At 45.0% G+C, this 57,671-nt stretch carries 51 protein-coding genes (2 of these 51 cut by a window edge); 18 read left to right on the forward strand and 33 right to left on the reverse strand.

Going from position 1 to position 57,671, the window contains the following annotated elements:
- Positions 1-7: the 3' end of an EAL domain-containing protein gene (locus GXP65_RS01645; protein WP_162091831.1), read on the forward strand. 2,060 nt of this gene lie to the left of the window's left edge; only the last 7 of its 2,067 coding nucleotides appear in the window; its start codon lies off the left edge, out of view; it ends in the stop codon at positions 5-7.
- A 113-nt stretch (positions 8-120) separates the two neighbouring features.
- On the opposite strand, the gene azu is transcribed toward GXP65_RS01645, so the two are convergent.
- A complete protein-coding gene (gene azu / locus GXP65_RS01650; protein ID WP_005432103.1) occupies positions 121-573 on the reverse strand; it encodes an azurin in 453 nt (150 codons plus the stop codon).
- 610 nt (positions 574-1,183) lie between these two features.
- Here azu and GXP65_RS01655 point away from each other — a divergent pair.
- The 3 genes from GXP65_RS01655 to GXP65_RS01665 all read left to right on the forward strand — a co-directional run bounded on the left by GXP65_RS01655 (position 1,184) and on the right by GXP65_RS01665 (position 7,650).
- A complete protein-coding gene (locus GXP65_RS01655; RefSeq protein ID WP_045416786.1) occupies positions 1,184-4,798 on the forward strand; it encodes an Ig-like domain-containing protein in 3,615 nt (1,204 codons plus the stop codon).
- Positions 4,799-5,029: 231 nt separating this feature from the next.
- Positions 5,030-6,259, forward strand: coding sequence for an NAD(P)/FAD-dependent oxidoreductase (locus GXP65_RS01660; RefSeq protein WP_045416784.1), 1,230 nt, complete (start codon positions 5,030-5,032; stop codon positions 6,257-6,259).
- An 83-nt stretch (positions 6,260-6,342) separates the two neighbouring features.
- Complete coding sequence (locus GXP65_RS01665; protein ID WP_045416781.1) at positions 6,343-7,650, forward strand: dicarboxylate/amino acid:cation symporter; 1,308 nt, start codon at positions 6,343-6,345, stop codon at positions 7,648-7,650.
- 67 nt (positions 7,651-7,717) lie between these two features.
- Here the strand turns inward: GXP65_RS01665 and GXP65_RS01670 are convergent, their stop codons facing one another.
- Positions 7,718-8,365 carry an HAD family phosphatase gene (locus GXP65_RS01670; RefSeq protein WP_045416778.1) on the reverse strand — a complete coding sequence of 216 codons (648 nt, stop codon included), beginning with the start codon at positions 8,363-8,365 and terminating at the stop codon, positions 7,718-7,720.
- 801 nt (positions 8,366-9,166) lie between these two features.
- Between GXP65_RS01670 and GXP65_RS01675 the strand changes: the two genes are divergently transcribed.
- A complete protein-coding gene (locus GXP65_RS01675; protein ID WP_038889121.1) occupies positions 9,167-9,823 on the forward strand; it encodes a hypothetical protein in 657 nt (218 codons plus the stop codon).
- 547 nt (positions 9,824-10,370) lie between these two features.
- The gene (locus tag GXP65_RS01680) at positions 10,371-11,282 is read left to right on the forward strand and encodes a DMT family transporter (protein WP_032999968.1); all 912 of its coding nucleotides are present in this window, start codon (positions 10,371-10,373) and stop codon (positions 11,280-11,282) included.
- Positions 11,283-11,344: 62 nt separating this feature from the next.
- Here the strand turns inward: GXP65_RS01680 and GXP65_RS01685 are convergent, their stop codons facing one another.
- From GXP65_RS01685 to GXP65_RS01695, 3 genes are all read right to left on the reverse strand, one after another.
- Positions 11,345-12,280 carry an ADP-ribosylglycohydrolase family protein gene (locus GXP65_RS01685; protein WP_162091832.1) on the reverse strand — a complete coding sequence of 312 codons (936 nt, stop codon included), beginning with the start codon at positions 12,278-12,280 and terminating at the stop codon, positions 11,345-11,347.
- Positions 12,281-12,481: 201 nt separating this feature from the next.
- A complete protein-coding gene (gene manA, locus GXP65_RS01690; RefSeq protein ID WP_162091833.1) occupies positions 12,482-13,714 on the reverse strand; it encodes a mannose-6-phosphate isomerase, class I in 1,233 nt (410 codons plus the stop codon).
- A gap of 77 nt (positions 13,715-13,791) precedes the next feature.
- Positions 13,792-15,699: a fructose-specific PTS transporter subunit EIIC gene (locus GXP65_RS01695; protein WP_162091834.1), complete on the reverse strand. Its 1,908-nt coding sequence runs from the start codon at positions 15,697-15,699 to the stop codon at positions 13,792-13,794.
- 382 nt (positions 15,700-16,081) lie between these two features.
- Between GXP65_RS01695 and GXP65_RS01700 the strand changes: the two genes are divergently transcribed.
- Positions 16,082-16,924 carry an AraC family transcriptional regulator gene (locus GXP65_RS01700; RefSeq protein ID WP_085319247.1) on the forward strand — a complete coding sequence of 281 codons (843 nt, stop codon included), beginning with the start codon at positions 16,082-16,084 and terminating at the stop codon, positions 16,922-16,924.
- Between the two features lie 12 nt (positions 16,925-16,936).
- Here GXP65_RS01700 and GXP65_RS01705 read toward each other — a convergent pair whose 3' ends face one another.
- On the reverse strand, positions 16,937-17,713 hold the full coding sequence (locus GXP65_RS01705; protein ID WP_038885481.1) for a PTS sugar transporter subunit IIA: 777 nt from the start codon (positions 17,711-17,713) through the stop codon (positions 16,937-16,939).
- 12 nt (positions 17,714-17,725) lie between these two features.
- Positions 17,726-18,025 carry a PTS fructose transporter subunit IIB gene (locus tag GXP65_RS01710; RefSeq protein WP_005432059.1) on the reverse strand — a complete coding sequence of 100 codons (300 nt, stop codon included), beginning with the start codon at positions 18,023-18,025 and terminating at the stop codon, positions 17,726-17,728.
- 234 nt (positions 18,026-18,259) lie between these two features.
- Here GXP65_RS01710 and GXP65_RS01715 point away from each other — a divergent pair, with 234 nt between their 5' ends.
- From GXP65_RS01715 to GXP65_RS01725, 3 genes are all read left to right on the forward strand, one after another.
- Positions 18,260-20,131 carry a fructose-specific PTS transporter subunit EIIC gene (locus GXP65_RS01715; RefSeq protein ID WP_162091835.1) on the forward strand — a complete coding sequence of 624 codons (1,872 nt, stop codon included), beginning with the start codon at positions 18,260-18,262 and terminating at the stop codon, positions 20,129-20,131.
- A gap of 25 nt (positions 20,132-20,156) precedes the next feature.
- On the forward strand, positions 20,157-20,453 hold the full coding sequence (locus GXP65_RS01720) for a DoxX family protein (RefSeq protein WP_162091935.1): 297 nt from the start codon (positions 20,157-20,159) through the stop codon (positions 20,451-20,453).
- Positions 20,454-20,569: 116 nt separating this feature from the next.
- Entirely contained in the window at positions 20,570-21,448 is an 879-nt protein-coding gene (locus tag GXP65_RS01725; RefSeq protein ID WP_162091836.1) for an NAD(P)-dependent oxidoreductase, read from the forward strand.
- A gap of 182 nt (positions 21,449-21,630) precedes the next feature.
- Here the strand turns inward: GXP65_RS01725 and GXP65_RS01730 are convergent, their stop codons facing one another.
- From GXP65_RS01730 to malK, 18 genes are all read right to left on the reverse strand, one after another.
- Positions 21,631-23,067 carry a catalase gene (locus GXP65_RS01730; RefSeq protein WP_009704876.1) on the reverse strand — a complete coding sequence of 479 codons (1,437 nt, stop codon included), beginning with the start codon at positions 23,065-23,067 and terminating at the stop codon, positions 21,631-21,633.
- Between the two features lie 295 nt (positions 23,068-23,362).
- Positions 23,363-23,980 (reverse strand): glutathione S-transferase family protein, encoded by a 618-nt coding sequence (locus tag GXP65_RS01735; RefSeq protein ID WP_162091837.1) that lies wholly within the window; start codon positions 23,978-23,980, stop codon positions 23,363-23,365.
- A gap of 14 nt (positions 23,981-23,994) precedes the next feature.
- Positions 23,995-25,026: an NADP-dependent oxidoreductase gene (locus tag GXP65_RS01740; protein ID WP_162091838.1), complete on the reverse strand. Its 1,032-nt coding sequence runs from the start codon at positions 25,024-25,026 to the stop codon at positions 23,995-23,997.
- Between the two features lie 102 nt (positions 25,027-25,128).
- Entirely contained in the window at positions 25,129-25,716 is a 588-nt protein-coding gene (locus GXP65_RS01745) for a TetR/AcrR family transcriptional regulator (RefSeq protein WP_079401860.1), read from the reverse strand.
- Between the two features lie 50 nt (positions 25,717-25,766).
- A complete protein-coding gene (gene yqfB, locus GXP65_RS01750; RefSeq protein ID WP_045457329.1) occupies positions 25,767-26,087 on the reverse strand; it encodes a N(4)-acetylcytidine aminohydrolase in 321 nt (106 codons plus the stop codon).
- Between the two features lie 98 nt (positions 26,088-26,185).
- On the reverse strand, positions 26,186-26,575 hold the full coding sequence (locus GXP65_RS01755) for a VanZ family protein (RefSeq protein WP_005432044.1): 390 nt from the start codon (positions 26,573-26,575) through the stop codon (positions 26,186-26,188).
- A 2-nt stretch (positions 26,576-26,577) separates the two neighbouring features.
- Positions 26,578-27,885, reverse strand: coding sequence for an oligosaccharide flippase family protein (locus GXP65_RS01760; protein ID WP_162091839.1), 1,308 nt, complete (start codon positions 27,883-27,885; stop codon positions 26,578-26,580).
- An 8-nt stretch (positions 27,886-27,893) separates the two neighbouring features.
- Complete coding sequence (locus GXP65_RS01765; protein WP_162091840.1) at positions 27,894-28,925, reverse strand: glycosyltransferase; 1,032 nt, start codon at positions 28,923-28,925, stop codon at positions 27,894-27,896.
- A complete protein-coding gene (locus GXP65_RS01770; RefSeq protein ID WP_162091841.1) occupies positions 28,925-29,755 on the reverse strand; it encodes a putative capsular polysaccharide synthesis family protein in 831 nt (276 codons plus the stop codon). Before GXP65_RS01770 ends, GXP65_RS01765 begins: the two co-directional genes overlap by 1 nt.
- A gap of 45 nt (positions 29,756-29,800) precedes the next feature.
- Positions 29,801-31,063: an O-antigen ligase family protein gene (locus GXP65_RS01775; RefSeq protein ID WP_162091842.1), complete on the reverse strand. Its 1,263-nt coding sequence runs from the start codon at positions 31,061-31,063 to the stop codon at positions 29,801-29,803.
- Positions 31,029-32,081: a glycosyltransferase gene (locus GXP65_RS01780; protein ID WP_045370648.1), complete on the reverse strand. Its 1,053-nt coding sequence runs from the start codon at positions 32,079-32,081 to the stop codon at positions 31,029-31,031. The genes GXP65_RS01775 and GXP65_RS01780 overlap by 35 nt, the downstream gene beginning before the upstream one ends.
- On the reverse strand, positions 32,078-32,893 hold the full coding sequence (locus tag GXP65_RS01785; protein ID WP_045457308.1) for a putative capsular polysaccharide synthesis family protein: 816 nt from the start codon (positions 32,891-32,893) through the stop codon (positions 32,078-32,080). The genes GXP65_RS01780 and GXP65_RS01785 overlap by 4 nt, the downstream gene beginning before the upstream one ends.
- The gene (locus tag GXP65_RS01790) at positions 32,871-35,066 is read right to left on the reverse strand and encodes a polysaccharide biosynthesis tyrosine autokinase (RefSeq protein WP_162091843.1); all 2,196 of its coding nucleotides are present in this window, start codon (positions 35,064-35,066) and stop codon (positions 32,871-32,873) included. Before GXP65_RS01790 ends, GXP65_RS01785 begins: the two co-directional genes overlap by 23 nt.
- Entirely contained in the window at positions 35,066-35,599 is a 534-nt protein-coding gene (locus GXP65_RS01795; RefSeq protein ID WP_005432020.1) for a polysaccharide biosynthesis/export family protein, read from the reverse strand. Before GXP65_RS01795 ends, GXP65_RS01790 begins: the two co-directional genes overlap by 1 nt.
- Before the next feature lie 12 nt (positions 35,600-35,611).
- Positions 35,612-36,817: an outer membrane beta-barrel protein gene (locus GXP65_RS01800; RefSeq protein ID WP_240334931.1), complete on the reverse strand. Its 1,206-nt coding sequence runs from the start codon at positions 36,815-36,817 to the stop codon at positions 35,612-35,614.
- 10 nt (positions 36,818-36,827) lie between these two features.
- On the reverse strand, positions 36,828-38,228 hold the full coding sequence (locus GXP65_RS01805) for an undecaprenyl-phosphate glucose phosphotransferase (protein ID WP_162091845.1): 1,401 nt from the start codon (positions 38,226-38,228) through the stop codon (positions 36,828-36,830).
- 395 nt (positions 38,229-38,623) lie between these two features.
- Positions 38,624-40,129, reverse strand: a complete 1,506-nt coding sequence (locus GXP65_RS01810; protein ID WP_162091936.1) for an EAL domain-containing protein — start codon at positions 40,127-40,129, stop codon at positions 38,624-38,626.
- A 406-nt stretch (positions 40,130-40,535) separates the two neighbouring features.
- The gene (malK, locus tag GXP65_RS01815; protein WP_162091846.1) at positions 40,536-41,654 is read right to left on the reverse strand and encodes a maltose/maltodextrin ABC transporter ATP-binding protein MalK; all 1,119 of its coding nucleotides are present in this window, start codon (positions 41,652-41,654) and stop codon (positions 40,536-40,538) included.
- Positions 41,655-42,322: 668 nt separating this feature from the next.
- On the opposite strand from malK, the gene malE reads away from it, so the two are divergent.
- The 3 genes from malE to malG all read left to right on the forward strand — a co-directional run bounded on the left by malE (position 42,323) and on the right by malG (position 46,059).
- On the forward strand, positions 42,323-43,501 hold the full coding sequence (gene malE / locus GXP65_RS01820) for a maltose/maltodextrin ABC transporter substrate-binding protein MalE (RefSeq protein WP_005432005.1): 1,179 nt from the start codon (positions 42,323-42,325) through the stop codon (positions 43,499-43,501).
- Between the two features lie 80 nt (positions 43,502-43,581).
- Positions 43,582-45,156, forward strand: coding sequence for a maltose ABC transporter permease MalF (gene malF, locus GXP65_RS01825; protein ID WP_162091847.1), 1,575 nt, complete (start codon positions 43,582-43,584; stop codon positions 45,154-45,156).
- Between the two features lie 12 nt (positions 45,157-45,168).
- Entirely contained in the window at positions 45,169-46,059 is an 891-nt protein-coding gene (gene malG, locus GXP65_RS01830; protein ID WP_005432001.1) for a maltose ABC transporter permease MalG, read from the forward strand.
- 371 nt (positions 46,060-46,430) lie between these two features.
- Here malG and GXP65_RS01835 read toward each other — a convergent pair whose 3' ends face one another.
- The 3 genes from GXP65_RS01835 to GXP65_RS01845 form a co-directional block, all read right to left on the reverse strand.
- A complete protein-coding gene (locus tag GXP65_RS01835; protein WP_005529750.1) occupies positions 46,431-46,676 on the reverse strand; it encodes a hypothetical protein in 246 nt (81 codons plus the stop codon).
- 191 nt (positions 46,677-46,867) lie between these two features.
- Complete coding sequence (locus GXP65_RS01840; protein ID WP_005441158.1) at positions 46,868-47,353, reverse strand: acyl-CoA thioesterase; 486 nt, start codon at positions 47,351-47,353, stop codon at positions 46,868-46,870.
- Between the two features lie 166 nt (positions 47,354-47,519).
- Positions 47,520-48,425 (reverse strand): DMT family transporter, encoded by a 906-nt coding sequence (locus GXP65_RS01845; protein ID WP_162091848.1) that lies wholly within the window; start codon positions 48,423-48,425, stop codon positions 47,520-47,522.
- A gap of 98 nt (positions 48,426-48,523) precedes the next feature.
- On the opposite strand from GXP65_RS01845, the gene GXP65_RS01850 reads away from it, so the two are divergent.
- Positions 48,524-49,312, forward strand: coding sequence for a helix-turn-helix transcriptional regulator (locus GXP65_RS01850; RefSeq protein WP_005453431.1), 789 nt, complete (start codon positions 48,524-48,526; stop codon positions 49,310-49,312).
- Here the strand turns inward: GXP65_RS01850 and GXP65_RS01855 are convergent.
- Entirely contained in the window at positions 49,307-50,224 is a 918-nt protein-coding gene (locus GXP65_RS01855) for a M14 family metallocarboxypeptidase (protein ID WP_162091849.1), read from the reverse strand. The genes GXP65_RS01850 and GXP65_RS01855 overlap by 6 nt on opposite strands.
- 174 nt (positions 50,225-50,398) lie before the next feature.
- Between GXP65_RS01855 and GXP65_RS01860 the strand changes: the two genes are divergently transcribed.
- The gene (locus tag GXP65_RS01860; protein WP_045420236.1) at positions 50,399-51,304 is read left to right on the forward strand and encodes a DUF808 domain-containing protein; all 906 of its coding nucleotides are present in this window, start codon (positions 50,399-50,401) and stop codon (positions 51,302-51,304) included.
- A gap of 115 nt (positions 51,305-51,419) precedes the next feature.
- Here the strand turns inward: GXP65_RS01860 and pyrC are convergent, their stop codons facing one another.
- Both pyrC and GXP65_RS01870 read right to left on the reverse strand, forming a co-directional pair.
- Positions 51,420-52,448 carry a dihydroorotase gene (gene pyrC, locus GXP65_RS01865; RefSeq protein ID WP_045394595.1) on the reverse strand — a complete coding sequence of 343 codons (1,029 nt, stop codon included), beginning with the start codon at positions 52,446-52,448 and terminating at the stop codon, positions 51,420-51,422.
- Between the two features lie 154 nt (positions 52,449-52,602).
- Complete coding sequence (locus GXP65_RS01870; protein WP_005453437.1) at positions 52,603-52,767, reverse strand: YqaE/Pmp3 family membrane protein; 165 nt, start codon at positions 52,765-52,767, stop codon at positions 52,603-52,605.
- Positions 52,768-53,055: 288 nt separating this feature from the next.
- Here GXP65_RS01870 and GXP65_RS01875 point away from each other — a divergent pair, with 288 nt between their 5' ends.
- Positions 53,056-54,873: a hybrid-cluster NAD(P)-dependent oxidoreductase gene (locus GXP65_RS01875; RefSeq protein ID WP_162091850.1), complete on the forward strand. Its 1,818-nt coding sequence runs from the start codon at positions 53,056-53,058 to the stop codon at positions 54,871-54,873.
- A gap of 118 nt (positions 54,874-54,991) precedes the next feature.
- On the opposite strand, the gene nadE is transcribed toward GXP65_RS01875, so the two are convergent.
- Positions 54,992-55,822: an ammonia-dependent NAD(+) synthetase gene (gene nadE, locus GXP65_RS01880; protein WP_162091851.1), complete on the reverse strand. Its 831-nt coding sequence runs from the start codon at positions 55,820-55,822 to the stop codon at positions 54,992-54,994.
- A gap of 210 nt (positions 55,823-56,032) precedes the next feature.
- On the opposite strand from nadE, the gene GXP65_RS01885 reads away from it, so the two are divergent.
- Both GXP65_RS01885 and GXP65_RS01890 read left to right on the forward strand, forming a co-directional pair.
- Positions 56,033-56,554, forward strand: coding sequence for a nicotinate-nicotinamide nucleotide adenylyltransferase (locus GXP65_RS01885; protein WP_011999470.1), 522 nt, complete (start codon positions 56,033-56,035; stop codon positions 56,552-56,554).
- 26 nt (positions 56,555-56,580) lie between these two features.
- Positions 56,581-57,063: a hypothetical protein gene (locus tag GXP65_RS01890; RefSeq protein WP_045420246.1), complete on the forward strand. Its 483-nt coding sequence runs from the start codon at positions 56,581-56,583 to the stop codon at positions 57,061-57,063.
- 63 nt (positions 57,064-57,126) lie between these two features.
- Here GXP65_RS01890 and GXP65_RS01895 read toward each other — a convergent pair whose 3' ends face one another.
- Positions 57,127-57,671, reverse strand: partial view of a hypothetical protein gene (locus tag GXP65_RS01895; RefSeq protein WP_050919356.1) — the 3' portion only. It continues 64 nt past the right edge of the window; the window shows 545 of its 609 coding nt (coding positions 65-609); its start codon lies off the right edge, out of view; its stop codon occupies positions 57,127-57,129.

Genomic DNA, 57,671 nt, shown 5'->3' on the forward strand with positions numbered 1-57,671 from the left:
ATGCTAAGCAGTAAGTTAACAGCACCAAAAAGGGAAGCGAAATGCTTCCCTTTTCTTTAGGTTCAAATAAGACATCTGTGTGTCCCAATCTCAAATTGGGTCATCTAGATGTAGATGTGTTTACTTGAACTCGAATTTACCTTGCATGATTGCCCAGTGACCAGGGAAAGAACATAAGAACGAGTAGTCGCCTCCCGGAGTCATTTTCTCTGTGCTGAAGGTGATAGAAGTGCTTTCACCGCCGCCCACTACTTTAGTGAAGGCATAAACGCGGTCGTCGTTTGGTTTCACGTAGTTGTTTTCAAGGCCCGCAGACATCCCGTCTGTACCCACCGCTTGAAGGTTAGCCGTATCTGTAATCACAACGTTGTGACCCATTGACTGTGCCGGCATCTTACCAGTGTGGTTCAGCGTCAGTTTCACTTCTTTACACGTCGCTGGCACGCTCAGTGTCTTGGTCGAAAACTGCATCATATCGTTAGCATCGATGGACACTTCACACTCCGCGTTGGCTTGTGCGCCAAAGCTCATTCCAACTAGTGCAAAGGTTGCTGCTACTAAACGTAAAGACATATAACACTCTCCATATTGTATTTTTGGGCTGACTTGGATTCAAACCGATCCAATGCATCTCATTATCATCGAATATTCTGTTTGAAACCGTGCTTTGAACCCTATATTGACGTTTTGTTGCAAAGTTATACTTATGATTTTCACTATTTGATCATTCATTGGGCTTATTTTATGTAATCAAATTAACAAGTTTCAGTAATCTTATCTTTCGGTGTTCTTACATCAATCAACAGAGTAGTTGCAACGTTTTTGGCTGGAATCTCGACAAGTTGTAACTAAATGTTTCTGTGTTTTTTAACTTGTAACGCAAATTTCTCTTAATTCACAAAATTAACAATTATGCAAACAAAAGTTATTTATCGACACGAATAAATAAATTCATCAATTGTTTGATGTCATTTATATAATTTGAACTAGAGTCCCAGTTTAAATTGTCCATATTGTCACTGAATGATTTGTCATCAATTTGACGTCTGAAACTGCTTAATTATTGACGATTTTCCCCCAAAAAATCCTGTTACGTTTTGTTACATCCATCAGCTGCGCCGCGAAAAAAGTTCCTGCTTATAATGATTTACCTTCCTACTGTAGATTATATAAGTCATTAATTATGAATAAGAATATGCTAAATTTCATGCCGAGCGTTCTAGCGCTCGCGATCGGAATGGGACTGCCCGCAGCACAAGCTGGAGTCGTAACCGATGCTGCTGTTGTTGGCTCTGAAAGCCAATGGTGGAACACGTACAAAGTAACCCTGACAAACGATGGTTCTCAATCAATTGAGTTGCGTGATGCCAAGGTTTTGTTTGATTCAAATCTAACTATGTCTGCGCCTTCTTGGGCAGCTACAAGCGTTAGCTACCCAGGCATGGCATTTACGAGCAATGCGAAAGGGAGCCTATTCGAAAACACTCTTACCCTTTCCTTTGATAGCGGTAGTTGGGTTAAGTCACAACTTCCAGCTGGTGAAAGCATCGAGCTAACTCTGGGTGTGAGTGGCGTATTGGATCTTGCTCTACTGCAGAACACTATCCGTTTGATTGCTGATGATGGTGAAGTGGGTGAGCCGGAGATTTCGCTTCAGTTAACGTCACCAGTAAGTGGCGCGGAGTTTGAAGAAGGCCAAGCGGTTGCGATGTTAGCAAACGTAACCGCGACCAATACCAGCGTTAAAGCGGTGACCTTCTTTGTCGATAACGTTCAAGTTGCTCGTGCAACACAGGCGCCTTTCCAAGCAAGTTGGACATCAGTTGGCGTGGGTGCACACACGATTAAAGCAGTAGTGGAAGACACTTCTGGTCTAACACAAGAGCAGGCTGTAAGCATCACAGTTAAAGAAAAGCAAGTTGAGCCGCCACTGGAGCCTGAAGTACATGAACTGACGTTTGTTGCACCAACACAAGGTCAAAAACTGACTGTTGAACAAGCGACGACAATTACTGCACGCGTTGATGGTGAGTTGATCTCGACCCTGGAATTTTGGGCAAACGATCGCAAGCTAGGCCAGCGTAGTATCACAGCTACTCAAAACTCTTACTCGCAATCTTGGACACCAAGCGAAGTTGGCAACGCAACGCTAAAAGTGGTGGTGTTAGATCAAAACGGCCAAACGGTTGAGCAGAACAGCATCGCAGTGACAGTAGAAACTGCACCAAGTTTTGTTAGCCCTGAAGTGAGCTTCTCTTCTCCTGCAAACGGTTCTAAGTTTGAAAAAGACGAGTTGGTATCGATCTCTGTTCGTGCAACGGATGCGGATGATGATTTGTCTCGTGTTATTGTGAAAGCAAACAACCAGCAAATTTGTGAGTTTAACGCGTCTACGGAAAGCCAGTACTCTTGTAACTGGACGGCATCTCAAGTGGGTGATGTGACGTTAGAAGCGGTAGCGACCGATGCTGAAAATCTGACGGCGACTGCACGTGTGAAAATCACAGTGGAAGAAGTTGATACCCCAACGCCTCCGGGTGGCTTGTGTGCTGATTTCAATGTTTACCCAGATTGGACTCGTGGTGACCACGCAACTGGTGGCGACATTATGGTTCACAAGAATATTGCTTACTCAGCGGTTCACTGGACGCAAACTGTTCCGGGTAGTGACGCCTCATGGGCACTGCACCTGAACTGTGATGGCACAGAGCCGGGTACAGCACCAGCGCTATCATTACGCAACCCAATGGACCCAGTTCGCCTTGAAGTTGCTGGTTGGCCAAATACATTTGTTGTAGCGAGCCCATCAACTCAAGCACCAAGCACATTGACGATCGAGACAAGCAGCGCTGATGCGTTAGTAGATGTAGAACAGCTAACACGTGCATTTGTTTCTGTCCTAGAGCAGGCAGAAAACGCAGGCTCAGCCTCTATCGTTATTCAATCGGATGTTCTGGATCTTGCAACACAAGACAAAGGCGCATCATTGGGTACGGTAGCGGTTAAGCAAGCGCTGACAAACGCTATCGATATTACAGGTAGCAATATCGATATCGATGCGATCAACGCACTGAGTGATGATGTAAAAGGTTGGGCACAGGCTCACAACTTGATCTTCACCACACTTGCACCTCAAGCGACATTTGGTTGGTCATTAAGCATTGGCGATTTCGCGTACGATACGCATTCTGGTCGTCAATCAGTATGGGATGAAGCGTCTGTCTTCTCTGCTGATTTGCTTAATAGCTTTGAACTATACAAAGCGGATTCTGCAAATAAAGCAGACTTTGTTGCTTTCACTAAATCGAGCGAGACGGCTGCGCTAACTAGCGAGCAGTGGCACAACGCACTTGAATACGTAAAACAGGTAACAGATTACGTTGAATCACCTGCAATGCTGGCAAACATGTCGACTGCGCAAGCGGCGAACTACTTCATGGGTAGTACGCAAAGCGAGCAGCAAATTCGCAAAGCGGCTTACAGTAACGTGTTTGCATTGATGTTTGATCAAGACTCTCAAGCATTAACCAGCAAGATTGAACTGTACCAAACGGCGAAAGTACCACTGTACTACGTGGGTGAAGAGCTAGAGAAAGGTTCATTGACTCGTATTGAGGCGCTAAACCAAGAGTTAGCTAATGCTGAAAGCGTGATGGATAACGAAGCCTTCCTGTACGAAACGCCGCAATCTCAGTGGGTTCCGTCAACGGTTTACAAGTGGAATGACTTCCTAGATGGCTTGAACGCGATGCACAACATTGGTGTGGCGGGTAACAAGTTCTGGCTGATGGATGACGAAGTCGATGACGCTACCAACATCAAATACGCGAAAGTCGCGATTGCTGCATTCCTTGCACAAAGTATGCAAGAGACTATTCGTTACAACGCTTGTGATGAAAACAACTGGTCAGAAGTGAAATATGGCGCGCCAACGGATTACCCAATGACGGCAAGCTGTGGTCAACTTGGTCAGAAATACGCAGATTATGGTGTAAACCCAGTGTCTGGTCTGGATCACGCGTACTCGTGTCCACGTGATAACAAGATGGAAGTAAGCGCGCTGACGCATGCGAAATGGTACGGTGCACCAGCTCCAGTATTTGCTGCTCCGGATGCTGTGCTTGAAGAGCGTGGTCTACTGGTAAATGGTGCTGCTGGTCGTTGGACGAACAACGGTCACTGTAACGAAGTACCTGAAAGCGTCGATACGTCTAAGCAAGTATGGGAGCGTGACGAGTGTAGAACTTACGTTGGCCAAAAAGCGGGTAAATTTGTTTGGGACGGCAGCAGCCAAGAAAGTGTTGAAGGCTGTGGCTGGTGGGGCCGTGGTGTTATCCAAACCACAGGTCGTCAGAACTTCGGTACGCTTAACCACTACCTAGGTCGTTCACACGTTGATCCATCGACGATCGGTAAGACGATTGATGGCGTAACGGTTGAAGCGCCACCAGAGAATCCGCTATACGCAGAGTTGGACTTCTGTTCGAACCCTGGTCTGATTTGTAGCTCGGAAGAAAACAGAGAGATCAAATGGATTGCTGGTCTATTCTACTGGGTAACATCAGTGCAGGCGTATAACGATGAAGGCGGCCAATACGCAGACTGGAACTACTACAACGAGCTGAAGAAGTACGTTGATAGCGGTCTACAAGGCTCTCAATTTATTGATGACGTTTCAGGCATCGTTAACCGTGGTTGTCCTGATTTGACGTGTTCGACTGGTGACGTTCATAACGTGGAAGAGCGCCGTGATAACTTCAAACTGGTGCTACAAAAGCTAGGACTTGATCCTCGTTAATTCAGATAGAACAACATCGCTGAGTCAAAGCCACCACTGAAAAGTGGTGGCTTTTTTGTTTTTTTCATTCGGCTCAGACGCTTAGTTTTTATTTTTACGTTTCTGTAATAGTTATTTTCTTTTTCTGCTTATTATCATTTATTTTCAACTCAATATAATGCTCGCCATTCCAAACGTATTTACTGCGTTTATGATTTTTATCTTTCGATGAATGGTTTCCGGGAGGGGAGTATGTCGAATTTTGTTGTTGTCGGTGGTGGTGCTGCAGGCCTAGAAATGGTCACGCGTTTAGCGAGCAGTTTTGCGGGTAAATCTGGCCACACCGTCACTTTGGTTGAACCATCTTCTCATCACTTATGGAAACCAAGACTGCATGAAATTGCGGCGGGCACGTTTGACAATGAGCTCGATTCGGTGGCGTTTCGCCTTCATGCTGCTTGCCACGGCTACCAGTATGTTCAAGCGCGCATGTCAGGATTAGATCGAGCAAACAAAACGATTACCGTAAGCGCTGAGTTCTCACCAGAACAAACATTGAAATACGATTACCTTGTGATTGCAGTTGGTGCGATCAGTAATGATTTCAAAATTCCGGGTGTGAGCGATCATTGTTTGTTCTTAGATTCTGCCTCTCAAGCAGAAAAAGCATGGGAGCAGATGAAACAGATGCTGGCGAACGGTGGTGCTCACCGTGTATCTATTGTGGGGGCTGGTGCGACTGGTGTTGAGTTGGCTGCTGAGTGGGCTAAAGTGAGCAAGCAATTAAACCGCTATCAAAATGATACTCAGCTTTCTATTACGCTTATTGAAGCCGCAGACCGCGTATTGCCCGCAAGCGCTGATTGCATGTCTGAAAAAGTACTCAAGAAACTTCAAAAGCAGGGCGTTAACGTCCGTTTAAACACAAAGGTTCAGCGTGCAGAAGCGGATCGCATTGTAACAGAAAATGAAGTCATTCCTGCTGATCTACAAATTTGGGCAGCAGGTATTCGATGCCCAGACTGGTTAGCGAATCTCGATGGTCTGGAAAGCAACCGTATTAACCAAATTAAAGTGTTGCCAACGTTGCAAACCACTCTTGATGAGAGCGTTTTTGTCATCGGTGACAGTGCTGAATGTCCACAAGAGGATGGGCGTGTTGTACCACCACGAGCACAAGCAGCCAACCAAGCAGCGGCGCATTTGGCGAAGCAGTTTAAGCGCTTGGTGAAAGGCAAAGAGCTAAAGCCGTTTGTATTCAAAGATGGTGGCATGGTAGTAGCACTTGGGCATGACTACGCGGTTGGCGCGTTGATGAATGACAAAGTCGTGTTACGTGGACGCTATGTTCGTCGTTTATACGACACCATTTTTAGACTGCATCAACGTGTCATTTTTGGCTGGTTCCGAGTATCAGCGTTGGTTGTGCTTAAACGCGTAAAAGGTTTATTGAACCCTTATTACAAAGGCTCTTGGTCTTAATCCCAGTCAGTATTATTCGTTTCTGTCTTTTCACTATTATCGAGCGCCCAAATCATAACGATTTGTGGCGCTAGGTGTTTTTTATGCGTCATTTGCAACTCTCTTTACCTGTCCAACTTCTTATTTCTGCTTTGCTTGCTTGGAGTGGGGCTCAAGCCATCCTTCTTCTCGTCGAACATGGTTTTGCAGATAAATCGCTATTGCTGTCGAGTGATTACTACCAAATTTTGATGTTGAGTAAAACGGTCTACCTAGGTTTGCTCAAAATGGTGGTGGGCTTGATGGTACTGTTCTCCCTTGTCGAGGGTATTACCAATATCGGTTCAACCTTACGCCTTAAAGCATTGGGTGGACGAACGCTGCTTTTCTATAGTTTCACGACTCTAATCGCCATCAGCTTGGGGCTTGGTGCTTCTTTGGCATTGCCAGCATGGGAGCCGCTCAGTCAGACTATTCCTGTTGGCAGTGATGTTCGTTTGATTGATGAGCAAGGGGCCGGTGGGGCAGCGATATTGACCAATCTCGTCAAGATGGCAATGGTCAATCCGTTTGCTGCATTGGCGAATGGTAACTTACTGGCGATCGTCGTTTTCTCCTTTATGGCAGGCGTTGCGATTTTGCTTTCGGTGCCATCAGGTCACCCTTTATTGGCGGTGATTTCGGGGTTAAACAAAAGCATCAACACCATGATTCGTGGCATCGTTAAACTGTCTCCGATTGCTATTTTCGCTATCGTGCTTGATATCACGTTGACTTCGAATGGCAATCTGATTCAGCAACTTGCGCTGTTTGCGTTGCTGGTGTTTGTGCTTACTATGGTGCACGGGTTAGTCGTATTACCGACGATTGCTAAGGTTATGACGGGGATTTCGCCGATTACGTTGTTTAAAGCGATTTCAGCACCGTTAGCCATGGCGTTCGCAACTTCCTCTAGTGCAGCTGCTCTGCCTCTTGCAAAGCAAAGTGCGGAAGACAATTTAGATGTCTCACCAGAAGTCAGCAGTATGGTGTTGCCACTCGGCTCTGTAATGAACATGGACGGTACGGCGCTATTTGAAGGTGTTGCCGCGATTTTCTTGGCGCAACTGTTCGGTGTGGATTTGAGCACGACTGGATTGGTGATGATTTTTATCATGGCTATGGTCTCTTCTGTCGGTGCTCCGGGCATGCCTTCTGGCTCTATGTCGGGTATGCAGTTAGTGCTGTTAGCTGCAGGTATTCCATTGGAAGCGATTGCGATTTTATTGGTGATCGAAAGACCGCTGGACACCTTCCGCACTGCCGTTAATGTGGAGGGGGATTTAGTCGCGACGCTTGTGATCGACCGTTGGCAAAAGAAGACGACGGTGGATTCACAATCTCTTGATTCGTCAGAGATGCTAGTGGGCTAAAAGCAAAACGCACTCTCAATGGAGAGTGCGTTTTTCGTTGTTCTGAACTTAGATGAGCGGAAACGGGCTACGCTTTTTTAAGCTCGAATAATGCGTCATGCAGTGAAGGAACGATCGCATGGCCAAAATCACGCACTTCTGCGCAAGGCTCAACAAGGTCTGGGATTTGGAAAGTGACCATGTTAGCTGCTACCGCAGAGCGTACGCCATTGTTGGAATCTTCAAAGGCAAGACATTTGGTTGGGTCAACGTTTAGTCTACTTGCTGCAAGCAGATAGATCTCTGGATCCGGCTTTCCGTGTGAGACCTCACAGCCCGTGGTTAAGTTGTCGAAATACTTGCTCAGACCCGCCAGCTCCAACTTCTTTCTCGCGACTTCTTTTGCAGTAGAAGTCGCAACGGCAATGGGTAAACCTTGTTGTTTTAGCCACTCAAGCAGTTCTACCACGCCTTCTTTTACTGGAATGGCTTGATGTTTTACAACCGCATCGTAGCGAGTGCGCCATTCGTGATGAAGGCGATCTAAATCATCACCGTAAGCTTTGCGGAAAATGACCTCAATGCCCGCCGAGTTGCGACCAATGATTGAAAGGTAAACGTCTTTGTAGAATGGGAGGCTTTGTGCCTCACACGCTTCTTGGAAAATGCGCATGCACACTCGCTCCGTATCGAGGAGCAATCCATCCATATCGAAAATAGCTGCTTGATAATTCATTACGTTGTGACTTGTCGATTGAGATGGCGCATTTTGACATAAGCGGAATCGATTTTCTTGTGCAATTCGATCATCATCAACTTTTGGTCGAATAAAGACAAAAGTGGGCAAGTGCTGTTCCATACGAAAAAATAATTTAATACTGAAATCGATATTGCGCTAATTTGTCGGGAAGAAGCGTTTACGACAATCTATTAAAATAGACAGAAGAGCAGAGATCCGTCTCTGCTCTTTTTTGATTTCGAGAGAGGGGCTTTAAGTCCTTCATGGGTTTATTCTGTGATTCTAGTCACGAAGCAATTCCTACCTGTTAACTTAATAAATGTTATGTTATAACATAATTTCTTCTCAGCTAGTTAATACCGCTTATGTCTTTGTATGCGGACTGCTGGTACCAGCGAGAGAATAAAAGTGATTTTAGGTTTGTTGCTCGTGCCGGGTGATTAATACCCGTTTAGAGAGATGGAGGGGTCCAATCGATTTTTTCGGAATATTTACTGGTCTTGCAACCTTTTCCAAAGCGATATCAATCTTGGTATCGCTTTTTTTCTGTCTGTAGAAAGCGAAATAAAGCTTAAGCTCATTTGGCAAGCGTTCGTTCTAGAAGGGGGAATAAAACAGGCTTTTACTGAGTTTATTTGCTGTTAATTATATGAATAAAAAGGATTTTATCCGCTTTTTAGGTGAGTTTAACCCTGATATATGGATCTAATATCACAAATTTCTATATTAAAGTTGTTTCATATTTGTTTGGTGAGTTAGTTTCCCTCTCGAATCTAACGAGGAGAATAGAACATTACTATGAAAAATATAAAAGTTGCAGTCGTCTTCATCGCTGGTATTAGCCTACAAGCTCATGCCAACAACTCAGTTGATATCACCAGTAGCACGCCTGAGGGAGTGCATACAAAGTTTGAATCTGCTCATCAAGTCCGTGATCGAATGGCGTCGTCTGGTTTTACGCTGCATCGTTGTGGTATCCAGTCTATCAAGAAAGGCCACATGGCTGATCAAGATATGGAAACCCCACACAGCCAGATTACTTGTATGTACTCAAAACCTGGTGCGCAAGTTACGGATGAATCCGAAATTGCTTATTGGCACTTAAACGTCGTTTACGATATGAGCAGCCAGATGTACAAAGCAGGCAACGAGTTTACCGATATCTATCAGACTCATATCTACACGCTAACACCGAGCTACCTTCTTGATGCTGCTCCTAACTTTCATCAGCAAAGAGCAAGTCTTCAGTCATCTGGTAAGAGCGTAGGTGAATGTGAGTTGCAGCAAATTTACTACTTTATGAAGCCGACAGAGGCAACGTACCTTTCGCATGTTGCAACTTGCCCAGTTTATGCCGCAGAAGGTGAACTATCAGGTCACCTGAATGTTGCTATCGACTACAACTCTGAAAGAAAAGGCTATACGGAAGCTAGTGTTGGCTTTGAATCTCTATAGTCTTTTAGATTAGTCAGTATTCAACCTTTCGCTTTATGCACCAGTTAATGACTGGTGCATTTTTAACTTTCCTGAGACTCTCTGGCAGCTTTGCTTGTCTGTGCGAAACCTAAAAAATACCCTAGCCTGCATTGGCTCAGGCTAGGGCGAAGCTCAGTCAGAGCGTTAAGGATTGCAGGAGTTACTATATATGCAATTGGTTTAATATTCACTATCTGCCATCACACAACTAGACCTTTAGGGTGATGGAATGGTTAGTACGGTCGCCAAAAAGTGTACGTCTTTGGCTCAAGTGCTCTTTCGTGCCGTGCTCACCCCCATATTTTAAACGAGATAAAAAACCACAAACAAAACAATGATATTGCTATATCTTTATATTGTAGAAATTATTTCTGCATTTTATTTTATATGTGGAAAATTATTTTAGTTGGCAGGTAAAGAACCCTACAAATAGCAAAATGTTTCTCGAGGGAAGACTTTAGAATGTGACACGTAAATCTGGTGATACAAGCCAGTGAATATTAAATAATTTAAGTAAGTCGTCGTCATGAATTCAAAGTCTTTTATATTTTTGCTCTTTTTGTCTGTGTGTTTGATCTGGGGAACCACTTGGTTCGCAATGGAAGTCGCATTGCACTCTATTCCTCCTGTTCTTGCCACAGGTATGCGTTTTTTCCTTGCTGCACCTTTGCTGTTTGTGATGGCAAAAGCATTCAAACAACCTTTGATGTTCCCAAAGGGTAAACGTCATTGGATTTTTATCGTGGCTGTTTTGTACTTTGCGATGCCGTTTACGCTGATGATTTACGGAGAGCAATACATCTCGTCGGGTCTTGCATCGATTATTTTTGCCAACATGCCGGTTGCGGTGATGCTAATGTCTGGCCTGTTTTTGGGGCTGCGTTTGGCGCGTCATCAAGTGTTTGGTTTGTTGACGGCAGTGGTAAGTCTTTGTCTGATTTTGGGCAACGAGATGCAACTGGGTGGGGAAGATTACTTACTAGGTACGCTGTCGTTAGCGCTTGCGGTGGCGATGCATGCGGTAATGTATGTGTTAGTTCAAAAGTACTGCAAGGACATTCAGGTGTTGACCTATAATGCGGTGCCTTGTTTTATTGCGTCTCTGCTACTATTCGCTTTATCGGCAGTATGTGAGCAAGTTGATGTAGCGGCATTTACTTACGACTCAGTCCTAGCGGTCGTTTATCTTGGCTTTGTGGCAAGTGTTGGCGGTATTGTGGCTTACTTTAAACTTGGTCAGGTTTCGACACCGTTTCAAGCTTCGATTTGTTTTCTGATTTTCCCTTTGGTCGCGTTATTCCTATCCGCGTTTATTAATGGAGAAATGCTTTCAGAGCAGTCGATTATCTTAATGCTACCTCTTATGTTTGGCATTTTGTTAACCAAAGCACCTAAGAAGCTTTTCAAGTTACGCTCAGTGGCAGTACCCGCCGAGTAACGCATAGCAAGAGGCTCTCGTGGGCCTCTTTTTTTGCCCTGAACTCGCAACACCCCCTTCTTTTATAAACACTGTAGTAAACGGCGAGGTAGCGCGGTTTGATCCATCCAATGATTTGGAATCGACATTGGTGTGTCGTAGTAACTTGCCCCAAGAATGGCACCGAGCGGAATAGCTCGTCCACTTGAATCGCCGCCACAGTAAATGTTCTCACGCATGGTAGTTTCGTAGCTTTCTGAGTTCATCAACAAATGACAAATCACCACAAACGAAGCGTCTAAACCGCAATGCATCCCAACCGACTCCGCAACGCTGGTGGCGGTTCTGCCGCTCATCGCTTCTGCACGTTGAATATCGCTGGCAATCTTTGGAGAAACCGTCCGAGCTGCCATTACACACGCTTTGGGCGCAGCGCCTTGCAATGCCATCTGAATCATCACTGCGACAGCTTGAGCATACATAACGGCGGTGTCGTTGTTGTTGGTAACCCGCACGGCGGAGTCGACCAGTTTAGCGAGTTTGTCATCATCAGAATGAAAAGCCACCAACGGAGGAAGCTTAGATAGTGCTGGATTTTGCGTGTCGTCAGCCCCACACAAAGTTACGCGCAGTTCTTTGGCTTCCAACTCATGAATGTTGAGCAGTGTTTGCTTTGTCGGTTTGTCTGTATAGCCCTGCCATTTACCACCAAAATCAAACCACTCTCGAAAGGAGCGAATGTAACGCGCCTCGTCGTAGTGTCCGGTTTGAACCAGAGCATCTAACATGGCAACAAGCTGTGCGCCATAGTGGGTGAGGTCACCGACTTGCTTGCTACCGTGGGCAAAATAACCTTTGTCATGGTATTCAGTTCGGTTAGGTTGATGAAATTCCGGATGCGGAGAACCAAACTGCCTGATGAGTTCTTGATCGTAAAGCCAATGAAATCCGAGAGATGCTGCATCACCGACGAGTGCGCCGATAATGGCATGAAGAGAGCGAGCGTTTCTATGAGTCATCTTGCCACCTTTATCAACAGGACTACTCAATAAGTCTTACACAGTTTCTTGGTTTTGTAGGGAAATTTTTCTGTTTTGGATCAAGACTATAGTGCTCAATTAACCATTGCTTTACTAGGGTTAAAAAGACTAAGGTTAAAAGCAAAACGCCCCGCGAGTGGCGAGGCGTTGGTTTTAGTGGCGTACTATTAATAATAACGATTAACTGTAAGCGCGTGCGACGCGACCTTCACAATCCAAAGTAACCTGTTTTGCGTAAGCTGGAATGAAAACTGATTGTCCTTTTTCAACTACGCATGTTTCGCCGTTAGCGTGAGTTATCACAAGTTTGGTATCCAGAGGCATAAGGATCTCAGCGGTTTGAACTTCTAGAGTGCGCTGGTGAGCTTGCTTAACGATAGCGAATTTGAAATCGTCCACAGGAATTGGGTATTCCAACATGTCTTCGATTTCGTTTGGTGCAAGCAATAGGCTGTCGAATGGCTTCTCGTTGAAGCGTGTGCACGCAACGAGCTCTTTCACGTCCATGTATTTTGGTGTTAGACCTGCGCGTAGTACGTTGTCTGAGTTCGCCATGATCTCTAGACCTGTACCTTTTAAGTAAGCGTGTGGCGTTTCTGCATCCAAGAACATAGCATCACCTGGTTGTAGGGTAATCACATTAAGCATCAGTGGCGCAAACAAACCAATATCGCCAGGGTATTGCTTCTCTAGTTCAAGAATGAGGTTGAACAGAGGTAAGTCGGTGATGCGAGCTTGAGCCAATAGCACCGTCAACGCCATCTCTTTCTGTTCGCCTTCAAGTGACAGTAGACCCGAGAAGAAGGTTGCCAAGCCCGTTGGCGTTTGGTTTGCGATAAGGTCATCCACCAGGCCTTGTAGCTCAGGAATTGCCAGCTCAGAGAAGAAGCTGATGATTTCACTTGTTGGGCGGAAGCCATTCATCGCTTGGTATTCGGTTAGCGCGTAAACCAACTCAGGTTTGTGGTTTGGATCTTTGTAGTTACGGTTTGCAGCGGTTAGGGGGATGCCTTGTTTTTCTTCCAGTGCAAAGCCTAATTCTGCTTGTTGTTTGTTTGGGTGAACCTGAATCGACAGCGCTTTCTCAGCAGCAAGCACTTTAAACAGGTATGGAAGTTCACCAAAACGGTTTGCGACTTCTTCACTCAGAAAGGCATTCATGTCTTGAGTAATCAGTGAAGACAGTTTGGTCTCCTCACCGTTTACCATCACCAATGAGCAACCGTTGGGATGCGCGCCCATCCATACTTCTGCTTGTGGTTCGCCCGTTGGGTTTTCAATGCCAAACAGTTGGTTAACAGAAGTAGTACTGCCCCAAGCGTAGTTTTGAATCACGTTGTTCATCAGGAAAAACATCGGATGCTTAGCTTGAGTTTGAATCGTTTGTGTATCGGACATCGTTAAATCAGACATAGAGTGTCACCATGAGAGAAAATCATGGCTTGGGCGACATTGCCCAAGCCATAGGAGCCATTTGGGGGTAGGGGTGATTAAGCGGCTGCTTGCATCATTTTTGCTTTGCGAACTTTCTTCAGAGTTACACACGTTACTGCGGTAACTACTGCGCCAGCTGCCATACAAATCAGAGCAAGTACTGGGTGGTTCATCGCGCCAAGTAGAGCCACAACTGGACCGCCGTGAGCAACACTGTTGGTAATGCCGAATGAGAACGCCATTACTGCCGCTACCATTGAGCCAAGTACGTTTGCAGGAATCACTGACATTGGATCTTGCGCTGCGAACGGAATCGCACCTTCAGAGATACCAACCAGACCCATTGCACCAGCTGCTTTGCCCGCTTCTGTTTCTGATTCTTCGAACAGGTCAAATTTACGACCCAGTGCAGTTGCCAGTGCCATGCCTAGAGGTGCAACAGGGATTGCACACGCCATCGCACCCATAAATTGAGTTTGACCGCTCGCAATCATGCCAACAGAGAATAGGAACGCGACCTTGTTGAATGGACCACCCATATCGAAGCCAGCCATACCACCAAGTACGATACCCAGTAGCATGACGTTACCTGTGCTCATGCTCGTTAGTAGCGCAGTCAGACCGTCCATTAGGCTTGCGATTGGCGCGCCGATAACGAAGATGAAAAGACCAGCGATGAATAGCGAACCTGTGATTGGCGCAATCATGATTGGCACCAAAGGTTGAATGAACTTGTGGTAGTTAATCGATGTAATCCACTTCACGAAGTAACCCACAAGTAGACCCGCGATGATGGCACCGATAAAGCCTGTACCTGCTTCTGCGCCGTAGAAAGAACCGTTGTTTGCAATCCAACCACCGATCAAGCCAGGAGCCAGAGCAGGACGGTCAGCAATCGCGTAAGCAATGTAACCCGCTAAGATTGGGATCATCAGCGTAAAGGCAACCACACCGACGTTGAGGATTTGGTTCCACATGCTGCCTTCAGGAATAGCCATGCCCGCTTCACTTGGCTGTCCACCGACGGCAAGAGCAAGTGCAATCAACAGACCACCCGTTACAACGAATGGGATCATGTGTGATACGCCGTTCATCAAGTAGCGGTATAGGTCAGAGCGAGCCTGAGAGGCTTTGTTCGCAACAGAGGTTTGTGCATTGCTGCTTGCTTCTGCTTGGAGTTGTGGTGCACTTAACGCCTCGCTAATCAGACCTTGAGCATCGCGAATAGGAGCTTTTACGTTAGTTTGAACCACGCGCTTACCCGCGAAGCGGTTCATGTCGACTTGTTTGTCACATGCCACGATGATTGCGTCTGCACGCTCGATTTCTTCTGCGGTTGGGCTATTTTTCACACCGATTGAACCGTTCGTTTCAACCTTGATTTCGTAACCCATCGCCGCTGCACCTTTCTCTAGCGCTTCTGCTGCAAGGTAAGTGTGTGCAACGCCCGCAGGACAACCAGTAACACCAATGATGAAACCTTGGTTTGCTGGAGCGTCCGCCACTGGTTGCGGCTCTTCTTTAGCAAGCAGGAGTGCTAGTGCGTCTTGGCTGTTTGCTGCACCTAAGAACGCATCAATGAAACCATCTTCAATCAGTTTTGAAGATAGCTCTGCAAGTACTTCGATGTGGTGGTTATCGCCACCGTCTGGAGAGGCTATCATGAAGAACAATTTTGAAGGCAAACCGTCTTCCGTACCGTATTCGATACCAGATTTGCTCACGCCAATCACAACCGCTGGTTCAATGACTGCTGCACTTTTCGCGTGTGGGATCGCAACGCCATCTTCAAATCCGGTATTACCTAATTCTTCACGTGCTTTTATATCTGCAAGAAATTGCTCTTGGTCTGAAATACGACCTTGGGCGTGTAGAACTGCAACCAGTTCTTTAAATACGTCTTCTTTTGAAGTCGCTTGAAGATCAAGCTTAATTAAGTCTTCATTTATTAGTTTGGTGATCATTGTCGAACCCCTATAAATATAATTTTTATTTCAGGGGTATTTTGAAATTAACCAAGCGGAGACAGTAGTGAAGAAAAAATGCATTTACTGGACGATTGTAACTGCCCGACTAGAGTGTGATGTAGATCGTCTACTGGATAAACTTACTGCATATCTGTGACATCATGTGGAAGTCGATGAATCATAGGTGAAATGTGTTGTTGCTCCCATATATAAGGGATTGAAGACTTTTTTGATGATTTGCTAGACTGGATAATTGATGCGTTAACTGGATTTTTGTAACCTTAAAATGGAAGTGTGATTTTGCTCAATAGCACAAAAATCCAGTAGGGTGTATATCTATAGGTATAGCATCATGGATGCGTGTTTAAGAGTACGTAAAATGATTTTTCATGATTTGATTTCATCAGTATTAAACGAGCGAGAACCATTCCACAATATATGGTTTGCTGGTGATTTTCATACACCACCTGAATTTAGCTATCAGGTTAATTTTCCTCGGTTAGAATTAGTCTTGTCTGGTGAATATATTAATGAAATGGAAAGTCATGACCGTAAAGTGACACATATTGTCGCGAAAACCGGTGATGCGATATTTATTCCGCCTAACTGTTGGAATAAACCTGACTGGGATACAGATTGCTCGGTATTAAGTATTCTGTTTGGTCGTCGCCAATTGGGTTTGAGTTTGGTTTCCAAGCGAAAAGGGGAGGCGAGCTTCTACGATATTCAAAAACACAGTATTCAGACGCGCTCTGGATTTGCCATTGATAATATCTTGGAGGCTCTGAGCTCATTGGCACGTGAGTGCAATAAGAAGCCAATGGATGAGCTGTTGCTACAAGCCTTGTTGCAATACGCTAAATCGATGTTAGATGCGCCTGTTGAGACGCAGGCGCACAGCCGAGTGCAAGATCTGTATCAGGGTATTTGTATCTATATCCAAGAGAACTTCCACCGCCCAATCACACGTGACAGTATTGCGTCGAGGTTCAGCATCTCTTCTAACCATTTGTCGCGTTTGTTCCGTCAGCAAGGTCACATGACGTTAGCCGATTACATTACGTGGGTACGGGTAGACCGCGCGAAGTTTATGCTCAAGAAATACAACTTTAAGTTGAATGAGGTATCGGTGCGCTGTGGATTCAAAGATGTGAACTACTTCTGCCGAGTCTTTAAGAACCGCACGGGCAGAACGCCGACGGAATATCGCGGTTCAATCTAAAGCAAGTAAAGATTAAGCGAGCAGCCTCGACATGGCGTACATCAGAAGCGCCTGCAAGTCGACGCTGCTTTTTGTTAGCAGTAAACGCTCCGCCATTTGGTCAGTGAGCAGGTTGCGGGTTAGGTTGGTGGCGGCGATGATTTGTTCTCGAGTGGGCTTAGCTGGCATCACCAGTGCTATGGCGAGATGAACTTCACCCATTTTGGACGCCCAATCCATTGGGATTTCGTTGGCGATAACCGCGATGGAAATGTGTTCTACACCTTCGAACATCACATGGGGCAGGGCAATACCCGGAGTTACGGCAGTTGAAGAGCGTTCTTCGCGTTTGATAAAGGCGAGAATCAGTTCGTCTGGGTGAATTGGATGAATAAGCTGAGCCAAGCCTTTCAAGCATTCGAACTTGGTGAGCTCAGTGTGTGCTTTGGCGTAATGCCATTGGATCTCACACGGCGGACAAATTTGCGGAAGTCGCCCGGCAAGTTGGCTTGAGAACTCGTAATTGATGTGGGAACCCACAACAGTGAAGTTTTCGGCGATGATGTCTTTGATAACGAAACAGGCAAGCTCGGCGTCAATACCGATGGCAGTGATTTGGCACAGGTCGCCTTGTTGTAAGCCGACCTGTAAAACCGCGACTGACTTGGTAAGTTCAGCGATGCGGTTTTGGGTTATGTTGATGATGTGTAAGGTGCTTTTGAACTTTTTGGCGACGCGATTGAGGGGCTGTGCGATATGAGCACTAGCATTAATATCATCGACAAAAAAGGTAATCTGGTATTCGTTCATCTGCAAAGAGTATCATCGACAGTGTACAAGGAACACCTTATCAACATTAAGTAGCACGTCTTCAATTGGGATTTGGATTTTGTTAGTGCCTTCAAAGCGAGCTGGCTGTTCAATCTCGATATCGGACACAATTAAGACTCGATCTGCTTGTGCAATGTCATGGGGAGTGAGCTGATTCTCAATACCCATCGCACCTTGCGTCTCGACCTTAATTTGTACGTTATGCTTAGGCGCAGCTTTCATAAGAGCATCTGCTGCCATATAGGTATGAGCGATGCCTGTAGGGCACGCTGTCACCGCTACGATTTTCATGTTCTATCCACTTTATATTTTTGTGGATATTAGCATAGTGGTCGTCGAAAAGATGGATTTAAAGCAGATAATCACAAGAGCTCTATCACAGTTTAAATCTCATGTTACATTAATCCAGTTAATGCACTTTTTGTCCTGTATTGAAAAGGACGAGTGTTGGTTACTCTGTACGCAGTCATAGATGGACAAATTTAACTCATGACTCACGAGCGTGAACATTGCAAGGTACAAACAATGGACATATTAAACCTTATTGAGCCGGAAACCATTTGCTTGGATTTGCAGGCTCAAACCAAAGATGAAGCGCTCAAAGAGCTCGTCGAATTGTTGGACGCGGCGGGCAAGCTCACTAGCAAAAGTCAGTTCTTGGCGGACATTTGGAAACGAGAAGAGATTGGCAATACCGGCTTTGACGAGGGTATTGCCATTCCTCACGCCAAAAGTAATGCGGTCGCTAAACCCGCAGTGGCAGTGGGCATCAGCCGAAAAGGTATTGATTACGGCGCTGATGATGGCGAACTGTCTGACGTATTTTTCATGCTGGCTTCTCCGGATGGGGATGATCACCACCACATTGAAGTCTTGGCACAAATCTCCACAAAAATCATTGAAGATGGTTTCGTTAATAAGTTAAAAGCAGCGGAGTCAGTGGATGAAGCTCGCGAGCTACTCACTGATATTCAATCGAATGCGAATGACTCAGGGTTAGACCCTTTGGAGTTTGCGCCTGAGCCTCTTAGTCCTTGGGCGCAAAAGCTGAGTAGAATGAAAGAGCACTTGCTGTTCGGTACTTCTCACATGATCCCGTTTATTGTCGCGGGCGGCGTGTTGCTGTCTCTTTCTGTGATGATTTCAGGCCATGGCGGCGTTCCAAAAGAAGGTATTTTGGCAGATATTGCTGAGATGGGTATCGCAGGTTTGACGCTGTTTACCGCGGTGTTAGGCGGTTACATTGCCTATTCGATTGCGGATAAGCCAGGGCTTGCTCCGGGCATGATTGGCTCATGGATTGCGGTTAGTCACTACAACACCGGCTTCTTGGGAGCAATTGTGGTCGGATTTTTCGCCGGCTTTGTGGTTTGGTTGCTGAAGAAGATTCAATTGCCGGACAGCATGAGTTCGCTCGGCTCGATCTTTATCTACCCACTGGTTGGAACGTTTGTCACCTGTGGTGCAGTGATGTGGGTGATTGGCTCACCGATCGCCAGCGCAATGACGACAATGAACGATGTACTTACAGGTATGGCGGGCTCAGGTAAAGTGATGTTGGGCACCGTACTGGGCGCAATGACCGCGTTTGATATGGGCGGTCCTATCAACAAAGTGGCGACCTTGTTTGCTCAGACACAGGTGAATACTCAGCCGTGGTTGATGGGTGGTGTCGGTATTGCGATCTGTACTCCGCCACTGGGTATGGCGTTAGCGACTTTCCTATCGCCAAGTAAGTTTAAACGTGATGAGCGTGAGGCGGGTAAAGCGGCGGGCATCATGGGTATGATTGGCATCAGCGAAGGGGCGATTCCGTTTGCTGCTGGTGACCCAGCTCGCGTCCTACCTGCGATAGTTGCTGGTGGCATTGTCGGTAACGTGATTGGTTTTATGTTCCATGTCATTAACCATGCTCCGTGGGGCGGCTGGATCGTACTGCCTGTTGTAGATGGCAAGGTTGGCTACATTGTCGGCACAATCGCAGGCTCGTTTACCACAGCATTGATTGTTATTGCGCTTAAGAAGACGGTCACAGAAGACGACAGTCCGGTTGGTCAATCTCAAGCTTACACGTCTGTGCAAGGCGAGGGCGAAGCAGACATTCTTGCTGTGACGTCTTGTCCATCAGGTGTGGCGCATACCTTCTTGGCCGCGAAGTCATTAGAAAAAGCAGCCTGTGCGTTAGGCATTAAGATCAAGGTCGAAACACAAGGGGCGAACGGCATCATTAACCGAATCACTGACAAAGATATCGCCAAGGCGAGGTTTGTTATCTTCGCTCACGATGTCGCCATTAAAGAGCCGGAGCGATTTAGAAAAATGAAGGTGCTGGATGTCAGCACTAAAGACGCGATGCTCAATGCCGCAGCACTGTTGCAAGCGAAAAGAATCCCTTAAGTACATAGCCCCCAATTAAGGCTATCTGCTAGTTAGCTCCATCATTTTTGATGGAGCTTTTTTTATCCCTGCGAAAAGTGCCGCTATGTTTTTGGTTGGACTGGTTGAGGTGACGGGTGCAATTTTGATGTTAATTGGCTTGTTATCGACGAACAACTTGTTAAGTGCGATAGGTGCAAGTTTTATTGTTTTCACCTCCGTTGGTGCGATGTTTTTCCATTTTCGTTTTGATACTTGGAAAGATGCGATTCCGTCTATTGTGACGCTTTTATTATCACTTTTGGTGACTTCGCCTTTGATTGAGTTTGTTGCGCTTATTTAAGATGAAATTATTGCAAGTAATGTTCTGAAATCTTTAGTAACATGTTTCAAATAGTAACTGTTTCAAATAGTAATAGTTTCAAAACGTCACGTATTTCGAATTCAAGGAGGCTTGCAATGGAAAAACTAAGAGTAGCATTTATTGGTCTGGGTGTGATGGGATACCCAATGGCTGGTTACCTAAGTAAAGCGGGCTTTGAAACCAAAGTATACAACCGCACAAAAGCGAAAGCCGACAAATGGGCTGAAGAATACCAAGGTGTGGCTTGTGAAACACCACGTGAAGCCGCAGAAGGCTGTGATATCGTTTTTACCTGTGTGGGTAATGATGATGACGTTCGTAGCGTTGTTTACGGTGAAGAAGGCATTCTGGTTGGCTTGAAAGCGGATGCAGTGTTAGTGGACCACACGACGACTTCTGCAGACCTAGCGGTTGAGTTGGCTGAAGCGTGTGTTAAGTACGGCAATCACTTCATTGATGCGCCAGTTTCTGGTGGTCAAGCGGGCGCAGAAAATGGTGTTCTAACCATCATGTGTGGTGGTGAACAAAGCATTTTTGATCGTGTCTCTCCAGCGATGGATGTGTACGCGAAGCAGATAACGCTACTGGGTGAAAACGGTCAGGGTCAACGCTGTAAGATGGTAAACCAAATCTGTATTGGTGGCGTTTTACAAGGTTTGAGTGAAGCTTTGCTGCTGGCACAAAAATCAGGCTTGGACATCGCTCAAGTTGTAGAAACGTTGAAGCATGGCGCTGCAGGTTCGTGGCAGATGGAAAACCGCGCAAATACGATGGCGGAAGATAAGTTCGATTTTGGCTTCGCTATTGATTGGATGCGCAAAGACTTGGGCTTCTGTCTGCAAGAAGCAGAGCGAGTGGGTCTAGAGCTTCCACTGACTAAGAAAGTGGATGAGCAATACGCAGACCTTCAACGTGATGGTTTAGGTCGCATGGATACATCAGTACTGATCAAAGCGGTAGCTAAAAATCAGTAGTTGATGAATCAGTAATAGATAAACAGTTCTTTGGTATCAAAGAGCTTAAAGAAATCTAAGTTGATCATAATGAATCTCCTTGAGTATTAATTGTGAATAGTGATTTGAAATCAGGAGGTGCTTTAGAGCACCTCCTTTTTTTATGTCTTTTAATCACACAGTGAGGCGATTACAGCGTTCGCTTACTTGTTTAAGCCTAGTGCAATCTCAAGACCTTTGCCGTACGCTTCGTCTGCTTGGTATGCGTGTTGAACGTGGCGTTGTTGGATGAACTCTGGCACACCGTCCATTGCGCGAGCTGTGTTGTCGAACAGAGTTTGACGTTGCTCTTCGCTCATCAGACGGAATAGGTCACCCGCTTGGCTGAAGTAGTCTTCGTCTACACGGTGATCGTAGTGATCAGCGTTGCCGTTGATGCGTAGAGGTGGCTCAGAGTAATCTGGTTGCTCCGCCCATTCTTGTTTGTAGTTTGGCTCGTAACCTAGTGTTGAACCAAAGTTGCCATCAACGCGCATTGCGCCATCGCGGTGGTAGCTGTGAACAGGGCAACGAGGTGCGTTCACTGGGATTTGATGATGGTTCACACCTAGACGGTAACGCTGAGCATCGCCGTAAGCGAACAAACGACCTTGTAGCATCTTATCTGGAGAGAAGCCGATACCAGGTACTACTGCAGCTGGGTTGAACGCTGATTGCTCAACTTCTGCGTAGAAGTTTTCTGGGTTACGGTTCAGTTCAAACTCACCAACTGGGATCAGTGGGTAGTCTTTTTGAGACCATACACGTGTTAGGTCGAATGGGTTGAAGTTGACTTCATCCGCTTCTAGCTCAGGCATGATCTGTACGTACATCTTCCATTTAGGGAAGTCTTGACGCTCAATCGCTTCGTAAAGGTCACGGTGATGGCTTTCGCGGTCTTTACCTACGATCGCTTCTGCTTCTTGGTCAGTCAGGTTCTTGATGCCTTGTTGAGTTTTGAAGTGGAATTTCACCCAGTAACGCTCGTTTTCTGCGTTGATGAAGCTGAATGTGTGGCTACCAAAACCATGCATATGACGGTAAGAAGCTGGGATACCACGGTCACTCATTACGATAGTCACTTGGTGGAATGCTTCTGGTAGTGATGTCCAGAAATCCCAGTTGTTGGTAGAGCTACGCATGTTAGTGCGAGGGTCGCGTTTTACTGCGTGGTTTAGGTCTGGGAATTTTAATGGGTCACGTAGGAAGAATACTGGTGTGTTGTTACCAACCAAGTCCCAGTTACCTTCTTCGGTGTAGAATTTTAGTGCGAAACCACGGATGTCGCGTTCTGCGTCTGCTGCACCGCGCTCACCAGCTACGGTAGTGAAGCGAGCGAATAGTTCGGTTTTTTTACCGATATCAGAGAAGATCTTAGCGCGAGTGTATTTTGTGATGTCGTGCGTTACTGTGAACGTACCGTAAGCGCCAGAACCTTTTGCGTGCATACGACGCTCTGGGATCACTTCACGATCAAAGTGTGCTAGTTTTTCAAGGAACCAAACGTCTTGTAGTAGTTGAGGGCCACGAGGACCAGCAGTCATAACGTTTTGGTTATGGGCGACAGGGCAACCTGCTGCTGTAGTCAGTTTTTTGCTCATTTGAGTTTCCTTGCAATATAGTGATTATTTAGCGACTTTTCGGCAACTGCTCGAAAGTTATGCGAGGAGAATAGCGCTGCAACTGAGAATAAAAAAACTGTTATTAGCAATCAGTGTGATAGGTGTCACCTATGCTTTAAGTGGTTGTTAATTAATGGCTTTGTGTCAATTAACATTATTTGTCGTATGGATTAAATATTACTTCTAACTGTGGTCTGTGTGAATAATTTCTGCCTATTTTAAATTGTTCAAAATAGGCAGAAATTCTCAATGGTTTGAGAAGGCCTCAACTCGATTAACCGAATTTCACCTCAAGTTCTTCTGCTTTAGTAAACGCGGGATGCGTAGCGAGCTGTGCGCCATAACGTTGGATGTTAGGGAAACGCTCAATAACCCCAAACTTGTTCAGGACATCGACGACAAACGACATCATGAAATCAGCACCGGTTAGGCGTTCTTCAACAAAGTAGCTTTTCCCCTCTAAGCTTTGATCAACGTAACCCATGACTTTCATGGTTTCCGCATCGGCGTAGTCCGCTAGGAAATTCGTTTGCGCGCCATCTTTAGCGACAAACATTTTGAGAAGCAATGGAACCATGGCTGAGCTCTCTGCAAAATGCAGCCATTGAATGTACTGCGTGTAAGCTTTGCTGCCACGCTCTGGTGCAAAACGCCCATCTGCATACTTTTCAATTAAGTATTCAGTGATAGCACCAGACTCTGTAACGATCTCGTCGCCATCTTCCAATACAGGTGACTTGCCGAGTGGATGAATGCTCTTGAGCTCAGGTGGTGCAAGGAAGGTGACGCTGTCACGAAGGTAAGGCACGATCTCGTAGCCCACTCCCAATTCTTCTAACAACCAAATAATGCGTTTTGAGCGAGACTGGTTTAAATGATGCAGTTTAATCATGGAAGAATCCTTTCTTATACAGGTTGATTAGTTTGAATAACAAGCTTGCCGAAGTTTTTACCTTCCAGTAGACCGATGAATGCCTCTGGCGCGTTTTCTAAACCTTCTACTAGATGTTCGCGATAGTGGATTTTTCCTTCTGCTAGCCATTGGCTTACATCTTTGACGAAGCTTGTGTAGCTTTGCTCGTAGTGGTCAAAAATGATGAAGCCTTGCATCTTGATGCGTTTAACCAGAATGTTACCCATCATCATCGACATACGATCTGGACCTTCTGGTAACGCTGTCGCGTTGTATTGAGAAATCAAACCACAAAGTGGCACGCGAGCGCCGACATTTAGCAGAGGTAATACCGCGTCAAAGACTTTACCGCCTACGTTTTCAAAGTAGACATCGATACCTTTGTCGCATGTTGCTGCTAGCTGCTCTGCAAAGTCATCTGCGGTGTGATCAAGACATTCATCAAAGCCTAGGGTCTCTTCTGCGTACTGACACTTCTCTGCGCCGCCTGCGACACCGATTACACGGCAACCTTTTAGCTTACCGATTTGACCAACCATAGAACCAACCGCACCAGTTGCAGCTGCGACAACTAGGGTATCGCCAGCTTTAGGCTGACCAATTTCCAATAAACCCACATAAGCGGTAAAGCCAGGCATACCAAGCACACCAAGGGCATAAGACGGATGCGTCGGTTCACTGCCTAATTTAAACAGACCTTCGCCGTCTGATAGCGCGTAATCTTGCCAGCCTGTGTAAGCTACCACCCATTCGCCAGTTTGGAAGTCAGAGTTCTTTGATTCCACCACCTGACAAACGGTTCCGCCAACCATCACCTCGTTTAGCTCTACCGGATCAGCGTAGGATTTGCCTTCATTCATACGGCCGCGCATATATGGGTCAAGAGAGAGATACACGCTGCGCAAAAGCACTTCACCTTCGTTCGGAGTAGGGATGGCAGTTTGTTCTAAACGGAAGTTCTCTAGGACAGGCGAACCTTTTGGACGGTTAGCCAATACGATTTGACGGTTGAGCGTTTGGGTCATGGTAAGTTCCTATATTAATTATTAGACCAGTCGTCTAGTTTTGGTTCCTAAAAAATCCGCCGTACTTTTTGGGTAAAGATAAGGCGGATTAAGTGTGGTTCGTTATTTGCCTTTTAGCATACTTTGAGTGCTCTCAAAGCTACGCATTAAACCGGAACGATCCTGATACAGTTTGTTGAGTAAGCTTGCGCCAATCCATTGATGGTAAATCAAGTGGGCCGTCTGCTCTGCTGACTCCACTTGTATAGAGCCGTCTTCAATGCCGGCTTGGACACAATCTTCGATGGCTTTCACCACTTGAGTGGCACCCGAAGCCAGTTTTGCGCGCATCGCTTCTGAAAGATCAGAGACTTCAGCGCTCAACTTCACCACTAAGCATTTGTTGGCGTTACATTGGCCATTTTCAATCGCCATCCAGCGTTCGAAATAGCTCAAAAGGCGGTCGCAACCAGAACCTTCACTTTCGGTAAAGTGGGCTGTGATCATCTTAAGGTAGCGAGAGAAGTAATCTTCAATCAATGCCTCACCAAATTGCTCTTTCGACTTAAAGTAATGGTAGAAAGAGCCTTTCGGCACATCCGCTGCCTTCAACAGTTCAGAGAGTCCAACACTGGTAAAACCCTTGGTCACTACCAATTGGTAGCCGACATCGAGTATGTGTTGGCGTGTATCGTTCGTTTTTGCGTTCATGAGCAATACTATAAAAGCGATTAGACCAGTCGTCTAGTAAATTGTGGTTCTTACTTGATCAGTTCGTATTCAATCACATACAGCTCATCGATGTTCGGGTAGATCTCACGGATAAGCTCTTTCAGTTTTGGCAGTTCAATCGCTTCTTGTTCTGCGTGGAACTCGTTGATGTCATCAAACTTCAGTGGTGCCACTGATAGGATTTTGATGTTACACACCTTACGGTCAGTTTCTAGGGTGAACACTTCCACTTCGGTGTTTGGCACGTAGTGGCTTTCTGATTCATCACGAATCGTGATCGTCTTTTTACCCGCAGTGATAAGTGGTGTTAGGAATTCAAAGAAGGTGATTTTAGTTGGATGTGAAGACATAACCGATGCTCATATTAATCGAATAGGGCAAGAGTATATCACGCCCGTGTGAAACAGGCGCGTTTACGTCATTTAGAGTGCAGAGTTTGTCGATAAACTTATTGATTAGAAAAGATTTTTATAAACTTGGCAAAAAAATAGCCTGAGATAATACCAATCCAATTTGTACTTAAATCTTCAAAGCTAAAAGAGCGAGAGGGGATAAACAGTTGGCTAAACTCCTCAAGAGAAACGATACACAACAAAACAATCAACAGGCGGATACCAAACATGTCTGCTTTCGTTGCTTTCACCCATTTAGGAAAATTAAATACAGCAAGAAAGCCGATTAAAAGACTAAAGGTGAAATGTAACGTACTCGAACCGCCAACATAGTTCTCCATGCTTTGATACACACTATGGTCGATATCGGAACTCTTCCAAAGTGATAAAGAGACAGTAAGCAGAAGTACTAAGATAAAGCTGTATCGAGCAATGGTATTGGTCATATTCACCCCACGGGAAAGAAGCCTAAGTAACGTTTCACAAAATACAATGCTGCAAGGTTTTGAATAGCTAAGCCAATGGCGATCGCCCAAGCCGCACCAAGCACACCGTGTGACTGAGAGAGCACTATCAGCAGCGCAATAGAAATGACACCGGAGACAATAGTGATGTATTTCATTGTTTTCTCATGACCACTCATCAGCAATAGAAAGCCAACCGAACCAGTGGCAACATTAATCAGTTGCCCTAATGACAAAGCAATAAGCAGTGGTGCGGCAGCAATAAACTCTTTGCCAAATAACTGCATAACAAACTCTGGGAACAGTACGCAAATAATCACGGGGATAGTTGCAGCAGCGATGTTGGCTCTGCAGGCGAGGCGGCTGAGGTTTCGCAGGCGATCCATTTTTCCTTCTTTATAGAGAGAAGCAAACATTGGAGCAACGACAAAGTTAATTGTGATGAGGACAAAACCGATCAGCAAAGAGGTACGCTGTGCAGCAGCAAGAAGCCCAAGCTCAGAGGTAGAAATAAAAAAGCCTGCGATCACTAAGCTTCCCCATTGGACTAAATTGGTGAAGATACTTCCAATCCAGACTTGTTTAGCTGAATAGCTAAGTTCACGGTTTACCGCGGTTTTCCCATGCTGATATTGACCTGAACGAACCCACTGAAGCGTCGACAATAACGCAATAAGCGCTGCTGCGATTAATAGAAGTGCCATCAAAGTATCGGTCGTTATCGGCAATGTTTGCTTGGCTGCAACAATCAAGACCACCATCAGAAAGCTAACACCGAATTGCAGAGCGACAAGAGAAGCAATGACTTTCCTGCTGGCTTGTAACACGCGACTGTTGGTTTGACCGATAACAAGGAGAGGAATAGCCGCAAGAGCCACGACAAGCGAGAAGGAGGTCACTTGAGCGGTATTGAGTTGTTGTGGAAAAGAGATAAATGCGAGGTAAATTAAAGCACAGGCTGCAATGCTAAATAAGAGGCTACGAACTAAGGCGATGCGATAGTTGTTACTTTGCTCCGTTCTGTCTTGGTTTTTAAATGCAATGGCATTGAACTTCACCAGTGAGATATTGAAACCAAGCTGTGCAATAACGGCGATAAGGGAGACAAGGTTGAACAGATAAAAGAATTGTCCAGCTGTCGCTGCATCAGAATACCTTGAGACTACAAGCGTCAACAAAAAAGCGAAGAAGGCTGCAAGTGCTTTAACGATCCCTGTAGCAGCGCCAAGTGAGAAGAATTGCTTCTTTTCACTTGGTAGGTTTTGGATTTTTTGGTTGATGGATTGAAGCATGGAACCCTCTAGCTATAAATACTGTTGAGTGCTAGACGTTGTTTTTCTTCACTAAACGCATCATTGAGCCCAATTGTGTATCGATAAAAGTCAATGTCGTGGTAGTGATTGATACAATGGCTCATCTGTTTGGCCATTTCTTCTGGAGTTGCCGCTAAGAAAGGATAGTTAAGATCCTTCGTGGCACCGATAGAGCGAATAACCATAGGTAAGTGCAACTTTGCGGCTTCCAAAATAGTGAGAGGCATGCCTTCCCAGGCGGCAGTGTGAAGATACAAACCCGCGTCTTTGAGTAGATTCACGACGTCATCGCGAGGAATCATTCCGGTTACCGTAATCCCCTGTGTGCGAAGCTTATTTTCAAGCTCTGCCTCACCACCGCCAATCCAAGTAATGTCAAATTTTCGCGCCAGCTGTGAAGGGGCAATATGATTCAATGTATCCAGTAAAAACTGAGGATCCTTTTGTGGCGCCACGCGGCCAAGTACCACAAGTTTTAGTGTGGTTTGTTGCGAGCTTTGTGGACGCTCTTCACTATCATATGTCACGTAATTGTTTAATAAATCAGCACGTTTAGCGCCGATGCTGATGGCTAAATCACACTCACGTTGGCTGCAACCTGCCACCACATCAATTCTGCTGATGGCCACTTTTTCTAATGTTTTGTAGACCTGTTTAGCAAAACCGGAAATGTCTTCCCGTTCAAAAGCGTAACAATGAGGCGTATAAACTAAACGCGCTCCACCGAGCTTTAAAAAGCGACCTAAAAAGCCCGCTTTACTTGAGTGTAAATGAACAATATCTGGTTTGAGCTCAGCGATAAATGCGTTGGCGTCTTTCATAAATTGCAGCAGATTGCCCTCAACCCATTTTGCATGGCTAAAAACATGATTGCTCGATTCATTGGTCATATCGTTTGAGCGCGCGCGTGCGAGCAGTGAATGTTCATAAGGTTCTGAACGTGATGAATGGACGTAGCTGTAAAGTGCCGTTTGAACGCCTCCACCGAAGGCTTCAGTAATATGTAGTACTTTTTTCATCACGACTTCGTCCCTGGTGTTTGTTTCCACTTGTCTTTAAATGCCTCGCGTTCCTGTTCTGAGTAAACATGGCGATAGAGGGGCAGGTCGTACATGTAGAAAAGCTTCGAGAAGTCGTAGTGTTCTTTAAAGTACTGATGGATGTTGGAATACCACTTGTTCTTTGCTTCATTACTGTTTTTAAGAACGAAGTCATCAAGCTGAAGAAACTCACCAATCTCTTGATCGAGTGAGCTAAGTTGTTCGCATTTAATTAGGATAACGCTGGCTTGTTCGTTATTGAACGTATAGAAAGGCTGAGTATTATCAACCTCTTGCCTAAGAACATCGATGCCAAAGTTACGCTTAAGTTCATTATCGAACCAGTTAGCGAAGTAATTCAGGTTTATATAGTTATCGAAGCAGTGCTCTAGATGTTTGTAGGTCACATCCATATCACGATGAATAGCATCATTTTTCTTCCCTTCAATAAATTGAAGGTGTAAGTCTTGGAAGAAACGAGAAAACACGGTCGCGATAGGGTCTCGGACTAGTGTGACGATCTTAATATGCTCACGCTTTTGAAGAATGCGCTTACGCTTATTGAGCACTAGGCGATACATGGTGCGGCTCTTAAAATCAAAGAATTTACTCACGTCCTTTTTGTTGTGATACATGTGGAACTCTTCATGATCATCAAAGGTATGGATGTGATAGCTCGGGATCTTTCTTTCGCCAAGAGTGTGTTCAATAGATGACGAGCCCACTTTGCCCATTTGATACACCAAAACAAAATTGTCTGCTTGAAGTTCTCGGTTTTTTTCAAATTGTCGAGAGATTGAATATTTCATTTATCCTATCCTTGATAACTTTAATGTCGTTATTCCGCAGCGTTATTAATTGTGAGTTATTGGCGGAATCGGTAACTCAGATTGATGGTTGTTATGATCAGCTTGTTTTTGATGTTCTGTCTGACGACTATGATGCCGTTTTTTACTGATCATGACGGGTAGTAAAAGTATTAAAATGATGGTGGTATTCACGGCGACGAAAAACACCATGATTAGTGCATAAATGGAGAGTAAGAGGCTTTTTTTATTGTCTATCAATGTATTGAAGCAAAATTTCATAAATAGAAAGTAGCCGCCAAACAACAAAGCAATACCAAGTAATCCATATTCGATCGAGGTGTCGAGTATGAAGTTATGGGTATAGATGGCTAACTCATCATAATTGAAATAGTTGATCATATAGTTGGGTAACATCTTAGCGCCAACACCCAAAACTGGATGCTCAAGCAAGATATCGAGACCATTTGCTAGCAGCAATTTACGGTGTAAATTGGAGACCCAACGCGCTTCACTTTGATTAGCGAAAATAATGTCTTCTTGGGTGATTTCCAGCTTATCGGCAAGCTGATCAAAGCCCACGTACAAGGTGGTCGATACGGTTGCTAATACGATCAACCCACCAACAAGCAGCACTGTCCATGTGTAAGTTTCGCTGAGTGTTTGTTGTATAAGGCGCCTTAGAAACAAAGTATCGATAAAGACCAACAAACAAAAGCCAAGCAATGCCTTTCTTTCTTGGGATAAAAGAAGAAGTACGAACGCAAATAGCATCAAGACAGGAAATGCACGAATACGGTCACGGTAGAGGTAGAGTAGGGAACAGAGCACACCAAACGCATATTTGCTCACGCCGAGTAGCTTGAATCCACTTTGATAGCCTTGCGCAAAGTGCCAGGCGGCGACAAGACTACATATCACCAGCAAACAATAAGTAAGATAAACCATCACGCGTTCATCGTCGAAGGCTCCATAGGCATACAGCAGGCCGAGTAAACCGATTATTGCTACCCACTGGACGGTTTCAGTCACTAACGGTACGAGCGGAACACGATTCAGCATGCCATTGATGAACACATAGCTAGTAAACAGCAGCAAGAAACCAATACAAGGGTGGAACAGCTTATGAGTTTTTCCTTCAAGAATAACCAAGGCGACAAAACCCAGTGAAAGTAAGCTCGCGATATCTGACGGTGCGAGAGCAATACCACCAAGGCCTATCTTTACCGGAACAAAAAATAGCGCGAGAGTAATCGCCGCAAACAGCGGTACATGGTTACTTGCTGGTGCAGAGCTGTTGGTAGAGTCCATAGTACCCGTCTCGGAATTTATCGATGGTGTATAACTTGGCACGATTAACTGCGTATTTACTGGCGCTATCGTAGAGGTCAACGGCATTGCATAGTCGAGAGATTTTGTCTGCTAGTTGCTCTGATTCACCGACCGTGAACAAATATTCATGGCTGCCCATAACTTCATCTAACCCCGGCACATCTGAAGAGAGCACAGGTAAGCCTGCCGCCATCGCTTCTACAGCCGCAAGGCCAAAACCTTCAACATGGGATGATTGAACGTACACGTCCATGCCAGACAAAAAAGCGGGAATATCGGACACCACACCGTGGAAATGAATACGATCGGCAATATTGAGGCTCTGAGTGAGAGATTCGAGTTCACCGCGTTTCGCTCCGTCTCCAGCTAAGTGGAGATGATAATTGGTAGGAAGAAGGGCAATCGAGTGGATTAACGTCTCATGATCTTTATGTTCATGAAGTCGCCCGACCATTCCGATATTGATGGCTGATTTCTCCCTTAAGAGGCTTCCAGACTTAGCCACAAGAGGGAAGCGAGCAAGATCGACACCATTATGGACAACACGATATTTATGCTCAAAACGAGGCATGAACTTTACCAGTTCTTCTTGGACTTTTTCACTGATGCTGACCGTCAGATCGTGCCCACGATAAAGTAGGTATTCCATAAATTTAAATAACGGGTAGTCACGACGGCGGTTGTATGAACAGTGCTCGGTTTGAATGCGCTTTTTACCAACGGCAAGCAATGCCAGATAGATAGATGGGTACAAGTGCCCATGCACGAGATCTGGCCAGCGTAGTAAAGACCATTTCTCTTTAATCGTCAGGGCCTGCCAATTAAAGCACTCGATGCCATGAGAAGTGAGCTGTGCCAAATAATCGTTGTCATCGCAAAGTACGAGGACTTTGATTTCATACTCTGGTGAGTGTTCCATCACTAAGTCGACGAGAAACTTCTGTGCGCCACCGTTTTTTGATAGATCATTGATAATATGCAGTATTTTCTTCTTCATGACTCAGTCGCTAGATACTTTTGTTTGAACTTTTCGATTTCAGGCTCAGCAAAGAAATGCTTGGTCAGCTTTGATGACAGCATCTCTTCGACAAACTCAGGCTTTGGCTGGTATGAATGTTTAAACTCTTTGATCAGAGGGGAATACCACTTGTTGTCGGCTTGGTTGTCGTGAACAACAGCCACCTCTTGTTGTAGAAATTCACTAATGGCTTGTTGTGATTGGTCGAGTTTGTCGATACGAATAACCATGAGTGAAAAGTTGTGGTTTTGGTATGTTTGGTGACCCACTGCTTGATCAAAGGGCTGAGCAAAAACATCAATGCCTGTCAGTGCTTTGATTTCATTATCAAACCACTCTAATGGGTATTGATGGTTCACATGTTCTTCAAACGCTTCATGGAGCAATTGAGGGCGCTCTGAACGTACCGCGCTGTCGTCTTTTAGATACTTATCCGCCATCCAAAATGGCAGTGACTGAAAGAACATAGAGATGTTTCTACCAACGGGCTCGCGCACTAAAGAGATAATACGAACCTGTTGCTTACGTTTAAGCATGTGACACATGATGGTTCGTTTGAGTACGCGTTTTATCTGATTCGTAACGGGTTTGTGCAGTTGAGCACGAACGGGGGAAATCTGTTTACTCGCTTGTATCGACATCAGGTCATGTAAGTGAATCGAATTCGGAATGGATTTTTCCAATGCACTCGATCCCACTTTCCCCATTTGGTAGATGAGGACGGGGCGCTCTTGGCTCTTGAGTAACTGATACCACTGCATGCTTTGATTAGTAGGCGTATTTTTGGACATAAAGTGTTTCTCCTTCCTTAGATTTCGCCTGAGTGATAAGCACGCCAAGAGATGGTATTGAATGTTGAATTTGCTTGGATAACGCTACGTTAACCAGTGAAGCTTTAGTTGACTCGGAGCGAATAACAGTAATCAACCCATTGGCTTTTTGACCAAGAATAAGAGCATCACTCACTGAAAGCAGAGGAGGGGTGTCAATGATGATTCGGTCATACTTACTCTTCAGGTACTCAAGGAGTTTTTCAAAACGGTCAGATGCCAATAGTTCCTGTGGATTTGGTGGAATAATACCGGCAGGCAACACATCTAAGTTCGCCTCTTCATTTCTAATGATGCATTCGCTCAAAGGCGTATCCATCGTAAGTATGTTGGTTAAACCTGGGCTTGATTCTGGAAGATTAAAGCGTTTTGCTAGTGAGGGTCTTCGCAGGTCGCAGTCAATCAGCAGTACCTTTTCCATGGTTGAGAACGAGACAGCCATATTAATACTGGTTGATGTCTTTCCTTCCTCAGGAATGGCAGAAGTAAATGGCAAGATTTTCTGCTTAGAGTTCGTTAGTCTCAGCAATAACGAGGTTCGGACGGAGCGGCACGCTTCGCTGAACAGCTTTTCGTCTTGGTCCAAATAAGCTGAGTAGGTAACGCCTTTTTGGCGAAGAGCACGTTTTTTCACCTTCGGAATCGTACCTAAGCAGGTGACTCCGAGCTTGTCTTGGACATCAGAAGAGGTACGAATGACCTCGCGCAGTGTCTCAAGGATGATCACAAGGGCACAAGCGATAGCAAAGCCAAAGAAAGTAGCTATCAGCACGAGTTTCATTCGCTGAGGTGCGATTGGGAACAGCGGCACGATCGCAGGGTCAGTAAATCGAGCGGTGACATTCTTATAATCGCTGGTGGCATTGGTTTCTTTTTCGCGATTCAAGAACGCTTCGTAGAGATCCTTGTTCGATTCAACTTCACGCTTAAGTTGTTCGTATCGCGCCTTTTGCGATCCTAGCATTTGGAAATCAGATTTTTTGTTATTCAGTTCAGCACGAAGCATGTCTTCTTGCGCTTTTGCTGCGAGTAAGTCCTGCTGTTTACTGGACGAAATTTCTCGAATCAATTGTTCAGTTCGTTCTTGTATGGAAGCCAACTGCGCCTTGGCTTGAATCATACGATCATGTTTAGGGCCGTAGCGTTGAGACAGCTCCGAGACATTTTTAGCGGCTTGGGCTTCCGACATCTTCAAATCACGAATTTGAGCTTGGTTTGCAAACTCATCAATCGATAGCAAGCTGTCGATGTTTTGTGTCGATTTACGCTTGAGCAGTTGAATTAATGTTTGTGCTTCAATGCGATTGTTTACTGCGGCATTGAGTTTACGGTTTAGTTCTTCAAGCTCATTGGCATAGATGTCATCGATACCATTGATATCGATTAAGCCTTCTTGCATTAAGAAATCTTGTAGTGCTTGTTCTGATGCTCTTAAGCGCTCTTCTAGTTTTTGCGAGTTATTGGTGAGCCATGTAGCTGCATTTTGTGTTACAACCAACTTCGCTTCAAAGTTGGCATCGATATACGCTTGGCCTACTGCGTTCGCGATGGTGGTCGCCAGTTGTGGATCGGTAGAGCGAAAACGAATTTTTACCAACTGTGTATTCCGAACAGGTTCAATATCCAGCTTTCTCTTGAATGTTTGAAGTGCTTGATAATACGGCTTGGTATGTTGTGAGGTTTCTTTTGGATTCGGTGCGACATGCAATAAATCTTGAACGAAAGGAATCGCTTTAATTTCATCGATTTTTTGCTTAATACCGCTTGAGCTAGTGAACTCTGGATGGTTAACCAGATTCAATTTGGTGATCACTTTATCTGCGATATGGTTTGACTTAAGAATCGCGATTTGAGTTTGAAAGTACTCTTTTTTCGTGGTGTCGACACCGTAAACTTCCTCAATCGAAAGTGCACTTTTTTGCTCTTCTTGGATGAGAAGGGTGGCAGTGGCTTGGTAGACTGATTTTTTCGAGTAGATATACCAAGTACACGTAAGTGAGAAGATGATGGTGAATGCTAAGATACTCAGCCAGTTCTTCTTAAGGGTTCTAAAATGATGCCCAAAACGAATCAGTGGGACTTGATTCGTAGGGGCTTGAGTAGAATGAGTTCCGTTCATTGAATTGCCTGTCATTAGAAGAAGCTCTGATCGATAAATACAATGTCGCCAGGTTCTACAGAGCGTTGCATACTGACGCTTTCAACCGTATTACCTGTTGCGTGTTGAGTAAGATTAATGCTCTTGCGGGACGCTCGATCCGTTAAGCCTCCTGCTAGTGCGATGGCTTTTTCAATCGTCAATCCCGGCTGGTATTCGAATCCACCAGGCTTTCGGACTTCACCATTTACGTAGAAAAGGCGGAAGCTATTGATTGCCACCATTACTTTAGGATTGATTAGGTAGTCACCTTTCAGTCCGGTTTCAATCTCATACTTGAGCTGTTTTGGGGTCTTATTGATGGCTTTAATTCGCCCTAAGTAGGGGTAATCAAAATAGCCGTCTGAAGTGATCAGGATGTTCTTTATGGAAAGATCTTCCTCACCGTAGACTTGAACCGAGATGGTATCACCAGTATCGAGTAAGTAATCTTGCTCATTGGCACTGGCAAAAGAAGGTGTGCTAAGAAGCACAAGTACTAAGCTAAATAACGTTGCTAGTAAGTTCATTCACATTCCTTATTACAAAGAGAATCGAGCACTAAGAGACCAGATGTTTTGCTCGAAGCTGTAGCCTTGCCAATTAGAATCTTTATCCTGATAGCGCCAATCCGCTTGCAATAAGACCCAACGCTTTATTTGGTAATCAAGACCTGCAGATAGCGCGTATCGGTCTTCCTTACGTGTAATACCCGTGTAGTCATCTTGTTGATATAGGGCCCCTAAGCGTGTTGCTAAGTAGCTATTCCAGTCGTGTTTAAGATCGATGAGGTAGCGAGTTTGTAAATCGTAATCACCATCTTGATCGGGACTGACGGCTGCTTGGGTGGTCTTGAGTGTGATGAGCGATTGCTCTTGAGGTTGCCACTCCAAGCCTATGTCCCAACTGAATCCATTAAAGGTTTCACGTTGATGGCTATCGAAGTCTTTGACTTGATAACCCAAGCGGGCGATACCTTTGGTTTTCCCTGTGACTTCCCACTGTGCGCCGGTGTAATAGAAGCCGGAGTAACTGTCTTTTGATGGCACTACAGGGTTGTCTGAAAGGTAATCGGTGCTCATTTGTTGAGTACCAACCAACCAGTATGTTCTAGGTGTCGCTCGAAGATAAAACTCTATGTGGGCGCTTGGTGCACGAAAGTCGTTGTATTTGGTCTTTGCATCAGGCTTGCCAGGCAGTCCATCACGATAGTTTTGGTATGTCTTGTCACGGTATCCAATACCAAACTCCAACCTACCTTTTGAGCCTTCAGAACCGAACACATAGTTTGTTCTCAAGTCATTGCGATGAAACTCAACAGGACTGTTGAGCAAGCTACCTTGGCCTTCGGTGAAGTCTTCACCTTTCTCTTCATGTTGAGCTCGGAACTGATAGTCGATAACCAGTCGATTCCGGTGATTGAATTCGAAAAAGTTGGTAAATTGAAAAGTATGGTCGTCGTAATCATTTTGGTCATCCGAAGAGAATCCAGCACTTAATTTATAAAGCACATTTGCTCGGTATTGATTACGTTCAATTTTAGCCAACAGGGCAGGCTCTATCCCCCAAATGTTGACCGATTCAATGTTCTCTCCACGATCGGCTTTGTTGATGTTGTCATCACCTTCGTAGAACACGCCTAAGGTAGGGATGAATTCAATCCCAGAATCCGTTTTATACGCCATAGGCTCAGCCAGAACACTCGCTGAGCTCATAGCAATTGCGACGGTTATTGGGATAACTTTCATTGTGATGGACTCAGTACACATTTGAACCAGTAAATCCTTTAAAAATCGTTAAAAAGATAATCTTGATGTCCATCCAAACTGACCAGTGATGGATGTAATCCAAGTCGAACTCAACGCGCTTTTCCATCTTGTCGAGCGTGTCAGTTTCACCTCGGTAACCATTGATTTGCGCCCACCCTGTGATGCCTGGTTTTACTTTGTGACGAAGCATGTAGCGGTCGACGATCTGGCGATATTCTTCGTTATGTGACACGGCGTGAGGGCGAGGACCAACGATAGACATGGTGCCTTGAAGAACATTGATAAATTGAGGCAGTTCATCAAGGGAAGTGCGACGCAGAAACCCGCCGAATGGTGTAATACGAGGGTCATTCTTTGTGGCTTGTTTTACGTCGTTACCTTGTTCCATGGTGGTCATTGAACGAAATTTCCACACTTCGATTTTTCTGCCGTCCAAGCCGTAACGATACTGCTTAAAAATAACTGGACCTTTGGAGGTCAGTTTGATTCCGAGGGAAATAGCCAGAAGTACAGGTGAAATCAGAAGTAAAATAATGCTCGATAATACGATGTCTTCTAAGCGTTTTACCCAAGAGGAAATACCAGCAAAAGGTGTGTCAAATACACTCAATGTTTGAACCTGACCTATTTGATCCCAACGTGAATGCAGCAGGTTATAAGTAAAGAAATCCGGTATCAGATAAGTGTTCGCCGTCGTGTCTGAGAATTGATTAAGAAACAAAGCGATTCTTTCGTTAGCATGCATCGGCATAGCGATGTACACGTAATCGACTTCGCCACGCTTCGCTCTTTCTAATGCGAGTCCGACGTTGCCTTTAATTGGATAGTCAGACTCGGGCAAACGGTCTTGAGAACGTTCGTCGTAAAAGCCGTCAAATAACACACCATGTTCAGTGTGGCTTTCTAGTTCGTTAGCTAAAGTCAGCCCATGTGGTGTCTGGCCAATAATAATTGCAGTTCGCGTGTTGTAGCCTAGCTTTCGCATGTAAGCCAAAGCGATTCGAAATACTGAGCGCCATGCAAGCAGAAGGATAGGGGTGACTAATAGCCAAGTAGCTAGAATGTAGCGTTCAAATAAGGTGTGGACGTGGGAAAAGTACAACACCATAAATAGGAATGCACAGGTTACAAGCCATGAGACACAAACGATGAATACTTGGTCTTTGAATGAGCTGGTTCGCCATGAGCGATAGAGCTTTCCGCTTTCGGCAATGATGAAAAACGTCACACTGCTGACGAAAGACAAGATAACGTAATCCTTCTCTATCGATGTGTTGACATCATTCAGGATTAAAAAAAGCATGAATGAGACGATAACAGCAAGATCAGTAAGGCGGTAAAGAAATGCAAACTCCACCTCGTGAGAACGAATAAGTCCTTTATGTTTCATATCCTAATTTCCTTTACGGTACGCTACCGTTCTTCAGCGACCGAAATCGATGGTTTAACTTAGTGTTTGAATAGACAGAGAAGTAATCAGTTGCTTAGCTTCCGACGTTGTAGACTTATGCTCTTATTTTTTTCGAGATAAGTTTAAAAATTTGCTCTGTTTGGGTAAGTGGAAATAAGAATGAAATTTAGACCTTTGGCTAATATTCGCTGTTTAGTAAGAAACTAATACTCTGCTCATAAGTTGCTAAGGAAAGTGCTAAGAGGCCGGAGGGGAGTAAATATTATGATTGACGTAGACCGAAGTCAGAATTCATGCAAATGTGTCACTCTTTACAGGAGTTTCCCCGGATAGGGGGACGCTCCTGTAAAGATTCACTCGCATTAGAGAATGGATTAGTTTTGCTCAAGCTGTTGTATGAAATCTTTCAAGGGCATTGGTTTCGCGAAGTAGTACCCTTGAAGGCAATCGATATTATGACTCCGTAAATACTCGGCTTGTTCAGCGGTTTCTACGCCTTCTGCGATTGTTTTCATACCTAAACGAGAGGCTAGGTCGAGGAGGTTTTCGACGATATGTGCAGAGACTGAATCATTACCGATCATTTGAACGAAGCTCTGGTCTATCTTGAGTATGTCGAAGCGGAACTGGCGTAAGTAGCTCAAACTCGAATGGCCTGTGCCAAAGTCATCTATGGCTAGGCTAACGTCATGTTCACTTAATGAGTGAAACAGAGCCCGTGCTTCGTCTGTGTCTCTGACAAGTTCTCGCTCGGTAAGCTCCAAGCACAGCTGAACCTTTTTCTCAGGGAACGATGATAAAAACTCTAGACTATCTTCTAAAAGCTCACTGTTTACGCAATGTTTCGCTGAGATATTAAAAGCGACAGAAAAATCTGGTGGTAAAGACTGTGAGAATGCTACAAGCTCATTAGAGACTTGATGCATAAGCGATTTCGTCATTGGGATAATGAGCCCTGAGTCTTCTGCTAGCGGTATAAAGAGGTCTGGTCTTATCAACCCTTCTTTAGGGCTTAGCCAACGAACCAACACTTCAAAGCCTACAAATTTGTTAGTTTTATCAACGTAAGGTTGAACGTAGGGAACGAACTCATTATTTGCGAGAGCCTGGCGCAATTTGTCTTCCATTGATGGCGTTTGGCCTGTTGCGACGAATATGAGCCAGCTCATCGAGAGAGCAAACAAAATAATGATAAAAATTGTTGAACGCTTATGAGACAGAAGGTAGTTCATATAGTCGTCATGAAACAGTGAGACTTGCAATCGATACGGATAATCCTTTGACTCTACCTGAATTGTGACAGGAAGAGGTTGGTCAGAAATTTGTCCAGCCTTGTTGATCCATTTTTCGCCCACTTGAAGATAGGTGTCTAGGTCTTTTAAAGTGAGAGATAAGATATTTTTTAGGTAGTAGCCACTGACTGATACACCAACACCAGTGTTGCCCGTTTCATTCTTGAATATAAGGGCTGGAGTATTCGGTTTATCAGGTAGGCTTGATACTAAGAATAACTTGTCACCAGAGAAGTGATAATTCGGGACGATATAGTCACGTTTCCCAACCAAAGAGCCACAAAATACGTGGTTGTCCTTTGCTAAGGCAATCATTTGTACATCAGGAATCGTAACAACCAAGTCTCTGAGGTAGGGTAATGCTTGTTCACACTCCATTTTGGTATAAGGCAGAGCTCTCTGACTCGCGAAATCTGCATTTTTAACCAATTTGTCCATGAGTGATTTGCCTACTTCAAGAGAGTTTCTTACCTCTCGATGAAGATTGGATTTGGATAATTGGTAAACACCGACGAATCCTATACTAATCAATAGAATGAGGACAATAAACGCAAGGAGTATTCTTTTAGTTCTAGATGCTATCAACATGGCCAAGTTTGTAGTCTTTACGGTTGAAGCAAGTATAGTTTACAGAGTGATTGTAGAAAAGTTTGCTTAATGTGGTTAATTTTTTATATATATCAGGCAGGTAGAAGCATAGTGATTATTGCTTAATGCACTTGTACGTATTCTGTTCAAATTGTCGCTTTTATGATTTTAGGTGAACTTTCTATTTTGGGGTTAGGATACGTATATATCTAATAAAGTTTATGGTTTAAATCGGGTCAAGACTTAGCTTAAAAGCGTACTCGGATTATATATCAGCTAAAAATGTTCATTTTAAATATCATTGGTAATAGAAAGGATATTACTTTCTCTAAGCTATATATTAAATGGAAATAAAAAATCCCTCTCGAATGAGAGGGATTGGTAGCAAGCAAAGGTGAAAGAAGTTTTACTCGAAATCTACGCCGTTTTCTTTGTGTAGTCGGCGGCATGCACGGCCATCGCTGTGGAATAGATGACAACGATATGCAGGGATACCGATTTCCAGTTTGTCACCAGACTCTACTGGTAGTGTATCTGGCCGACGGTAGATAACGTCTGCGTCTGCACCCTCAAGGTTTAGGTAAACTTGAGTTTCGTTACCTAGTTTCTCTACGATCATCACTTCACCGTGAATTGTCGCATCGGCGTCAACGGCTTGAACTAAGTGCTCAGGGCGAATACCCAGAGACATACGGTCACCGCGGTTCACTGTTGTACCATCAACTGGGATCCAGAAAGATACGCCGTTAGAAAGCTGTACTTTTACGCGTTCTGCTTCCACTTCATCAATGAAAACACTCATGAAGTTCATTTTTGGTGAGCCAATAAAGCCAGCAACAAAGCGGTTTTGTGGGTAGTGGTAAAGCTCAAGTGGTTTACCAACTTGTGATACGTAACCGCCATCTAGAACCACAATCTTGTCTGCCATTGTCATTGCTTCTACCTGATCGTGCGTTACATAGATCATGGTGCAGCCAAGTTGGCGTTGTAGTTTCGTGATTTGAGCACGCATGTTTACACGCAGTGCTGCATCCAAGTTTGATAGTGGTTCATCAAGAAGGAATACATCTGGTTGTGATACTAGCGTACGACCGATAGCAACACGTTGGCGTTGACCACCAGAAAGGGCTTTTGGTTGACGCTCTAGTAGGTGACCCAACTGGAGAATTTCTGCTGCGTGTTCAACACGCTTATCGATTTCCGCTTTGTCAGCTTTTGCTAGTTTCAGACCAAATGACATGTTGTCATATAGGTTTAGGTGTGGGTAAAGAGCATAAGACTGGAACACCATACCAACACCACGTTTGGATGGTTCTACGTCATTCATGCGCTGGTCACCAATATACAAATCACCTGAAGTAATGTCTTCAAGACCGGCAATACAACGTAGCAGGGTAGATTTACCACAACCTGATGGACCTACGAAAACAACGAATTCACCTTCGTTGATCTCTAGATCTACGTTCTTAGAAATCAGTACGTCGCCATACGCTTTACAAACATTTTTTAACGTGACACTCGCCATGTAGCTCGTCCTCGATCAATTTTTATTATTCACCGCTCATCATTATATGAATTATCTAGCGAGCAGTAACAGTAGGAATCGGTAAGTTATTGGGATTGGTAAGAAAAACAGGGTAGCGCTCCAAATGTCCTGAACTGGAGCACTACCCACCATAGCCAAATACGAGTTTCTCTCCCCCACATTATTCGTGTTGTCTCCCCCGTGAAATAATTACCACAAACAACACCAATAATGACATTCCACTCGTATGGCAATGAAAAACCAGCAAATCTTTTCACCTATAGGGTAGGTACTGCTGGGAAAGGGTTCTTACCATCCACTCTTGGATGACTGCAGTTTCTAAGATTGTGTTCACTGCTACATCCTCCTAATCGAAATAATTGTAGGGGGAGTAGGCGGGGAGGAGTCAAAAAGGAGGAGTAGAGGGGGAGTTGGGCGGAAATCACATTATTGCGTGACCTAAAGTTGAAACCGATCACAGGAAGTATTCATTTTGTGATTTGAGTCTCTAACCCTTGGCGATTCAGATCACGAAAATACGTCATAATTGCAAGGGCGTAGGGATTAGGAGGATGAGACACAATCGATAATTTCAGATGATATGTGTCGAAATACGGCTGAACCTCAATGGACTAGCCCTACATCAAAAATATAAAAAGGATACGAACATGAAAAAATTAAGCGCTGTAGCACTGGGTACCCTTGTTGCTTTAGGTTCTTTTGGTGCTAATGCTGCCATCGAAGAAGGACAACTGACCATCTGGATCAACGGTGACAAAGGCTACAACGGTCTTGCAGAGGTTGGTAAGAAGTTTGAAGAAGACACTGGCATTAAAGTAACAGTGGCTCACCCAGACGGCCTACAAGACAAGTTCCCTCAAACTGCAGCGACAGGTGATGGTCCTGATATCGTATTCTGGGCTCACGACCGTTTCGGTGGCTACGCAGAATCTGGTCTACTAGCTGAAATTAAACCATCTAAAGAAATCCAAGACGGCATCGTTGACTTCGCATGGGATGCAGTACGTTACGATGGCAAACTAATCGGTTACCCAGTAGCGGTTGAGTCTCTATCTCTAATCTACAACAAAGATCTTGTTCCAAACCCACCTAAGACATGGGAAGAAGTAGCAGCGCTAGACGCGAAACTTAAGAAAGACGGCAAGTCTGCAATCATGTGGAACCTGAAAGAACCGTACTTCACATGGCCGCTAATGGCAGCTGACGGCGGCTACGCATTCAAATACACATCTGAAGGCTACGACATCAAAGATGCAGGTATTGCGAAAGAAGGCGTGAAAGACGCAATGAGCTTCGTGAAAGGCCTAGTAGACAAGGGTGTAATCTCTGCGGATATGGATTACTCAGTATCTGAGTCTGCGTTCAACCAAGGCACAGCGGCAATGACTATTAACGGTCCATGGTCTTGGGGCAACATTGAGAAATCTGGCATCAACTACGGCGTAACAACGCTACCTAAGTTCCAAGGTCAGTCTTCTAAGCCATTCGTTGGTGTACTAACTGCTGGTATCAGCACTGCGTCACCAAACAAAGATCTAGCGGTAGAGTTCATCGAGAACTACTTACTAACGAACGATGGTCTACGTATGGTTAACAACGACAAGCCACTAGGTGCAGTAGCGCTTAACTCGTTCCAAAAAGAGCTAGATTCAGATACACGTATCGCGGCGACAATGGACAACGCGATGAACGGCGAAATCATGCCAAACATCCCACAAATGAACGCATTCTGGGGTGCAGCTAAGAACGCTATCATCAACGTGGTTGACGGTCGTCAAACTGTAGATGCTGCTCTAGCAGATGCAGAAAAACAAATGACTAAATAATTCAGCAATACCCTTTTTAAGGAGGGGGCAACTCCTCCTTACTTTTCTATATTTATCCTATATTCGCTAGCAGGTTCCCTATGCAGTCAGTTCAAGGTACAGATGCTATGACAGCACCAGAAGCCAGCCTACCAAGCAGCAAAAAAGTGTTCACCAAATGGGCACTATTGGGCACAGTCGGCATTATCAATGGCTACGCAACTATCCTAATGTATTCTCGCGGTGAGATTGCGTTTGCACTACTTACGATCATTCTAACCGCTTTAGCGCTATTCATTTTTGGTAGTAAGAAAACATACGCTCACCGATACATCTACCCTGGTATTGCCGGGATGATTCTATTCATCCTTTTCCCGTTGGCGTATACCGTCGGTCTGGCGTTCACTAACTACAGCGCGAAAAACCAGCTTTCTTTCGATCGTGCACAGTCTGTCCTGTTAGATAGAACGTATCAGAGTGGTGAAAGTTTCCCATTCACTCTATACAAGACTGAGCAAGGTCACCAAATTGTAGTGAAGAAAGGCGATGAGCTACTAGCGACGCCAACTTTCCAGCTTGATGGTTTCTCTGCAACGGATCTTGATCTAGCGCCTATCACTGAAGCGACGGGTGACAAAGAGCCAATCAAAACTATTGTTAAGAACCGTAGTGCACTGAGTGATGTTGACCTTCATCTTCCAAGCGGTGATGACATCCGAATGAGCGGTCTGCGTAAGTTCGCAGCGGTGGTACCACTGTACACGCTTCAAGATGATGGTGAGTCGATCTTCAATAACCGTACACAAGAGATGCTGCGTCCAAATATGGATGTGGGCTACTACCAACCTGTCGATGAAAATGGCCAGTTTGTTGGTAACACGGTTTCTCCAGGCTTCGTGGTAAACATCGGTACTGACAACTTTGAGCGAGTTTGGAAAGACGACGGCATCAAAGAGCCTTTCATCAGTATCTTCATCTGGACGGTTGTATTCTCAATCCTGACGGTAGTATTCACGCTAGTTATTGGCTTAGTTCTAGCGAGTGTTGTTCAGTGGGAAGAGCTTAAAGGTCGTGCAGTGTACCGAGTACTGCTGATTCTGCCTTACGCGGTTCCAGCATTTATCTCAATCCTAATCTTTAAAGGTCTCTTCAACCAAAGCTTTGGTGAGATCAACATGGTATTGAACGCTATCTTTGGTATCAGTCCTTCTTGGTTCTCTGACCCATTCCTAGCGAAAACCATGGTGATGATCGTGAACACATGGCTTGGTTTCCCTTACATGATGATTCTGTGTATGGGTCTACTAAAAGCGATTCCTGATGACCTTTATGAAGCGTCTGCAATCGATGGTGCGAACTTCGTCCAGAACTTCATGAAAGTAACGTTACCAATGATGATTAAACCTCTGACTCCTCTATTGATTGCGAGCTTTGCGTTTAACTTCAACAACTTCGTAATGATTCAGCTATTGACTGGTGGTGGTCCAAACATGATTGGTACTTCTGAGCCAGCGGGTTACACCGACCTACTAGTAAGCTACACGTACCGTATCGCGTTTGAAGGTGCAGGTGGTCAGGACTTCGGTCTAGCAAGTGCAATCGCAACGCTTATCTTCCTATTGGTTGGCGCGCTAGCACTATTGAACCTACGTTTCACTAAGCTATCTCAGGACTAAGGAGTAACGACCATGGCTATAGTACAAGGTAAATCTTTAAAGTACCGTGTATGGGCGACCCATATTGCTCTTTGGGCTTTCCTGTCACTGATTATTTTCCCACTGTTGATGATCATTGCGATCTCATTCCGTGAGGGTAACTTTGCAACGGGTAGTCTGATCCCAGACAACCCATCGCTAGAACACTGGAAGCTTGCACTAGGCTTCTCGGTAACAAACGCAGACGGTTCTGTAACACCGCCTCCATTCCCAGTTCTGACTTGGCTATGGAACTCGGTAAAAGTAGCAGGTATCACCTCTATTCTTATCGTGGCACTGTCTACAACATCGGCTTACGCGTTTGCTCGTCTACGCTTCAAAGGTAAGAACACTATCCTGAAAGCGATGATGATCTTCCAGATGTTCCCAGCAGTACTTGCTCTTGTGGCGCTTTACGCATTGTTTGACAAATTAGGTCAGTACATTCCTTTCCTAGGTTTGAACACCCACGGCGGTCTGATCTTCTCCTACTTAGGTGGTATCGCACTACACGTATGGACGATAAAAGGTTACTTCGAGACGATTGACAACTCGCTAGAAGAAGCGGCAGCACTGGATGGTGCAACACCGTGGCAAGCGTTCCGTTTAGTACTGCTTCCACTATCAGTGCCAATCCTAGCTGTAGTGTTCATCTTGTCATTTATCGGCGTTGTTGGTGAGGTACCGGTAGCATCTCTACTGCTTTCTGATGTAAACTCCTACACATTAGCAGTTGGTATGCAGCAGTACCTATATCCTCAGAACTATCTGTGGGGTGACTTCGCAGCTGCAGCAGTATTGTCTGCACTACCAATTACAATTGTATTCTTACTTGCACAGCGTTGGTTAGTCGGTGGTCTGACGGCTGGTGGTGTGAAAGGATAATCTCAGTTGGTCTCTGAGAGAGAAAAGAATAACTAGAAAAGGGCGACCATATGGTCGCCCTTATATTTAGCATCGATATTACAATTTTGGTTTGGCCGCCGATCAGTAATATCAGGCTATTTTGGCGTTACGCATAGCTGGCTGTTAGCTTAGTTCCTTACGCTTTAATCACTAACAGTTTCTTGTAACCATAACCTGAGTCTAGACTCAGGTTTTTTTATACCTACAGATTCACTGCGTTTTCTTATTGCGTATACAGACTAACCAGTTTGCAATGGATTACACAGCATCGGCAGAATGCCGTGCGTATCACTTCACATAATTAGTGTAGGGTTATTTGAAAGAATAAATGGCGTAACTAAAGGGGGAGGCTAAAACTCTCGGCTTGAAGGTGCACAGCCTACATATTGAAGCAGTGTGTATAAACTCTCTTGTTGTAATGCGACGCGTCGGAAAAGATCGGCAAATGTGGTATCACCACCAAAACAGGTTTGAATGTAGTGGTTAATTTCCTCTTCGTTATAACCTTCCACATACATGGTGCGTACCCATTGATATTCGACCGCTTTCAAATTGGTCAATGTATTTTCACTTAACGTGGTCTCTTTTAATCTCAAGATCCAAACTCTATCCAACACGAAAATTGTGCGTGGATTTAATCAAATCAAAGTGAAAGATTTATGACAATTTGAACCTAGTGTGAAGTGAATGACAGAACCATGACATTACTTCACACATGTAGAGCAAACGATTACTTGATAATCAGTTTGGGGCCTTGGGGAGGGGCAAGTTATTTGAACTGTTTGAGCTATTTGAGATATTTGACGTGTGCTTCCATCTCTTCGCCAATTTGTTTACGCATGTTCATCAAGCGAATAGCCGACTGTTCCAGTGCTTTGTCTTCATCTGATTCTGGGATCCATTTTGGAACGTCGGTCGGCTTTCCATCTTCATCGACCGCAACCATAATCACGATGCAATGCGTTGTTAGACGGTTCTTTAGCTCTTTAGGATCGCTTGCTTGTACATCAATGGCGATGTGCATTGAGCTGCGTCCGGTGTAGATGACCTTAGCACTGACTTCGACTAGATTTCCGACATGAATTGGCGCAACAAAGCGAATACCACCTGCATATGCGGTAATACAATACTTACCACTCCAAGCTGCGCTGCACGCGTAGGCGGCTAAGTCGATCCATTTCATCACGGCACCACCGTGTACTTTACCGCCGAAGTTAACGTCTCCTGGTTCAGCAAGAAAACGAAGGGTTATGTCTCTTTGACCACTGCTCATCTGTCATTCCTTTGTTATTGTCGTTGCTATTAGATCCAATGTATCAGCAAGAAATCGATACTGGAATAGGGAGTGCAACAAAATATTAACTTTTTTGTCAGTGCTAGTAGCAAAAGATATGGGGCACAAAAAAGCCACGGTGGGTGCCGTGGCTTATGAGATTGAATTAAGATGTCGCTGGTGGCAGTTCCGGGCTTGGTGATTGAACCTTCTTGCGGATCTTAATTTGCGACAAGATGACGCCAGAGATAACCAGCATGCCGCCAATGATGTGGTAAACATGCACCTCTTCCCCCAGCATGGTCGAGGCTAACGCTACAGAAACCACCGGCATCAGGTTCATGAACATGGCACTTGAATCTGCACCAATCAAATCAATCGCTTTCACCCACATTAAAGGCGCGAAGATAGAGGCAGCAATGCCCGCATAAGCAATCAATGGCAGCGCACTTTGGCTTGGTAGAAGTTGATCACTGCTCAACCACAAGGGAGTTAGCATAACCAGCGAGAAAAAGCCCTGCATATAGACCAAGGTCATGCTGCTGAAAGGCATTTTCCAGCGTTTTAGTAGCACACAGTAAATCGCGTAACAAAGGGCAGCTAACAGCATCAGACTGTCACCTTGCGTCATGTCTTGATGTAGGAAGTAGGTGATGTCACCGTGACCCAGCATAAACGCCAAACCGCCTAATGAAATCACGCCACCTGCCACGCTCAGCATGGAAATCGACTTACCCAATAAAGGCACGCTCAAGAAAACACTGATCAATGGGACGAGAGAGGTAATCAGTGCCATGTTAGAAGCGGTCGTCGTAAGACCCGCGTAATAGCCGAGTGATTGGTTTAGTACCATGCCCAGTAGCGCAAGGAACGCTAACTTAGCCAAGTATGGGCGAATCACATGGTGCTGTTTGATAACCGCTGGTAAGCAAAATGGCGTCAGAAGCACCATAGCGACAAACCAACGATAGAAGCTCATGGCACTTGGTTCGATGGCACTTGCTGCCATTTTATTTACGATGGAATTTCCACCCCAAATCATGACAGTAAAAAACGGAAGCAAATAAACCATGAGAACCTCATCGCAGAATAATTAATGGCGCTAGTCTGACAGGTCTTTATAATGAAATGTATCTCTGGAAAGACATCGTAAGCGATAGGAAGACAAATTTGAAAAAGAGCACAAGGAATCTTCATCCATCATTATCAATCGATAGAGCACCATCAGATGTATTTATGAATTTCGAAGCCTTTCTGTCGAACACGGAAACTCGTATACATAGCCATCCATGGGGGCAGGTTCAACTGATCAGTGGCGGCATACTAGAGATGGATGCGGAAGACACGCGTTTCTTAGCGCCTCCACATCTTGCGATCTGGGTGCCAGCTGGCATACGACACACCAGTTACAACCGTAAACCTTTGGAATACTGCTCTTTAAACATCGACCCAGAGTTGACTCAACACTTTCCATCCAAAACGAGCTTGATCAAAGTGACGCCCATTGTTTCGGCGATTGTGGAAGACTTTCGCCAGCGTGATATTAATGTTGCTAAGAGCGAAGAAGATAAACGCCTCGTTCAGGTCTTGTTGGATCAGCTAGCCAAACAAGAAGTCGAACATCACTTTTTGCCAACCACAGACAACAAATATCTGGAGCCAATTCTTAAAGCCGTCGAAGAAGCCCCAACTGACGAAATCAGCTTAGGAGAATGGGCGGAGAAGGTTCATACCACCGAGCGTACTTTAGCTCGCCATTGTCAAAGTGAATTGGGAATGAGTTTTACCGAGTGGCGATTGCGAGTGCGTTACCTGCATTCGATGGAGTTGTTAAGGAAGGGGCAAACAGTAAAAGAGGTAGCGCTAACGTTGGGTTACAACCAAGCCAGTCCATTTATTGCCATGTTTAAGAAATACTCCGGCATTACACCGGAGCAATATAAGAATCGCTTGTTATAGCTGAGCGAGCACGTAGTCTAAGCCGCCTACAACTGCTGCAACTTGAGCGTCGTTACACTCTTCATCAGTCACTTTCGGGCTGTCTGGGTAAACTTCTGTTGTGGTGCCGTAAGTGCAGTTGGTTACGCCGCCACACAAACCCAGTTTTACCATTGGGTAATTAATGACGCCAAATTGCACCACTGGCGAGCCAATGATTTCGCCTTTATCGTCAGCAGGTGCAATGTGCGTTACTTTCGCTACTGACTCGATGACTGCTTTTTGGAACTCAGGTTGCGGGTTTTCTGTATCGCCCACCGTGTAGAAACCATCTGGAATCATGCCTTCGATGTATTCAAGACCATCACGCGCTGCAAGTGCTGGGCGGAATTCCGTCTCGTCAGAATCGGTGGTTTCGTGAAGGTCGATGTGCATTAGAACATCACCTAGCGTTGCAACTAGCTTGATCAAGTTTGCTGACTCTTCTGCTGGGCTGTCTGCATAGAAAGAGCGGTTTGGATCAATCGCATTTGGGTTCCAGCGGTTAATCACTTCATAGCCCCAAGGGCTGACACATGGTGCAACGACAATATTGAAGTGTTCTGCGTAACGCTCTGCCTGCGTATCAACAAACTTCAGCGCACCATGTACGCCACTTGTCTCGTAGCCGTGTACGCCGCCAGTGACCAAAACAACAGGTTTTGCCGCATCCCAGTTACGCGTTTTGATACAAAATAGAGGGAAGCGTGCTTCGTCGTATGAAAGCGCGCCGTATTGCTCAACATCGAAACGTTCGCGAAGAGCATCAATTTTCGTCACAACTTCATCTTGGTAGCTACGTTTTACGCCACGTTGTTCGCACCAAGCTTTACGTTCTGCTTCGCCCCAAGGCTGACCTGGGGTACCGATTGGGTAAGTGTATCCGCTTTTCATCTATACTTTTTCTTTTGAGTGCTTGAAAGATAAGACAAGACTAGTCCTCTCTCAAAGCCACGGCAACAGAAAACACAATTTGTGACTTTATTCTTTGCAAAATCATAACTTTGCTGAGTGATTTAATGGTGTTACATTCTGTTACTTATTCAATTCCATAAAAGAGACAAATAAATGGCTGGAGCAAGTTTACTAACACTGTTGGATGACATTGCAGCGGTATTGGATGATGTTGCATTGATGTCTAAGATGGCAGCGAAAAAAACCGCTGGTGTACTAGGTGATGACTTAGCACTAAACGCGCAACAGGTGTCTGGTGTAGCGTCAGAGCGTGAAATTCCTGTGGTTTGGGCGGTAGCAAAAGGATCATTTAAGAATAAGCTGATTCTGGTGCCGTCGGCGTTGTTGATCAGTGCTTTTATTCCTTGGCTGATCATGCCGTTACTCTTAATTGGTGGTCTGTTCCTCTGCTTTGAAGGTGCAGAAAAGATCTTGGAAAAACTCTTCCCTCATTCACACCAACATGAAGAAAAAGAAGAGCAAGTTAATACTGGTGAATCGGCCGAAGAGTACGAGAAGAGAAAAGTGGCGGGTGCGATTCGTACTGACTTTATCCTCTCTGCAGAAATCATCGTGATTGCTTTGGGCACGGTGACAGGCTCAAGCATCGTAACGCAAATTCTCGTGGTGAGTTTAATCGCAGTACTGATGACTATCGGTGTTTATGGCTTGGTTGCAGGTATCGTTAAGCTTGATGACTTGGGCTTTTATCTTGAGCGCACATCAAATGGTGAAGGCTTGAAAGCGAAGTTGGGGGGGGCGCTAGTGGCATTTGCTCCGAAGCTGATGAAGATGCTTGCGATTGTCGGTACTGCGGCTATGTTCTTGGTTGGTGGCGGTATTGTCGTGCATAACGTACCTGCGATTCATCACCTGATTGAACCAATCATTATGGACTTCCGTGGACATACGATTGCGACAGCGATCGTGCCAACACTGCTTAACGGCGTAATTGGTGTTATCGCGGGTCTAGTTGTGGTTGCTGCTTGGACGGTGATAGAGAAGGTTCGTGGTAAATAGCGACTCTTCATACGTAAGACAGCAGACATAAGGCTTTATAGGAGCCAAACGAAAAGGGTCATGCCTTTCCATATCAAATATGGTGGCATGACCCTTTTTCATTTTGTGAGCGTGCTTACTTCACTTCCCACTCAATCTTTTCATTTGCACGGATTGGTACAACGATGTCGCTACCAAACGGCATCGTTTCTGGTACATTCCAAGATGCTTTTTCTAGCGTCACAGTATCAGTGTTACGAGCGATACCGTAAAAATCAGGGCCATTCAAACTAGCGAATGCTTCTAGGTTTTCTAGCTTGCCTTCATTCTCAAAAACTTCTGCATAGAGTTCTAGCGCTGCGTGTGCTGTGTAAGAGCCTGCACAACCACAAGCCGACTCTTTTGCGCCTTTTGCGTGTGGTGCTGAATCTGTACCTAGGAAGAATTTCTTGCTACCGCTCGTTGCTGCTTCGATAAGCGCTTGTTGGTGGGTATTACGCTTAAGAATTGGCAAGCAGTAGAAGTGTGGCTTAATGCCGCCTACTAGCATGTGGTTGCGGTTAAACAGCAGGTGGTGAGCAGTGATGGTTGCTGCAACGTTATCAGAAGCGTTGTTGACGAAATTAGCCGCATCCGCAGTCGTGATGTGCTCAAGAACGATTTTTAGGTTAGGAAAGTCGTTGACGATAGGAGCAAGAACCGTGTCTAGGAATTCCTTCTCACGGTCAAAAATATCAACGTGGTTGTGAGTCACTTCACCATGAACCAAAAGCAGCATGCCAACTTCTTCCATCGCTTCAAAAACGTGGTAGATGTTCTTTGCGTCGGTTACGCCAGAATCAGAGTTGGTGGTTGCGCCCGCAGGATAAAGTTTTGCTGCAACAATTTTGCCTGTCGCTTTCGCTTTACGGATTTCGTCTGGCGTGGTGTTGTCTGTTAGGTACAGCGCCATAAGAGGTTCGAATTGCTCACCGTGCTGCTCTGCAAGGATTCGATCACGGTAGGCTAGCGCCATTTCAGTATTGGTCACTGGTGGGACGGTGTTCGGCATGATCAGCGCACGACCGTTATAACGGCTAATATCGCGAACGGTATCTTTTAGAACTTCACCATCGCGTAAGTGAACGTGCCAGTCGTCAGGACGAGTAATAGTCAGTGTTGTCATTAATTGCTCCCACCATTAAAAAGTTATGTTTGGAGCCTAAACGCTGCATTTACCTCAAGAGCAAACGCTTGCGCTTAGGCGACAGGATGATAGTGGAATTGCTCTTCCATTTCACCCCATTTTTCACATTTCTTTACGGTAGGAGCTCAGTTGGTTACTTCATCGTCAACCAAAGCGCGTGAATTGTGCCTGGTAGGAAGAAGAAAAACGTCAGGATTAGATTGATGAAGAAGTCTTTCTCTAGACCTTTTTCCATGTAAACCGCCACTGGTGGAAGAAAGATACAAAGTAGAATTAGAATCAGTTTGTTAGTATCCATGGTCTATGCTCCGGATAGATTATTTTTAGTGTCAAAAAGTTGGCGAATTATGTGCTCAATGTCACATCTTGGCAATCCTAATTTCGTCAATAATGTGCAAATTTATGGGACGTTATTCATAAAATGCGACGCACTGACACATATCCTAGAGCTCAATAATGAATCCCTTATGAATATATCGCGTGCAAATTGGAGTTTTATCCCCGAGTAACCTCGAGACACTTGGGTCACCAAGCTTATGGGGATATGATAGTAGAACAATTAAAAAGCACCTGTAGGAAGTAGGTTATGTCGCAATCAGTTTTATCCCAAATTAATGTTTTTCCAGTCAAATCTGTAGGAGGCGTCGCGCTGTCTTCCGCTTGGGTTGAAAAACAAGGATTAAGTTTTGATCGTCGATTTATGATTGCGACGTCAGACGGCTCAATGGTGACGGCCCGTAAATTCCCACAAATGGTGACCATCAAATCAGCGTTATTGCCAGATGGTGTGGTGTTTACCAGCCTTGGGGAAGAGCCATTAAAGATCCGTTATCAAGATTTCAAAATGCAGGAAGCACCCGCGACGGTTTGGAAAGACAGTTTTACTGCATACACCACCACTGACGAAGCAGATGATTGGTTTAGTAAAGTGTTAGGTCTTCGCGTTGAGTTGCTTTTTACTGGTGAACAATCAAATCGCGTAAGAGAAAAGCTGGGTCACAATGTTAGCTTTGCCGATGGGTATCCAGTGCTTGTGATCAGTGAGGCGTCACTGGAGGAGCTAAATCGCAGAAGCTCTGAACAGCACTCGATGGATCAGTTTCGAACCAACCTTGTAGTGTCCGATACCAAGCCATTTGAAGAAGACTCATGGAAGCGCATTCGTATTGGTGAAGTCGAATTTGAATCAGTGAAACCTTGTGAGCGTTGCATTCTAACCACCGTTAATACTCAACGTGGCATTTTCCGCGAAAGCAAAGAACCGTTGAAAACACTGCAAGAGTTCCGTGCTAATGAACGTGGTGGTGTGTTCTTCGGTCAAAATCTTGTTGCCCTTAATGAAGGCATTATTCGTCAGGGAGACAAGGTGGAAGTGCTGGAATACAAAGATGCTGAGTTCTATCCAGATAACTCTCCTAATCGCATGTCGCTCACCTGTGTCGAGCGAGAAGAGATTGCGCGCGACTTCGTCACCTTATGGCTTGAGCCAAGCAAAGGTCAGTTACCAACATACTTGCCGGGGCAGCATTTGCCTATTGAAGTGAAATTAGACGGTAAGAAAGTTGGGCGTCGTTATACGCTTTCTTCTAGTCCATCTCGTCCAGGTCGTTACGCGATTTCCGTTAAGCGTGTTTCTGGTGGTCGTGTATCTAACGCGTTACTAGATAACCTGCAAGTGGGGGATGTATTGGAAGCGGAAACGCCAGATGGTCAATTTCATCTAAAAGAGCACTCTGTTCAGCCTCTACTCTTGCTGTCTGCCGGTAGCGGTGTAACGCCAATGCTGTCGATGGTTCGCTACTTGGCGGATCACAACCAACTCGATGACGTGGTGTTCTACCATCAGTGCAGTAGCGAGATTGATATCCCGTGTAAAGATGAGTTAAACGAACTAAAACGCCAACATCCGGGTTTAGATGTGAAGATTTGCTTAACTCAGCCTGCGGTGGACTGGTTTGGTCTGAAAGGGCGTATTAGCTTATCTCATATCAAACAGATCAAAGATGTTGAACAACGCCAAGTGTTCGTTTGTGGCCCTGATGGTTTTATGCAGAAAGCGAAAAACCTTCTGCTGAAGAAAGGGGTACCTGAAGATAACTACCATCAAGAAGCTTTTGGCGTTGCGGTTGCGACGACCAAACCTGAGAAAAGTGTTGAGATTGAATTCAACGGCTTGAAGTTGGCGGGTAACAACCAACAAACATTGCTGGAACAAGTCGAGAATGCCGGCAAGAGCATCACGAACAGCTGCCGTGCGGGCTTGTGTGGGGCATGTAAGGTGCAATTAGAATCAGGACAGGTCGACCATCCGGATGTACCTGCATTAAGCGCAGAAGAACGTGCAATGGGTAAAGTGCTCGCGTGTTGTGCTATTCCACAAACGGACGTGACGCTAACAGATTAACTACCCTACATAGTAATCGCTGATCATGACCAGCAAATAAAAACGCCGCTAACTTAGCGGCGTTTTTTCTATCTTAGAGCGGGCTCAGAGCGGGAACACTCATGCGCACAATCGCGTTTTAGTCGTAGATCGTTGGGATCGGCTGACGCTTGTGCTGAGTCATTTTGTAGATAGCTACTAAACGATCGCTCACTTCTTGCGATACTGGCTTACCTTCTAGGAAGTCATCGATTTGCTCGTAAGTCAGGCTTAGCGCATCTTCGTCTGCTTTTTGTGGAGCAAGCTCTTCTAAGTCTGCCGTTGGCACTTTTTTCACAAGTAATTCAGGCGCACCGAGCGTTGCAGCAACTTCGCGAACTTGACGTTTGCTCAAGCCAAACAGTGGTGCCATATCGCACGCGCCATCACCAAATTTAGTGTAGAAACCGGTGATGTTTTCTGCTGAGTGGTCAGTACCTAGAACCAAGCCACCAACATAACCAGCGATTTCGTATTGAGCAACCATGCGAGCACGTGCTTTTACATTGCCTTTCACGAAGTCAACTTTTGCTGCGTCAGTTGGTAGAAGCCCCGTACCTTCTAATGCAACGTGAGAAGCAGCATGAAGACCATCCACACCTGCTTTGATGTTTACCGATACGGAATGCGTTGGTTGGATAAAATCAAGAGCAAGTTGGGCTTCGTTTTCATCCCTTTGCTCACCGTAAGGCAAGCGAACGGCGATAAACTGATAGCCATTGTCGTCAGATTCTTCGTTTAGTTGGTCTACAGCCAATTGAGCTAAGCGACCACACGTTGTTGAGTCAACGCCTCCACTGATACCAAGGACAAGAGACTTACAGCCAGAATCTTGTAATTTACGCTTGATAAAAGCGACGCGGCGTTCAATTTCGAAATGCGGGTCGATAGAAGGGAGTACTCGCATTTCATCGCGGATGGATTGTTCCATTTAGGGTTCCTTTTCCTGCAAATAGGTTCGACACTAATCAGTATTACTAGATTCATACTGCTTAAGACGTATATCGTTCACCAAGTGGCGAGAAACCGCCCAATTGGAGTCCATAAACGTCGCATTGGTGTCAAAAAGATCTAAAGATTAGTAGTATCATACCGAATTCATCGGATTAGAAAACTCTCTTCAACCAGGTAATCACCGGATATGAAAAAAATCGCCGTTTTTGGTAGCGCATTTAACCCGCCGAGCTTAGGTCACAAAAGCGTGATCGAGTCACTGAGCCACTTTGATCTCGTGCTTCTAGAGCCAAGCATTGCACACGCTTGGGGCAAAAATATGTTGGATTACCCAATTCGGTGCAAACTGGTTGATGCCTTTATTAAAGACATGGGGCTTTCTAATGTTCAACGTTCAGACCTTGAGCAAGCTTTGTACCAACCCGGACAAAGTGTGACGACTTTTGCGTTATTAGAAAAAATTCAAGAAATCCATACCCAAGCCGATATAACTTTTGTCATAGGTCCTGATAATTTTTTTAAATTTGCTAAATTTTACAGAGCGGAAGAAATTATGGAACGTTGGGCTGTGATGGCTTGTCCAGAGAAAGTCAAAATCAGAAGCACGGACATTCGCAATGCGTTGGTAGAGGGTAAAGACATCAGCGCATTCACGACCCCAACGGTTAATGAAATATTGATGAGCGAAGGCTTATATAAACAATCGTAATCTGAAAACGAAGAGGTCAGGTTTTCATGGTCAGAATTGTGGTATTTAGTGCATGCGCGCTGCTTGTGGCTACACAGGCTAGTTCCGCTTGTAACTATTTGTCTGATCGATCCGTCGTATTTGCTGATAACACCATGCCAGTTTGTGAAGATGTTTTTGATAGCGTGGGTGTTCTTAGCATGGACACACTCAACTGGTACATCGCTGAAAAGGCGATTGAAGGCCCAACAGAAAGTTACTGGGATCAATGGGCTATTCGCTCGGAAGACACGCCGATACTCACTCAAAACCTAGAAAAAAACTACTTTGGTCTTGGGCTTTGGATGCCAGAAGAGCTACGTGATGAAGAAGCTAATATGAGCACCGAAGAGTGGTTAAAAAGCCATGGTTTAATGTTCAGCGTGGGCTTTGGCGATAAGCACGATGGTGAACCAAGAATGCGCTTTGATTACCGTTGGCATGAATACTACGACGCTGACTGGATGATGCAAATCGAAGTTCCGTTTTAAGCCGAATCAAAACAAAAAGGACGCACATGAGTGCGTCCTTTTTTCGTTCTATGTATGCTGTATTTACAGTGCTTCCCCAAACACTAAGAAACACAGTTGCTCGTATTCTTCTTCATTGTTGTTGAACAACTTAGCCACGATATCTGATTGCTTCTTACCAGATAACTTCATTTTACGCGCTTCTCTTAGCGTCAGAACCAAGCAAAGCTCGATAGAAACTTGCGAATCACAACCTGGTTTCCATTTGTTGATTGAGTCGGTTAGCGCTGAGCTAGTCAGCATTGGCTTTAGAGTCAGTACTTCATGCTTAACCACTGCCAACAAGTCCAATTGATGTCCACTTCGTGCTTTTGTCATTACCAACTTTTCAATAAGCGCTGACAATAACGCTGATGGTTTCACATAGCCTGCTTGTTGAGCGAATGCGTCAACTAAGCGCACAGAAAAGTCACAGCGAGTCACTCGTGTGTTAGGTAAAAAGGTGAGGGAGCTCAAACATCCCTGAGGAATCCAGAAGTGTTGACCCGGTTCAATGGCATACTCATGTTTACCCAATTTAATGATCGCCAAACCTTCCACTACTGATAGTAAGCTGTGTTTTAGCGCCT

This window comes from Vibrio sp. LB10LO1, assembly GCF_010092875.1.
Taxonomy (GTDB): Bacteria; Pseudomonadota; Gammaproteobacteria; order Enterobacterales; family Vibrionaceae; genus Vibrio; species Vibrio campbellii.

Coding starts and splice junctions, on each gene's coding strand:
- azu (WP_005432103.1), bottom strand. CDS start 573: ATGTCTTTACGTTTAGTAGCAGCAACCTTTGCACTAGTTGGAATGAGC.
- GXP65_RS01655 (WP_045416786.1), top strand. CDS start 1,184: ATGAATAAGAATATGCTAAATTTCATGCCGAGCGTTCTAGCGCTCGCG.
- GXP65_RS01660 (WP_045416784.1), top strand. CDS start 5,030: ATGTCGAATTTTGTTGTTGTCGGTGGTGGTGCTGCAGGCCTAGAAATG.
- GXP65_RS01665 (WP_045416781.1), top strand. CDS start 6,343: ATGCGTCATTTGCAACTCTCTTTACCTGTCCAACTTCTTATTTCTGCT.
- GXP65_RS01670 (WP_045416778.1), bottom strand. CDS start 8,365: ATGAATTATCAAGCAGCTATTTTCGATATGGATGGATTGCTCCTCGAT.
- GXP65_RS01675 (WP_038889121.1), top strand. CDS start 9,167: ATGAAAAATATAAAAGTTGCAGTCGTCTTCATCGCTGGTATTAGCCTA.
- GXP65_RS01680 (WP_032999968.1), top strand. CDS start 10,371: ATGAATTCAAAGTCTTTTATATTTTTGCTCTTTTTGTCTGTGTGTTTG.
- GXP65_RS01685 (WP_162091832.1), bottom strand. CDS start 12,280: ATGACTCATAGAAACGCTCGCTCTCTTCATGCCATTATCGGCGCACTC.
- manA (WP_162091833.1), bottom strand. CDS start 13,714: ATGTCTGATTTAACGATGTCCGATACACAAACGATTCAAACTCAAGCT.
- GXP65_RS01695 (WP_162091834.1), bottom strand. CDS start 15,699: ATGATCACCAAACTAATAAATGAAGACTTAATTAAGCTTGATCTTCAA.
- GXP65_RS01700 (WP_085319247.1), top strand. CDS start 16,082: ATGATTTTTCATGATTTGATTTCATCAGTATTAAACGAGCGAGAACCA.
- GXP65_RS01705 (WP_038885481.1), bottom strand. CDS start 17,713: ATGAACGAATACCAGATTACCTTTTTTGTCGATGATATTAATGCTAGT.
- GXP65_RS01710 (WP_005432059.1), bottom strand. CDS start 18,025: ATGAAAATCGTAGCGGTGACAGCGTGCCCTACAGGCATCGCTCATACC.
- GXP65_RS01715 (WP_162091835.1), top strand. CDS start 18,260: ATGGACATATTAAACCTTATTGAGCCGGAAACCATTTGCTTGGATTTG.
- GXP65_RS01725 (WP_162091836.1), top strand. CDS start 20,570: ATGGAAAAACTAAGAGTAGCATTTATTGGTCTGGGTGTGATGGGATAC.
- GXP65_RS01730 (WP_009704876.1), bottom strand. CDS start 23,067: ATGAGCAAAAAACTGACTACAGCAGCAGGTTGCCCTGTCGCCCATAAC.
- GXP65_RS01735 (WP_162091837.1), bottom strand. CDS start 23,980: ATGATTAAACTGCATCATTTAAACCAGTCTCGCTCAAAACGCATTATT.
- GXP65_RS01740 (WP_162091838.1), bottom strand. CDS start 25,026: ATGACCCAAACGCTCAACCGTCAAATCGTATTGGCTAACCGTCCAAAA.
- GXP65_RS01745 (WP_079401860.1), bottom strand. CDS start 25,716: ATGAACGCAAAAACGAACGATACACGCCAACACATACTCGATGTCGGC.
- yqfB (WP_045457329.1), bottom strand. CDS start 26,087: ATGTCTTCACATCCAACTAAAATCACCTTCTTTGAATTCCTAACACCA.
- GXP65_RS01755 (WP_005432044.1), bottom strand. CDS start 26,575: ATGACCAATACCATTGCTCGATACAGCTTTATCTTAGTACTTCTGCTT.
- GXP65_RS01760 (WP_162091839.1), bottom strand. CDS start 27,885: ATGCTTCAATCCATCAACCAAAAAATCCAAAACCTACCAAGTGAAAAG.
- GXP65_RS01765 (WP_162091840.1), bottom strand. CDS start 28,925: ATGAAAAAAGTACTACATATTACTGAAGCCTTCGGTGGAGGCGTTCAA.
- GXP65_RS01770 (WP_162091841.1), bottom strand. CDS start 29,755: ATGAAATATTCAATCTCTCGACAATTTGAAAAAAACCGAGAACTTCAA.
- GXP65_RS01775 (WP_162091842.1), bottom strand. CDS start 31,063: ATGGACTCTACCAACAGCTCTGCACCAGCAAGTAACCATGTACCGCTG.
- GXP65_RS01780 (WP_045370648.1), bottom strand. CDS start 32,081: ATGAAGAAGAAAATACTGCATATTATCAATGATCTATCAAAAAACGGT.
- GXP65_RS01785 (WP_045457308.1), bottom strand. CDS start 32,893: ATGTCCAAAAATACGCCTACTAATCAAAGCATGCAGTGGTATCAGTTA.
- GXP65_RS01790 (WP_162091843.1), bottom strand. CDS start 35,066: ATGACAGGCAATTCAATGAACGGAACTCATTCTACTCAAGCCCCTACG.
- GXP65_RS01795 (WP_005432020.1), bottom strand. CDS start 35,599: ATGAACTTACTAGCAACGTTATTTAGCTTAGTACTTGTGCTTCTTAGC.
- GXP65_RS01800 (WP_240334931.1), bottom strand. CDS start 36,817: ATGAAAGTTATCCCAATAACCGTCGCAATTGCTATGAGCTCAGCGAGT.
- GXP65_RS01805 (WP_162091845.1), bottom strand. CDS start 38,228: ATGAAACATAAAGGACTTATTCGTTCTCACGAGGTGGAGTTTGCATTT.
- GXP65_RS01810 (WP_162091936.1), bottom strand. CDS start 40,129: ATGTTGATAGCATCTAGAACTAAAAGAATACTCCTTGCGTTTATTGTC.
- malK (WP_162091846.1), bottom strand. CDS start 41,654: ATGGCGAGTGTCACGTTAAAAAATGTTTGTAAAGCGTATGGCGACGTA.
- malE (WP_005432005.1), top strand. CDS start 42,323: ATGAAAAAATTAAGCGCTGTAGCACTGGGTACCCTTGTTGCTTTAGGT.
- malF (WP_162091847.1), top strand. CDS start 43,582: ATGCAGTCAGTTCAAGGTACAGATGCTATGACAGCACCAGAAGCCAGC.
- malG (WP_005432001.1), top strand. CDS start 45,169: ATGGCTATAGTACAAGGTAAATCTTTAAAGTACCGTGTATGGGCGACC.
- GXP65_RS01840 (WP_005441158.1), bottom strand. CDS start 47,353: ATGAGCAGTGGTCAAAGAGACATAACCCTTCGTTTTCTTGCTGAACCA.
- GXP65_RS01845 (WP_162091848.1), bottom strand. CDS start 48,425: ATGGTTTATTTGCTTCCGTTTTTTACTGTCATGATTTGGGGTGGAAAT.
- GXP65_RS01855 (WP_162091849.1), bottom strand. CDS start 50,224: ATGAAAAGCGGATACACTTACCCAATCGGTACCCCAGGTCAGCCTTGG.
- GXP65_RS01860 (WP_045420236.1), top strand. CDS start 50,399: ATGGCTGGAGCAAGTTTACTAACACTGTTGGATGACATTGCAGCGGTA.
- pyrC (WP_045394595.1), bottom strand. CDS start 52,448: ATGACAACACTGACTATTACTCGTCCTGACGACTGGCACGTTCACTTA.
- GXP65_RS01870 (WP_005453437.1), bottom strand. CDS start 52,767: ATGGATACTAACAAACTGATTCTAATTCTACTTTGTATCTTTCTTCCA.
- GXP65_RS01875 (WP_162091850.1), top strand. CDS start 53,056: ATGTCGCAATCAGTTTTATCCCAAATTAATGTTTTTCCAGTCAAATCT.
- nadE (WP_162091851.1), bottom strand. CDS start 55,822: ATGGAACAATCCATCCGCGATGAAATGCGAGTACTCCCTTCTATCGAC.
- GXP65_RS01885 (WP_011999470.1), top strand. CDS start 56,033: ATGAAAAAAATCGCCGTTTTTGGTAGCGCATTTAACCCGCCGAGCTTA.
- GXP65_RS01890 (WP_045420246.1), top strand. CDS start 56,581: ATGGTCAGAATTGTGGTATTTAGTGCATGCGCGCTGCTTGTGGCTACA.